Raw genomic sequence first — 57671 nt, 5'->3', positions numbered from 1 at the left:
GCGTTCGCCATCACTCGGTCGTGGAACTCGGCCCACTGCGCGTTCTGCGCTTCGGCGGCTGTCCGTAGTCGCGCGAGGCTGTCGATGCCCTCGTCGGCGATGTAGGCCCGGAACTCGTCGACCGCGAGCGTCATGAGCGCGTACTGGTAGACCAACTCGCCGAAGTGGTCCAGCACCAGCGTCGGGTGCAGCTCGCGGTAGTCCTCCGGATGCGGCACCGCGAACGCCGCCGCCAGCGTGTCGGCCGTGTACAGCAGCACGCCGCACTGCCCCTCGTGGATCTCGAAGACCTTCAGCGCGTCTTCCAGGCCTGCCACCACCGTGCCCCGGTACGAGGCCTCCACCCGCGGCGACAGCCCACGCCGCAGCAGCCGGTCCGACCACTCGCGCCAGGCGATGTCCGGCCCGCCGAAATGCAGGCTGAGATAGCCCTCGATCGCGAAGTGCAGCGGCAGGAAGCGCGCCCGCTGCTTGCCCAGCTTCTGCGTCATCCGGCGGTGGACCTGCATCGGCATGCCGCGCACGCTGCCGCGCTGGTCCAGGAGCTGCGTCCCGAACGCCGCCGACTGGCTGCTGTCGCCGCTTTCCCGGTTCCAGTCGGCGACGAAGCCGTGCGGGATGTAGGAGTAGTACGAGATCTTCGAGGTCAGCTTCACCTCGCTCCAGCGCGGCTCCTCCGAGTACGCGATCCTGTGCAGCCGCAGGCCTTCGACCGGCCGGTCGCGCAGCAGCGGCACCAGACGGAGCGCACCCCACGTCTGCGAAGGCCCGGACTGCAGGCCGGTGAGATCAATCCGCACCGAGGAACCTCCGGACCCGGCCGTCGAGATACGCCATCAGCTCCGGCAGCCCGACCCGCCCCTGCGCGAACTGCGCCAGCTCGACCAGCAGCACAAGGTCCTCGGCGTCGCGGATGCCGACCGAGGGCACCAGCGGGCTCAGGGCCCGCACATCCAGCCCTTCGGCGTCGAACACCGGGTTGACGTGCACGATGTCCACGCGCCGCGCCGGATCCAGCCGGGTGCGCCACACCCGCAGCACCTCGCCGGCGAGCCCCGGAGGGCTGTTGTCCCAGCCGTCCGAGACCACGACGAGGCGCTCCGGCGAGGTCTCCAACGCGTCCAGCAGACGGGTGCCGAGCGGTGTCGCGCCACTCGGGTACGACAGCAGCGGATCGTCGCGTCCGGACATCCACAGCGGCGTGTACTGCCCCGGCGCTGCCAGCGCCTCCAGCAGGAAGTGCGTCGCCAGCGCCACGGCGAGCGGTCGGCGCCGTTTCACCGGCGAGCCGAAGGACGAGAAGCTGTCGTCGAGTACCGCCGTGACGCGTCCCCAGGTCCCAGCCAGCTTGTCGGCCTCCCACCGGGCAAAACGGCGCATGCCGTCGGTGAGTTCGGCGCGTCGCGCGGCTCGCTCGTCCAGCGGCATCGCCAGGATGCGAACCGCGAGCCGGGTCAGCCACGGGATCTGGTCTGTCCCGCAATACTTCGCCTTGCCGCTGATCAGCTCCAGCGGATCGATCGGCACTCGGTCGGTGCGCAGCTTCTCCAACGGAGTCATCTGCTTGCCGATGCGGTCTAGAAAGACTTCACGCTTGATGCCGCGCTTAGCGGCGAAGCCCTCGGCAACGGTGTACGGGAGCTTGTAGAGGACGTTGCCGTCGTAGTGCGCCTGCCGCCACGTCTCCAGGATCGGAGTCTTATAGGGCTTGCGCTGGAGTGGCCCGAACAGGAAGTCACGCAGTTCGCTGTCGCCGAGGTCTACGTGTGCGTGCTTCAGCCCGGCCTTGAAACCGCTGCGGTACTTGACCGCGTGGTACGCCGGATTGTCGAGGCCGGTCATCCAGTCTCGGATGATCGCGCGGGTCCGCCGATTGTTGACGCCATCGCGCTGCAACGCCTTGAAGAGACGGAACACGCGCGGCGGGGGAAGCGTCAGTAGGGTCCGCGCTATAAGGCGTCCCTCTACAGCCTTCTGCTCCGGCGTGATGTCCCGCGCATCGCCCAGCAGCCCGCGTATTGCGAGCACGGCGTTGTGGTCGTTGATGCCGAGCGCCAACGTCGCGGCATACAGCTCGCGATAGTTGACCCGCATGTACTCGTGCAGGAAGGCCAGCGACATCGTCTGCTGCTCGGCATCCTGGGAGAACTCCCGCTGGCCGGTGGAGGCGGTCGCCGCATTGACGAAGAGCAACACGTCTTCCGCCGCCACCACATCGCGCCCATACGCCTTGATGCCGGTCGGGGAAGGAAGGCGCGAGCTGCGAATCGTTGCTCCAAAGGCAGGTTCCGGAAGTCGCGTCACAAGTCCCGCGACCGGCGTGCCTCACGATACGCGAACAGGCGTGCGGGCTGCTCTTTGATTTCCGCTCTCAGTTCTCGACGACGACAGCCGCCGGCTCCCCGCCCAACCGCGCGTCCAGCAGGCGCCGCAGCGAGTTCAGCCGCGCCGGGTCCGCATGGCCCTCGGCGACCCACGCGTCCAGCGCGCATTCCGGCGCCAGTGAGTCGTGCTGGCAGCCGCGCGGACAGTTCTCCGTGCCCTCGGCGAGGTCGGGGAAGTGGTCGATCAGCCGGTTGACGTCCACGTGCGCCAGCCCGAAGGAGCGCACGCCGGGCGTGTCGATCACCCAGCCGCCGGCCTTGCCCGGCAGCTCCAGCGCCAGCGCCGAGGACGAGGTGTGCCGCCCGCGCCCGGTTACCGCGTTCACCCGCCCGGTCGCCCGGAACGCCGTCGGCACCAGCTTGTTGAAGATCGTCGACTTCCCCACGCCCGAGGAGCCGACCAGCACCGACGTCCGCCCGGCCAGCCGCGCCGCGAGATCCTTCGCTCCCGAGGCGTTGGCCGAGACCACTATCGGGATGTCCAGTGGCCGGTACATCTCCAGGATCGCGTCCTCCTGCCACGCTATGACCAGGTCGGCCTTGGTCAGGCAGAGCAGCGGCGCCATGCCGGCGTCGTAGGCGGCGACCAGACAGCGGTCGATCATCCGCGGCTGCGGCTCCGGATCGGTGAAGGAGGTGACGATGACCAGCTGGTCGGCGTTGGCCACCAGCACCCGCTCCACCGGGTCGGTGTCGTCGGCGGTGCGGCGCAGCACGGTCCGCCGGTCCTCGACCCGCACGATCCGGGCCAGCGCGTCCGGCGACCCGGACAGGTCCCCGACCAGGCCCACCCGGTCGCCGACCACTATCCGCTGCCGGCCCAGTTCGCGGGCCGTCATCGCGATCACGGTCCGGGTCTTCTTCTTGTCCGTCACCAGGCAGGTGTAGCGGCCGCGGTCGACGGTGATCACCATGCCGGTGGCCGCGTCCTCGTGTGCCGGCCGGCTCTTGGTCCGCGGCCGGCTGCCCTTGGGGTTCGCCCGGACGCGCACATCGCTCTCGTCGTAGCTGTCGAGCTTCCGGCCGGCGCCCGCCATCAGCTGTGGACCCCGGTCGGGGCCGGGACGTCATGGTCGTCGGCGTCCAGCATCGCCGCCCACATCGCCGGGAAGTCCGGCAGCGTCTTGCCGGTGGTGGCGATGTCCTCCACCTCCACGCCGGGCACAGCCAGGCCCAGTACCGCGCCAGCGGTGGCCAGCCGGTGGTCGTCGTAGGTGGCGAAGACGCCGGCGTGCAGCGGCCGGGGCCGGATCAGCAGGCCGTCCGGTTCCTCGACCACGTCGCCGCCCAGGCCGTTGATCTCCCGGGCCAGCGCGGCCAGCCGGTCGGTCTCGTGCCCGCGCAGGTGCCCGATGCCGGTGAACCGGGACGGGGAGTCGGCCAGCGCCGCGACGGCGGCCAGGGTCGGCGTCAGCTCGCCGACGTCGCGCAGGTCGGCCTCGATGCCGTGCACGCCGGCCCCGCCGGAGACGGTCAGCCCCGCGCCAGTGAGTTCCACACGGGCACCGATCTCCCGCAGCAGGTGCCGCAAAGCGTCCCCGGCCTGGGTGGTCGCGGCCGGCCAGTCGGCAACGGTCACGGTTCCGCCGGTCACCAGGGCCGCGGCCAGGAACGGAGCGGAGTTGGACAGGTCCGGCTCGATGCTCCACTCGCGGCCGTGCAGGACCGAAGGGGTGACGGCCCAGCGCCCCGGCTCGGAGGCGTCCACGGCGCCGCCGGCGGCCCGGACGAACTCCACGGTCATGTCGATGTGCGGCTGCGAGGGGATCGGCCCGCCGACGTGCCGCACCTCGACGCCGTTCCGGTACCGGGAGCCGGCCAGCAGCAGCGCAGAGATGAACTGCGAGGAGGCGGTGGCGTCCAGCTCCACCAGCCCGCCGGGCACCTCGCCGACGCCCTCGACCAGGAAGGGGAAGGTGCCGCGGTCGCCGTCGTCGATCCGGACGCCGAGGTCGCGCAGCGCCTGCAGCAGCGTGCCCATCGGACGGGAGCGCGCGTAGGGGTCGCCGTCGAAGTAGACCGGGCCCGCGGCCAGCGCCGCGGCCGGGGGCAGGAAGCGCATGACGGTGCCGGCCAGGCCGACGTCGACCTTCGCCGGCGTCCCGTCCGCGCCGCCGCTGAGCTGAGCCGGCGGCGTGACCCGCCATACCGGGGCGTCGAACGTCTCGCCGGCGTCCACCTCGACGCCCAGCGCCCGCAGTCCGCCGATCATCAGCACCGAGTCCCGGGCCCGCAGCCCGCCGGTGATCGTCGAGGGCGAGTCGGCCAGCGCGGCCAGCAGCAGCGCCCGGTTGGTCGCCGACTTCGAGCCCGGGACGCGGACGCCCGCCGTCACGGGGCGGCTGGCGGACGGCGCGGACCACAGGCTCTTCTCGGCGGAAGTCATGGGTCAAGGCTAGTCGGTACGGCCGATCACCGCTGGCGGCGCCGGATGCCGGCTGGGTTCCTGTGGGCGACTCGTGGTTAGCTCGGTGGCATGTGTGGACGCTACGTGCTCCGGACCGACCCCTCGCAGCTGGCCGACCAGCTCGGCATCGGGCAGTCGGAGGTGGCCGAGCAGGTCGCCCAGACCTTCGAACCGAACTACAACGTGGCCCCCACCGACTCGGTCGTGGCCGCGATCGAGCGGCACCCGCGGGACGCCGAGCCCGGCTCGGAGGCGGTGCGCAAGCTGCGGGAGGTCCGCTGGGGCCTGGTGCCGTCCTGGGCGAAGGACCGCAAGATCGGCCAGAAGATGTTCAACGCGCGCATCGAGACGATCACCGAGAAGGCCTCCTTCAAGCGCGCCTTCATGAAGCGCCGCTGCATCATCCCGGCCGACGGCTACTACGAGTGGTACAAGCCGGCCGGCCCCAAGCCCGTCAAGCAGCCGTTCTTCATCCACGACGGCTCCGGCGACACCCTGGCCTTCGCCGGGCTGTACGAGCTCTGGCGCGACCCGGAGATCGAGGACAAGGAGGACCCGGCGGCCTGGCTGTGGTCGGCCACGATCCTCACCACCGCCTCGGTCGGCGAGCTGCACCACATCCACGACCGGATGCCGGTCATCGTCCCGAGGGCGCGCTACGACGCCTGGCTGGACCCCGACTACGGCTCCGGCGAGGGCGACGCCGACGCGCTGCTGGGCCTGCTGGACGCCGGCCGTGACCCGCACCTGGACACCTATCCGGTCTCGCCGGCGGTGAACTCGGTGCGGAACAACGGACCGGAACTGGTGGTGCCATTGGCGGCCGAGTGAGGCCGCGTGGGACGGGCCGGATGAGAACGCGCAGGCCGGAACCATCCAGGCATTGAGACAGGGTTCTGCCTCGGTGTGACAGGGGGTTGGCATGCCTTAGGATCGGCGGGTCTTCATCCAGCCTCTGCCTCAATAGGCTCACTCTCCGGGGGGACCGTGAGTACGCCCACCCTGTCCCGCGGCGCGCGCGCCATGGCCGCTAAGCGCGACGAACGCCGCGCGCTGGCCGACGCGCACCTGCACCTCGACGACGTCGAGAAGTGGTTCATCAAACGCGGACTGCCGCACTTCATCGAGAACTACAAGGCGACCGAGGACGTCTTCAACCGCGCGCTGCCGCTGTTCGTCGTCCTAGTCGTCTTCCAGATGGGCCTTGAGCTCACGAGCAAGACCGTGACCTGGAAGGACCGGCTGATCGGCGGGGCCATCGGGCTGGTCGCGGTCGCGGTCGTGATCCTGGTCGCCAACCTGCTCCGGCAGCCGCAGCGCTGGTACCGCTGGCCGCGCAAGATCGGGCCGGTGGAGATCACCCTGCTGGTGCTGCTCGGGCCGGTGGTCGGCAAGCTGTCCGGGGCGAGCTGGAGCGCGGTGGCCGCCGACTTCTTCGCCAACATAGGCGTGCTGGCCCTGGTCTACCTGCTGACCGCCTACGCGATCCTGCCGGTGCTCAAGTGGGCGCTGCGGCACTCGTTCGAGGAACTGGGCAACCTGGGGAACCTGGCGAGCAAGGCGCTGCCGATGCTCGCGCTGTTCGGGACGTTCCTGTTCCTGAACGTGGACATGTGGCACATCGCCTCGTCCTTCGAGCAGCGCAGCCAGCTCTGGTACACGACGCTGTTCTTCGCCGCGATCACCTTCCTGTTCCTGATGGTGCGGCTGCCCGGCGAGGTCAAGAACCTGCAGGGCGACTACTATCTGGAGGCCGTGATCGCGGCCGCCGCCGACACCCCGCTGCACGAGCACGTCGGCGAGCTCGACGACGAGCTGCCGCAGCTGCGGACCGACCGGCGGCAGCGGGTCAACATGCTGTTCGTGCTGGGCTTCACACAGGTGATCCAGATCCTTCTGCTGTCGGTGGTGGTGTTCGTCTACTTCGTGTCGCTGGGCAAGCTGGCGGTGACGAACGGGCAGGTCGCGGACTGGCTGAAGACACCGGAGTGTCCGAAGGACGCGGTCTTCACCAGCTCTTCGCGCACGGCCGAGGACTACATGCAGGCCTGCCACTTCGCCACCAAGGAGCAGGCGGAGACCTGGATGAAGATCATCGAACCCGGCAAGCTCTTCGGCTTCTACGCGCGGATCCCCGGCACCAACCTCGAGTTCTCCGAACCGCTGCTGCGCACCGCGATCCTGCTGACCACGTTCTCCGCGTTCTTCTTCGCGGTGTCCGCGGTCACCGACGAGGCCTACCGCAAGGACTTCTTCGAGTCGATCACCGGCCGGATCGCCAAGTGCCTCACGGTCCGCTGCGGCTACGTGAACCTCTATGAGAAGGCCAGCCGCCGCGCGCTGGGGGAGTCCGGCATCGACCCGAAGGCGCTCGACGAGGACCACCGGCGCACGGTCCAGGTCCCGTCGCTGGTCGCCGACCCGAACACCCGGACCCAGCAGCTCAGCTCGTATCAACCGAGCGGCGGCTATCTGGCCCTGACCGATCCGGAGTCGGAGAACCCGTTCAAACGGACCTCGCCGGACAAGGGCTGAGCCCCACCGGATTCCCGCCGCCCACCCGTGAAAGCCCGGCCCCGCATCGCTTGCGGGGCCGGGCTTTCACGTCGTCGCTTCAGGCTACTGTCAGGAACCGGTCGAGCACCTTGCTGCCGAACTCCAGCGCGTCCAGCGGCACCCGCTCGTCCACGCCGTGGAACATCGCCGCGAAGTCCAGGCTCGGGTCCAGCTTCAGCGGTACGAACCCGTAGCCGCGGATCAAGCCCCGGCCCATGTCCATCACGCCGAACGTCTTGTTGTCGGTGCCGGCCGACAGGCAGTAGGGGACCACGCGCGCCGCCGGGTCCTCGGCCTGCAGCGAGGCCATCATCTTCTCCACCAGCGGCACTTCGAAGGGGGCCTCCAGCGCGATGTCGTAGTGCGTGAACTCGCGGGTGACGTCGGGGCCGAGCAGCTTGTCGATCTCGGCGAAGTACTCCTGCTCCAGGCCAGGCAGGAAGCGCCCGTCCACCTCGGCGAAGGCCCGCTCCGGGATCACGTTCACCTTGTACCCGGCCTCCAGCTTCGTCGGGTTCGCGGTGTGCTGGAGCGTGGCGCCGATGAACCGGGCCAGCGGGCCGATCTTGGCCACCGCGGCCCGCGCCGAGGCCGGGTCCTTCGGGTCGAAGTCGACCCCGAGCGCCTCGGTGACCTCGGCGAGGAAGGTGGTGACGGTCGGCGTCAGGGTCACCGGCCAGTCGTGGCGGCCGATGCGCGCGACCGCCTCGGCCAGCGCCGTGACCGCGTTGTCGTCGTTGATCATCGAGCCGTGGCCGGCCTGGCCGCGGGCCTGCAGGCGCATCCACGCCAGACCCTTCTGCGCGGTCTCGATGAGGTAGAAGCGCAGGTCCGGCGAGACCTCGTAGGAGTAGCCGCCGACCTCGCTGACCGCCTCGGACACGCCGTCGAACAGGTCCGGGTGCTGCTTGGCCAGGAACTTGGCGCCGTGGTTGCCGCCGGCCTCCTCGTCGGCCAGGAAGGCCAGCACCACGTCGCGGCGCGGCTTGCGGCCCTCGCGGAGCATGCGGCGCGTGACGGCGAGCATCATCGCGTCCATGTCCTTCATGTCGACCGCGCCCCGGCCCCACACCATGCCGTCGCGCACCTCGGCCGCGAACGGGTCGAAGGTCCAGTCGGCGGGGTCGGCCGGCACCACGTCCAGGTGGCCGTGCAGCAGCAGCGCGTCGGCGCTGGGGTCCGAGCCCTCGATCCGGGCCACCACGCTGGCCCGGCCCGGCTCGGACTCGAAGATCTGGGGCTCCAGCCCGGCCTCCGCGAGCTTCTCGGCGACGTACTCGGCCGCCGGCCGCTCGGGTTTGACCGGGTTCGACGTGTCGATCCGGATGAGGTCGCGCAGGAAGCCGACGACCTCGCCGTAGGGGACTTCTTCGGAGTCCGGGGTGCTCGTCATGCCCCAACCCTACGCTGCCCGATCTTTGCCGGGGCCGTGCTCAGGCGGACGCGGCAAGCGGTCAAAGCCTCATCGCACAGGCTCGCCGAGAAAGGCTTCCTCCCACTTCGTCGGCGCGAACTCGCAATAGCGCATGGTCCGTTTCCGGGAACGCCACAGAACCATCGGATCGGGTAGGTCGGCCAGGGCGGCGGTGTCTTTGTCGGGCAGCGACAGCACGTGCCGCGCCATCGCCGCTTCCTCGCGCGGCAACCGTTGCAGCCCCACCAGATCCGCGTCCCGGAGATAGCCGGCGGTGCGCGGATCGAAATAGGGGAGCAGGGTGACGATCGAGGTCCAGGGCCCGCGGGGCACTTCCGCGTAGGGCGGGCGGGCGCCGCAGTCCCGCAGGACGAGCAGCGGCGTGGCCATGCTCGGCATGGGCCAGCCGGGATGGCCGACGGGACGTCCGACTGGTTGGACGATCAGACGTGCGGCGTCCAGACCGGAGTGCAGCAGGACCGCGTCCCACTCGGCCTGGCGCGCGGTTTCGACAATCACCCGGGCACCCACCGCGGCGCAGCGCAGAGCCAGTATCTGGGCGAGGTGCAGGCTGCCGATGATCGCGGTACTCAGGGTCCTGCGGTGGAACAGGCCGAGGGTCACCGGACGATGGGCCGGGTCCATCCCGATCAGCACGCCGCCCGGAGTTGCCCTGGTGCCGGGGGCCGTATTTGTACCTGTATATGAACCGTCATGGGTCTGGGCCAGGTCGCTGCCGGAACCGGGCCGGTAACCGCCGTCTGGGCTCGTTGTGTAGTCGCTGTCGGCGAGGGTGATCGTGCGATAGCCGGCGAGCGCGAGCTTCGCCGACGCGGCCCGGGCCGCCTTGTCGAGCGTCCGGTGCGCTCCCGCGATGCCGCCGCCGCGCGCCAGGATCGGACCTGCGGCCCGGGCGGCCAGGGCATGACGGCGGCTGCCGGGCAGCTCCAGACGGAACGCCAGCCAGGTCAGGCGGGTAGCCGGGACGGGATCGGTGCCGAGGCGGCGGGCGACGTCCTGGTTGAGGCTCTGGTACGAGGCGCCGGCCTGGGAGCGTTCCGGGAGTCCGGCGCCGGTCGGCTGGACATGCTGGACCAGCCGCACGTCGGCCAGCCCGAGCAGCGGGTCCTCGTGCAGGCCGGCCAGGATCTCGGGCGGGATCGGGACCGGAGGGTCGGCCGAGCACAGGACGGCGTCGACCGGCTCGATCTCCAGGACCGTGCTGACGTGATCGGGGATCGGCGGCCTGGATCGCTTCGAAGTGTTCGAGCTCTTGTCCCGGCCGTTGCGCGGCCTTTGATCATCCGATCCTGCGATACCTGCGCTGTTGCCGCCGAGTCTCAACGCCATCGATGGTGTTTCGGCGACCGCCGTTTCCGGCTGCTTTCGACGGGTGCGCAGGCGCCAGGCCGCGGCCACGCCACTCGCGGCGGTGAACTGGCCCGCCGGCACCAGACCCATGCCAGCGAAGGTCCGCATGAGGACGTATCGTACGGGGAATGGCGACGCGAAAGGAGCAGCTGACCGCGGCGGAGTTCTCGCGGCGCCGGGTCATCGGAGCGCTGCTGCGGCCGGGTGCGGACGGCGTCGGCGAAGGGGCGCCGCGGCCGTTCCGGGCGACGCTCGTGGCCGCGATCGTGGTCGTGGTCGCCCTCGGGACGGCCGGTGTCGTCGGCTACCTCCATCCGCGGTCGAAGAACGAGTGGCAGAAGGACCTGATCGCCGACGGCTCGGGCACGCAGTACGTGATGCTCGACGGACGCCTGCACCCGGTCCTGAACTCGACATCGGCACAGCTGATGCTCGGCCCGATGCCGAAGGTGGCGCAGCCGAAGCCCTCGCAGTTGGCACCGTTTCTGCAGCATGTGGGGCCGACGGTAGGCCTGGCGAGGGTCCCGGGCTCGCTGCCGGCCGCCGGTGACCTGGACTTGAAGGACTGGTCGGCCTGCGTGACACCGGCCGCTAAGACGGCGGTCGAGATCGGCTTCACGGTCGGCGGCCCTACCGACCCCGGCGTGTTGTCGGGCCCTGACGCACTCCTGGTCCAGGACGAATCGGGCCAGCAATGGGTGGTCGAGGACGGCCTGAAGTACCGGGTCGGCGACCGAGCCTCGGTCGCGGCGGCCTTCGGCACCGGCACGGTGAAGCCACGACACGTCCCGGAGACCTGGCTGGGCGGCCTGTCGGCAGGCGACGTCCTGGGCGTGCCGACCATCTCCGGCCACTACGGCGGCCCGGACCCCCGCCCCGCACCCGACGGCTTCAACCGCATCGGCATGTTCGGCCGCACCCTCGGACCCGACGGCGCGGTCGCGGAGTACTACATCGTGACCGGGGACGGCATCGCGGCCGTCACGCCGACGATGTACGAGCTCTACCGGCGCGATCCGCGTCTGGCCGAGTTCAAGTTCACGGAGACCACCCTGCCGCCGGGCAAGGTGACACCGGACATGCTGGTGACGACCGCAGCCTCGCAGACACTGTCATGGCCGGCCCTCCCGCCGCGCTTCTCCGGGGCTTCGCAGAGCGCTGTCGGCGGTGCCGCGGTTCTGTGCGCGACGTTCTCCGGGGTCTTCGACCAGCAGGGACGCGCGCACATGGAGGTGGCGGTGCGCTCGTCGCTGCCGCAGCCCCTGGGTACCGGCGGCGAGGTCGTGGTGGTGCGCTCTGGGCACGGGACGATCGTGCGCGAGTCCGGCAGCGACCCGGCGACGGCTCCCGACTACCTGGTGGCGGACACCGGTCTGCGCTATCAGCTGGTCGGCGCGGCGGCGATGCGGTTGGGCTACGACGGGAACGCTTCGTGTGAGGTGCCGGCGCCGTGGCTGCGGTTGGTGCCGCTGGGGCCGGCGCTGGATCCGGTCAAGGCCAGCCAGCCTGCTGACGGCGGTGTCACGGATGCCGCTCGTGCCGGCGATTCCGCAAGTCCCTCCGATACTGCCGGTTCTGCCGGTCCTGCTAGTTCCACTTCCTGAGCTTCCTTCCAACCGGTCCTCGCCACTCGCCAGTCGGTTGTCGAACCCTGCCACACTGAGTACCTTGTGACACATGGAACCTGGCGGTGCAGCAAAGGCGGTCAGCCAGATGCGACGCGGAGTCCTCGAGTACTGCGTCATGGCCCTCCTCCGAGACGGCGAGCGCTACGGCGTAGAACTCCTCCGCGAACTCGGTGCGGTCGACGCCCTGGTCACCAGCGAGGGCACGATCTACCCCCTGCTCTCGCGCCTCCGCAAAGACCGCCTGGTCGAAACGGCCTGGCAGGAATCACCCAACGGCCCGCCCCGCCGCTACTACAGCCTCACCCCCGAAGGCGTGAAGGCACTGGACGAGTTCACCGCCGAGTGGAGCCGCTTCCGCGACGGCGTCGAGTACTTCCTTTCCCAGGACGGGAGCGTGGGGAAATGAGCACCGCGACAGACGACCTGATCAACACCTACCTGGCGGAACTCGCCCGCGAGGCAGCCCGCCTGCCCTGGAACGCCCGCACCGAGCTGCTGGAGGACGTGCGCAGCCACATCGAGGTGGCGCTCGCCGAGATGCGGGAGGCGGGGGCTGGCGGTGCTGCTGCCGGCGTGAGCGATCCCGGTGGCGATCGGGTCGGCCTTGGTGCTGTCGGCGTGAGCGCTCCGGGTGGCGATGTGGTCGACTTCGGTGCTGCCGGCGGTGCTGCTGCCGGCGTGAGCGATCCCGGTGGCGATCCTGTCGACCTCGGCGGTGCCGGCGGTGCCCCGGAGGCCTCTGGCGACTTGGCCGGTGCTGCGAGCCTCGGTGATCGTGATGACCTGGCTGCCGTGGGCACCGGTTCGGCCGCCGACTTGTCTGCCGAGCGTTCCTCCGGTCCCACATTCAATGGTTCTCAGGATCTTGCTACCGGGCCCAACGCCGCCGCATCACCGTCCGACCGCGCCTCCACACCCGACCTGTCCCAGGTCCGCGCCATGCTCGCCGCTCTCGGCGAACCCAGCGAGATCGTCGCCGCAGCCCTCAGCGACGACCCCTCTCTGGCCCCACTCCCCGAACCCGCCTATGCCCCAGCGCCAGGGCCTGCGCCTGCAGCCCCCTATCCCCTCGGGACCCTCGACCTCACCGCCGTCGCCCTCCTCCTGCTCGGCGGCTTCCTCGCCGGCATCGGCTGGCTCGTCGGCGCGGTCCTCCTCTGGACTTCCACACGCTGGTCTCGCCTTGAGAAGCTGGTCGGCACACTCGTCCTGCCGGGCGGCATAGCCGGCGGCCTGCTCGCCTTCGCCGCCGCGCACGCCGGCTCCCGCTCCCAATGCGTCCCCGACAGCCCCTGCCAGACCATCCACACCGGCTGGAACCCGCCCGGCTGGCTGGCCGCCCTCGTCCCCGCCGTCGTCGTGATCGCACCGGCCGTGACCACCGTCTACCTCGTCAACCGCGCGCGCCGGCGCCCCGGCCCCGCTGCGTCCCGCGTGGCGCTCGCCGTCATGGCCGGCGTCGGAGCGGTCGGCGTGCTCGCGGCCGCCGGCCTTGTCGTCGCGAGCAGCTCGTCGAGCGCCCACGGCGGTAGCGCCACACCCACGCCGGTCGAGTCCAGCAGCTGGTCCGGCTACGTCGCGCCCATCTCCTCGCCGGCCCAGCCGATGTCGAGCACCTCAGCCCCCTGAGCTGTCACCGGCGCGGAGCCCCAACCCTTGTTGGGGCTCCGCGTCATGTCCATGCTCACTCGGGTCCGGAATCCTCCCGCGCGCCCACCGCGACACTCTCGCTGACGTCCCGAACGTCCGCGTCCCACTGCGGTTCCGGCACCAAAGCCGTCTGCACCAGCACCGTCCCACCCCGCCGCCGCACCAACTGCCCCCGCCCCACCGGCTGCCGACTCGGCCGCGCCCCGCCGACCAGCGGCCCCTCCTCCCGGTCACCCGAGAGCAGCAACCCGGCGGTGTTCAGATCCCGCAGCTTCTGCAAAACCGGATCGAACATCGCTCTCCCGGCACCGCCGCTGTTCCGCGCGATCACCACGTGCAGCCCCACATCCCGCGCGTACGGCAGCAGCTCCACCAGCGGCCCCAGCGGATTCATCGTCGGCGACGCCACCAAGTCGTAGTCGTCGACGAACACGTACACGTCCTTCCCCGTCCGCCAACTCCGCGTCCGCAACTGCTCCGCTGTCACCTCCGGCCCCGGCAACCGGTCCCGCAAGGCTTCCGCCAGCTGCGACATCATCGACAGCGCCGCCGGCCCGGCGACCCCGTACCCGGCGCTGAACTCTTCCGGCACCACGCCCATCAGGCTCCTGCGGTAATCGATCACCATGAACCGCGCCTCGAGCCGCCCGGCCGTGACCTGCTCGACCAGCCCCGTCGCCACCGTCCGCAGGAAGTTCGACTTTCCAGCCTCACCTTCCCCGAACACCACGAAATGCGGCTCGGCCTCGAAGTCCAGCGCGATCGGCAGCAGCCGGGCCTCATCGATCCCGATCACCACGCCCGCGTCCGTCCGTTCGCGTGCGACCACCTCGTCATACGCGACCTGCGACGGCAGCATCCGCACGCGCGGCGCCGCCGGCCCGCGCCACGCTTTCGCGATCGCCGCGGCCAATTCCTCCGGCGGTACGGCTGTCACCGCGCCGAGCGTGTGCAGCTTCTGCCGCGTCACGCCCCGGCCGGGCACGCCCTGCGGCACCTCTGCAGCCGCCCGCCGGTCCATGTCCGACTCCATCGGATCACCGAGCCGCAGCTCCAACCGTGTCCCGACGGCGTCCTTCAACTGGGCCCGCACATCGGCCCACCGCCCGGTCGACGCCAACAGGTGCACTCCGAATGCCAGCCCTCGCCGCGCGATGTCCACGACGTCCTGCTCCAACGCCTCGAACTCCGCCCGGAACGCCGACCACCCGTCGATGACCAGGAACACGTGCCCCTGGGCCGCCTCCGCCTCCGCCTCCGCCTCAGCCTTTGTCTCACCGGCGGCCTCGCGCCGGTCGAGCACCCCGACCGCCTCCGCGACGATCCGCCGCACCAGATCGGGATTCGCCCGCCCGGCGACTGCCGAGACATGCGGCACCTCGGCGAGCGGTCCGAGCGTCCCGCCGCCCAGGTCCACCACCAGGAAGCGCGCCTCCGCCGGGGTGTGCGTCAACGCGAGCGCGAACAGCAGCGTCCGCAGCGCCGTCGACTTCCCGGACCGGGGCCCGCCGGCCACCAGCACGTGCCCGCCGGCCCCGGACAGGTCCAGCACCTGCGGGTCCTGACGCTGGAGGGCCGGCCGGTCGACGATGCCGACCGGCACCCGCAGCTGACCCGTCCCGTGCCAGCGTGTCGCCGACAGCCCGCGCTCAGCGGTGACCTCGACCCCGGGCAGCAGCACATCGAGCGTCGGCGGCTCGGCCAGCGGCGGCAGCCAGACCTGGTGCGCCGCCGGACCGAAGCCGATCAGCCGGTCCACGATCACGTCCAGCACCGTCGCGGACGTCTTCTGGTAACCCCTGGCCGCATCCAGCGCGGTGACCGACGCCGGGTCGCTCGGATCCGGCTCGGCCGACCCGGCGCGCAGCGCCACCACCGGCGCCTGGTGCAGCGCGGTGAACCAGACCGGCTTCCGGTGGAGCGCGCTGCGCACCGCCGGTGCCGCGACCTCCCTGGCCTTGCCGTACGGCCCGGATACGTACGCGGCCTTGAACCGGATCATCGATTCGTTGTCGAACTTCAGGTACCCGGACCCCGGCACGCTCGGCAGGTTGTGGGCGTCGGAGACACCGAGCACGGCCCGTGACTCCGCGGCCGAGAAGGTCTTCAATCCCAGCCGGTAGGACAAGAAGGTGTCCAGCCCACGCAGCCGTCCTTCCTCCAATCGTTGTGAAGCCAACAAAAGATGTACGCCGAGGGATCGTCCGATGCGGCCGATCTGCAGGAACATCTCGATGAACTCCGGCCGAGCGGTGAGCAGCTCGGAGAACTCGTCGACGACCACCAGCAGCGACGGCAGCGGAACCAGATCCGTATTGCCGGCCCGGGCCCGGTCGTAGTCGTGCACGTTCTTCACGTTCCCGGCACGCCTCAGCAACTCCTGGCGTCTGTTCAGCTCGCCGGCCAGCGCGTCGCGCATCCGGTCCACCAGCGTCAGGTCGTCCGCGAGGTTGGTGATCACCGCGGCCACATGCGGCAGGGTCGCCAGCCCGGCGAACGTCGCACCGCCCTTGAAGTCGGCCAGGATGAAGTTCACCTGCTCGCTGGAATGTGTCAGGGCCAACGCCGAGACCAGGCTGCGCAAGAGCTCGGATTTGCCCGAACCGGTGGCACCGACGCACAAGCCGTGCGGCCCCATGCCGCCGAGCGCGGCCTCCTTCAGGTCCAGCACGACAGGCTGGCCGTCCTCGCCGACGCCGATCGGCACGCGCAGCCGGTCGTGCGGTGAGGCTGAGCCACGCTGCCATAAGCTCGGCGCATAGATCTCGGCGGCATCCTCGATCCCGAGCAGGTCGGTGAACTCCAAAGCCGACAACAGCGGCTCGTCCCCGCCTCCGGCCGACAGTCGCAGCGGAGCCAACTGGCGGGCCAGCGCCTCGGCCTGCCCCAGGGTCAGCGTGTCGACCCGGATCGGGAAGGCACGGCCGTCCGAACCGGCCCGGCCGTCCGGCAGTTCCACTGCTGCGGTGCCGTCGGGGGCGATGTGCAGCGCCATCTGGTTCCGTTTCGGGCGCTGGGTCCGGGCCCCGCCGATCTCGACGATCGTCACCCCGAGCAGGCCGCCGTCGGAGATCAGCTGTGTGGACGACGCGGCCGAGCCCGTCGACGAGGACAAGGCGGAGGCAGAGACAAACGAGTCCGATGACGGCGCCAGCACTGTGTCGAAGAGGACGATCACGTGCGGCCGGTCGAGCAGCGAGACGATCCCCGTGAACCGGGGCCGTTCGGCCAGCAGTTGTTCCAGGCCGGCCTCGGCGTCCGTCCGGTCGTCGTAGATCATGCGCTGCGGTCCGGCGGCATCCTGTGCGCTCGGGTGCTGGACGTGCGGCAGCCACTTGAGCCAGTCCCAGCGCGGGATCCGGTCGCCGTCCGCGATCACACAGACCTTGAGGTCGTCGGGGGAGTGGAACGTCACCAGTTGCGCCAGCAGCGCGCACATCGCCGACGGTGCTGTTCCGCCGCTCACGACCAGGCGCGCGATCGAGCGCAGCGGGATCGAGACCGGCTGATCCGGCACGGTGCCGTGCACGGCGAGCAGCCGGCGCAGGGCGTCCGCGCACATCGGCTCCAGCTCCTGCATCGGAGCCGTGTCGGGCGGCACGAGTTCCGTCGCGAGACGCGCCGTTCCGCGTCCGATCCGCACGGTCAGGAAGTCGGGATCGGACTGCCGCCGCTCCCACAGGCGCTCGCGCAGCGCGACCAGGCTCCACAACCTGTCCGGATCCGGATGGGCATAGCCCGCCGCCGTCTTCTGAGCGCGCGTCGCTGCCGTCACCTCCGAGCGGATGTTCGCCAGATGCCGCAGATAGTCGCGCCGGGCGTCGACGAGCCGGTTCTTGCCCCCGGCACGCTGCCGGACCGCCGTCACGGCCCCGAACACCAGGCTGGAGGCGAACGTCAGCCCGCCCACGATCATCATCAGGGCATTGGCACCCGGCATGAAGAAGAACACCACGGATCCCAGCCCGGCCACCATCGGCAGCAGGTTCAGGGCCCAGTGTCCGTCCCCGCCGCCCCGCGGCACCTCCGGCGGCGGTTGCAGGACCACGGTGCCGCCGGGCATTTCCGGTGACGGGCGACGCGGTCCGCGGGTGACAGAGGTCGTACTCACTGGTGAAGGGTATTCGGAGTGACCGGCTGGCTACCATAACGGCATGACTGCAGGTTCCGGGGTCGCCGGACGGCCCGGCGTGACCGGCGACCACTGCCGGGTCACCGTCGTCGCGCCCACCCGCCGCGTCGATGTGGCGCTTCCGGATGACGTGCCGCTCGCCGAGCTCCTTCCGGAACTCCTCCGGCTGGTCGGCGATCCGCTCGCGACCTCCGCCAGCCTCGCGGCCGCCCTGACCGGCTACGTCCTCACCGGCGCCGATGGCGAGCCGTTGGACACGGCAGCCTCGCTGACCGAGCAAGGCGTGCTCCACGGCGGCGTGCTCCGCCTGCGCCCGGCCGACGACCTCCCCGAGGTCGCGGTCTACGACGACATCGCGGACGTCGTCGCCGAGGCGGTTATCGCCGGCGGTTCGCAGTGGACGACGACTGCCTTGCGCGCGACGGCCCTCGCCGTGGTCGCCGTCGCTTCGACGCTTGGTGCGGTGGTGCTCTGGTTCTCCAACACTGGGACGTTCCACGGCTGGAAGGGCTTGGTCGCGGGCACGATCGCTCTGCTGCTTTTCAGCGTCGCGATCCGGCGGGCGCGTTACGACCAGTCCGCTGTCGGGCGCGGAAGTTACTACGGGTATGGAGACGGCGCGGGCTCTGGTGTTCCGTCGGATCCTTCGCATCGCGGCCGACGCGACCACAGACACGATCGAGTGAATCGTGCCTACGCCGATCCCTGTGCCGACTATGGCCACGCGTTCGGCGATCCGGATGACGACGTGGCCGACACGACCATGAGCTTCGACCTCGCGTCCTTCGCCTCCGAACCTGCCGACCCGTATCGCGCCGCGACCCAATCCCTCGGCAGCGATACGGCTATCCGCGCCGTGAAGAGCGTCCGCGACGGCGGACTCGGCAGCCTCGCGGCCTGGCCCACCGTCGCCGAGGCGATGGCCTGGGCGACAGGCACGCACCAGCAGCGTGACTACACCGCGGCAGCCGTACTCGTGGCGTCGTCGCTCCCCTATGCGTTCATGGCCGGCACCGGTCTGCTGCCCGCCGATGCCGCAGCCGGACACGGCCTCGGCCGCGCCCACTTCGTCGTCGGCGCCGCCACCGTCCTGGTCATGGCCCTCGCCGCGATCATCGGCCTCGGCCGCCGGTTCGCGGTACCGGTGGCAGGCGCGACCGTGGGGCTGGTCGCCGCTTGCGCCGGCATCGGCCTGGTGCTGACCAAGGCCAGCCCGGCTGCCGGTATCGCCATCGTGGCCGCCGTCTGTGCTCTGGTCATCGAGCTGCTGCCCTTCGCCGCGATGGCCGCCGCCCGCTTCGTCATCGAACCCCCGACCAGCGGCGTCGAACCCGGTGACTTCGAGGGCTCCCCGGTCAACAACTACGTGGTCGGCTTGCGCGTCGCCCGCACCCTCGAGGTACTGACCGGGCTTACGGCGGGCGTCGGCACGCTCCTCGTCCTCTCGGTCGCCCTCCTGGTCATCCCGATCAACGCCATGCAGACCGCATCGGACGAGCCGCACACGGTGTGGGGACAGGCGCTCGCGATCCTCGTCTCGGGCGTGACCCTGTGCCGTGCGCGTCTGTTCCGCGAACGCGCCCAGGTCCTCGCCGTCGCCATCAGTGGGCTGGCCGGTTTGGTGATCGCCTTCAGCGCCATGGCCGCCAACGCTGTACCCGACCTGCGGGCGATGTGGCTCGCCCCGCTCCTGGTGGTCATCGCGCTGCTGGCCCTCGGTCTGGCATCGATCCGCCCCCGCCGCGGCACCTCCGAGCCGATCATGCCCCCCCGCTGGGCTCGCGCCGTCGACTTGGTCGAGGGTGCGGCCTTCCTCGCCGTGCTGCCGGTGTTGATGGCGGTGCTTGGCGTATACGGCGAGGTGCGCAACCTGAAGGGCTGAGGTCCGCAGCATCCGAACGATCCCGGTCATCGCGCCTCACCACCCGCAACCTCGGCAGCAGCCGTGGCCTCCGGAGCGTCGGGCCGCCACGGGCTCGGCCCGGGATACCAGGCTGGCGTGTCCGCGTACCAGGGAGTCCGCGGCTTCTGGAACCGGCGCTGCTCGTTGTGCGCCCGGACCTCCGCCTCCTGCCAGCCGTGCTGCCGCTGCCAGAGCTCGTCATGCAGCTCGCGATGATGGCGGCGGCACAGCAGGCGCATCTGGTCGATGTCGGTATGGCCGCCCGCACCCCACGGGATGTCATGGTGCGCATCGCACTCGCGCGGCGGCCGACCGCAACCCGGCGCCGTGCAGCCTCCATCACGCACCGCCATGGCCTCGTACTGGGCACGGGTCGCGAGCCGTCGTCTGCGGCCCTGCCACAGCACCTCGCCGTCGCCGTCCACCAGCACCGCCCGCAACGCGGCTTCGCACCGCAGCATGTGCGCCTCGGCGGCGGGGACGGCGCGCCCACGCCCCGTCCGCGCCGCCGGCGCCCCCGGCAGCGCCTGCGCCGTATCGGCCCGCATGACGATGGCCATGGTCGTGGGCCCGTTGTGGCGCTGTGGCAGGTCACCGGACCGCAGCCGGTCCTCGGCCAGCCGCACCAGGGCATCAGCCCGGGCCTTGGCGAGGTCCTGGGTCCCGTCGGCCTGCTCAGCCTCGTCCCCCGCACGCTGGTCGGCGAGCGAATCCAAGGCCGTAAGCAACGCATCGCCACCCGTGGTGGACAAAAAGCCGCCGGCCACGTAGCCGTCGAGCACAGGAGTCATATGGAACCCGCGCTTCTCCTCGGCCGCCCTGGCCCGGTTGAGCACGGTGGCCGGCGCGATGCGATGCGCCGCGTCCTCGGCATGCTCCCGCAGATTCTCGGCCCCATCTGCCATCGCCCGCGCGATCAGCGCCCTGCGGACCCGGTCGACAACCTCGTCCGGCTGGTGCGCGAGCGCGGCAAGAGCCTCAGCGATGATCCTGGCCTGCGGAGCGGAGATATCACCGGTCCTCAGCGCATCCTCGGTCGGCGGATCCTTCCTCAGCGCCTTGACCGTGGCTATCAGACGCCCGGCATCACCCCTCGTCCGCCCCAGATCAACGATCAGGGCCTTCCGAGCAGCATCAGTGGCCCGCCACGAAAGCTCCTCGCGCCTGGTCTCCGGCGTCTGAACCGGATCACCCCGGTCATGCCACGTCCGGACACACCGGACCAGCACCCCCTCAGCCGCGCGCGACACCTGCTCGGCAGCCCGCGCCACAGCCAGGCTGCCGCCCGTGTCGTAGGTGAGCGGATCCAGCCCCGCAAGGCAGGTCGTGGCATCGGTGAGCTGGCGCAGCGGGTCGACCATCGTCGTGTCCCTTCGACGTGTTCCCCGCACGCCTGTTCTGACGGAATCTACGATAGCTGATGTAAGTGGGCTATATCGACTAAATAGGGCACTTCGACTAACTCATATAAAAAGACTTCGCATCAGGCGCGCCGCACCCACCGCCGCGCCCCAAAGAAGACGCCCACACCACCAACCACCGCACCCGCGCCAACGAGCCACCACCACCCCAAGCCGCTGCCGGCCCGAGGCACCGGCGCCGCGACCGCACCCCCAACAACCGGCGGCTCCGCAAGCCGCACAGCCGCCAAAACATCCAAAATCCCCGCCCCATACCGATCATCCCGAACAGCCCCCCGCATCGCAGCAGGCTTATCAGCGGTCGCCTCCAAAGCCGCAACAACCTCCGCAGCACTCCACCCCGGATGCGCACTCCGCACCAAAGCGGCCGCAGCAGAAACATAGGCGGTAGCCTCCGACGTCCCATCGGAATACCCCACCCGCCCCTGATTGTCGTCCCGCAGAATATGGACCCCTGGCGCCACCAACGCCACGTCAGCCCCCGTGTTCGACTGACTCCACACATTCCCCGAACTATCAATCGCCCCCACGCCGACCACGCCAGGCCACGCCGCTGGGTAGTACTGCTGCGAGGTTCCGTCGTTGCCGACAGCGGCAACGACGACAACATCGTGATTGAGAGCATCCTGGACCGCACGATGGATGTCGGCGTCAGCTTGTTCGTATCCCAAGGCCAAGTTGATCACAGAAGCCTTATGGGAAATGGCGAACTCGATTGCTGGGGCGAGACCAAAAGTCAGGCCGGCGCTAGACCCATCTGTGGCCCGCACTGGAAGAATGCTCGACTCGGGCGATAAGCCGAGTGTTCTCACCCCGGCGCCTCCAATAATCGATGCTTCACCAGTGCCGTGCCCATCTTCATCCTTATCGAGGCGGCCACTTCCAGTGCTGACGCCGGTTGAGTCTGAGAAGTCTGCACCAGAAAGAAGATTGACGGCGGTATCGGTATCTGGCTGGACGCCGGTATCTACGACTGCAACCTCAGTCCGTGCGCCGCGTGTAATTTCCCAAACCTTTTCGGCCTGAAGGTAGCGAAGGGCCCATTGGGTATCTGTTGACGCACTTGCAAGGTGTGCATGTGTTACGGAGAGGCCGATTACTAGGGACGCTCGGACCAGTCTGGACCGATAACTCCGTCTGCGGGTGCAGCGATTGTAGTGGATACCCATACGCTTTTTCGCTCTTTGAGGTATGCCGGACGAGGATTACGTTCTTCGCGCGTACGGTGTATAGAGCCCAAGCCGCTGAAGGGGGGAATCATTGCGGCGCTTTCGTCGTTAGCCGCTTCACGCTGCGATTGAGGCGTCTGTTGGGGTTTCGGTTGAGGTGGAACTGCGTCGCCGTTGGCTACTTGGGGCAGGAGGAAGTGCTCCTCAGCTGCAGATGTAGGCGCCCCCTCGCCAGTCGTATCAGTCGTTCGATGGAAGGGCTTTGCGGATTCGACGGTGGAAAGAGACTTTTGGTCGTTGGTCGCTTGTTCTTTGTGGATAGCATCATCGTCCGCGCGAGTTTGCCACCTGCTATTTGTGATTGTCCCTTCGTTGGAGGAGAACGCCGGTGCGGTCTCTTTGGCTGCGGTAAATGTCTCAGGGGTGGCTCCTAGTGCTTCAGCTTTCGCCTTTAGGGTGCCAGGGGGTGACTTGTGTGAAGCGGGGGCATCGACTAAGTCGAAGCTTCTGGGGGCATACCCTGTTTCTTTGCTTGCGCTGCTTTCTCTAGAGGCGGACTCGAAGCCATGGTCGCCAGCTTGAAGGGCTGTCAAAGACGCCGGCTTCCTGGAGGGCGTTTTCGGGGTTGTGTGATGTCTCAACGATTGATATCGATGTTCGCCGGGCTGCGGAAATTCGGCTACGGCTGACTGTGTTGTCGACGGGTGGCTCTTACTGGAATCTCCTGTAAAGTTGGATACATTTGATTCCTCGATAGGAGTAAATCCCTTATCGAATTTAAACCCGATACTTGAAAGCTGGGCGTGTGTTTCGATATACTGCGCGGCGATACCGTTGACCACCTGCACAGCTTGCTCGTGCGCCGCCTGATAGTTGGCGTCCTGTCGCGCCGCCTCGAGAGCCTCGAACGACGTCGCGGGGCGCTGCACCACGGCCGTGACGCCGGGCTCCGCTACGTCAGGTACGTTCATCATCTGATGCTGCTGCTCGGCAACCACTTGGGCGCATCGGCCGACAGCGGTGGCGGCCGCCAGGGCACTTCCGTGGAACTCCCGCGCCTCGGCTGCAGCACGCCCCAGCGTCGCCGCCGCCTGTTCCGCGGCTGCCCCCTTCCACCAGTTCGGCAAGTCTGCTTGTGCGTGCGAAAGGAGGTCCGCGACCTCGCCGACCCGGTCGGCCAGGGCGCGAAAGGACTCCGGCATCGCCTGCATACTCCCGACCTGCGGCGAAGCAGCCAGGCTCCGCAGCTCGTCGAGGGTGAAGCCTTCGTACGCGAACTGGGATTCGCTCACGGCATCCCCCCGCCCGAGCTGCTCAGGCTGCCCGAACCGCCAGCGCCCAGCCCACGCCCCACGCACCCCTCCGCTGCTCGCGTCGCGGCGGCGGCAGCGGCGGCTACCGCTTCGTCGGCGGCGGCGTAGGTGGCGCGGGTGCGCTCCGCGTAGGTGGTCATGGCGGTGATCGTTTCGTGGATGCGTTGGTACCAGGCTTGCAGGTGGCGGACTAAGTCTGTGTGGGTGTCGCCGAGGGGGGCGGCTTCGTTCAGCAGTCCATATACATATGTGGCGGCGTCGTTCTTTTCTGTGCGCCACGCCGCTGGGCCTGTGTGGAGTGTGGGGTCGATGGTGGGCCAGTGGTGGGCGTGGGGGGCGGAGAGGGTTGCTTCCAGGTCGGCTAGGGCTCGGCGGAGGGATGCCAGGTGGTCTAGGCAGGTGTGGAAGGTGGGGGTTGTGGTGGGTGTGGTTTTCATGGGGCGTGGGGCCTCCCCGGGTGGGGCTTTGGGATGGGGGTGGGGTTGGGGTGGTACCGTTGGCAGTCGGCCGCGAGTTGTGTGGTTCCCCGTGGAGTCGACCGGGGGCGCTCAGCGACCACAATCTTACGAGGAGTCACTGTGTCCCTGGACGCTGCTACGAAGAAGAAGATCGTTGAGGAGTACGGGACCGGGCCGAGCGACACGGGCTCCCCGGAGGTGCAGATCGCGCTGCTCACGTACCGGATCAACGAGCTCACCGAGCACCTGAAGTTCCACAAGCACGACCACCACAGCCGGCGGGGGCTGCTGCTTCTGGTGGGTCAGCGGCGGCGGCTGCAGGGGTACCTGCAGAAGACCGACATCGTGCGGTACCGCGCGCTGATCGAGAAGCTGGGGCTGCGGCGGTAGGTTCCGCTGGGTTGTTCGTAGCTTGAACAGGAGCGGTCCGTTCGTCACGGACCGCTCCTGTTGTGTACCCGGTGGGTGCTGGGCCGGACCAAGCTGACGACTTTTCCGGTTAGAGTGGGTACCGGAAAAGTTCCATACGTTTTAGGGAACTGAAGAGGCACTGCGCGACGTCGCTCGCGTCGAAGTGGCCGGTTGGGCGCCGATCTTCGGTAGTGGCCCTCGGGACGTTCTACGCCCGGGGGCTTCGATCGAAGACCGGGCCGCCACACGGCGGCGTGAGCCCCACGACAAACGCGTCCTCTTCAGTCCGCCGCATTCGAACTGAGGAGTACCTCTTGTCCGAGGGTGTTTTCACCACCGAGGCTGTGATCGACAACGGTCCGTTCGGTCAGCGCACCGTGCGCTTCGAGACGGGCCGGCTGGCCCGTCAGGCCGCCGGGTCTGTCGTGGCCTATCTGGACGAGGAGACGATGGTCCTTTCGGCGACCACCGCCTCCAAGTCTCCCAAGGACTCGCTCGACTTCTTCCCGTTGACGGTCGATGTCGAGGAGCGCATGTACGCCGTGGGTCGTATCCCCGGCTCCTTCTTCCGGCGGGAGGGCCGGCCCAGTGAGGACGCGATCCTCACCTGCCGGCTCATCGACCGGCCGCTGCGTCCGTCCTTCGCCAAGGGCCTGCGCAACGAGGTGCAGGTCGTGGCCACGGTCATGGCGCTGAACCCGGATCACCTGTACGACGTCGTGGCGATCAACGCCGCGTCGGCTTCGACCCAGCTGGCGGGTCTGCCGTTCTCCGGTCCCATCGGCGGCGTGCGCGTCGCGCTGATCCAGGACCGCTGGGTCGCCTTCCCGACCCACACCGAGCTCGCCGACGCCGTGTTCGACATGGTCGTGGCCGGCCGGGTGCTGGAGGACGGCGACGTCGCGATCATGATGGTCGAGGCCGAGGCCACCAGCGAGACCGTGGCCCTGGTCGCCGGCGGCTCCACCGCCCCGACCGAGGAGGTCGTCGCCGACGGCCTGGAGGCCGCCAAGCCCTTCATCAAGGCGCTGTGCGTGGCCCAGCAGCAGCTGGCCTCGCAGGCCGCCAAGGAGACCGCGGAATTCCCGCGCTTCCTGGACTACCAGGACGACGTGCTGGAGGCGGTGACCGCGACCGCCAAGACCGAGCTGGCCAACGCGCTGACCATCGCCGGCAAGCACGAGCGCGAGGAGGAGCTGGACCGCGTCAAGGCGCTGGTCGTGGAGAAGCTCGCGCAGCAGTTCGAGGGTCGCGAGAAGGAGATCGGCGGGGCGTTCCGCGCCCTGACCAAGAAGCTGGTGCGCGAGCGCATCATCCGTGACCAGGTGCGTATCGACGGCCGTGGCGTGCGGGACATCCGTCCGCTGAGCGCCGAGGTCGAGGTTGTGCCGCGGGTCCACGGCTCGGCGCTGTTCGAGCGGGGCGAGACCCAGATCCTGGGCATCACCACGCTGAACATGCTCCGGATGGAGCAGCAGCTGGACACGCTGAACCCCGAGACGCGCAAGCGCTACATGCACAACTACAACTTCCCGCCGTACTCCACCGGTGAGACCGGCCGCGTGGGTTCGCCCAAGCGCCGCGAGATCGGCCACGGCGCCCTCGCCGAGCGTGCGCTCGTCCCGGTGCTGCCGGCCCGCGAGGACTTCCCCTACGCGATCCGCCAGGTGTCCGAGGCGCTGAGCTCCAACGGCTCGACCTCGATGGGCTCGGTCTGCGCCTCGACCATGTCCCTGCTGAACGCCGGTGTGCCGCTGAAGGCCCCGGTCGCCGGTATCGCCATGGGCCTGGTCTCGGCCGAGATCGACGGCAAGACCGAGTACGTCGCGCTGACCGACATCCTCGGTGCCGAGGACGCGTTCGGCGACATGGACTTCAAGGTCGCCGGCACCAAGGACTTCGTCACCGCGCTGCAGCTGGACACCAAGCTGGACGGCATCCCGGCCTCGGTCCTGGCCGCCGCCCTGAAGCAGGCCAAGGACGCCCGCCTGCACATCCTGGACGTCATGATGGAGGCCATCGACGTCCCGGACGAGATGAGCGAGTTCGCTCCGCGCATCATCTCGGTGAAGATCCCGGTGGACAAGATCGGCGAGGTCATCGGCCCGAAGGGCAAGATGATCAACCAGATCCAGGAGGACACCGGCGCCGAGATCACGATCGAGGACGACGGGACCATCTACATCGGTGCGGCCAACGGCTCGGCCGCCGAGGCCGCGCGGGCCACGATCAACCAGATCGCGAACCCGACGATGCCGGAGGTCGGCGAGCGCTACCTGGGCACCGTGGTGAAGACCACGACGTTCGGCGCGTTCGTCTCGCTGATGCCGGGCCGCGACGGCCTGCTGCACGTCTCCCAGCTCAAGAAGCTGGCCGGCGGCAAGCGGGTGGAGAACGTCGAGGACGTCATCAAGGTCGGCGACAAGGTGCAGGTGGAGATCGCCGAGATCGACTCCCGCGGCAAGCTCTCGCTGATCCCGGTGCTGCCGGACGCCGAGGGCTCCGAGGCCAAGGCCGAGGCCAAGGCGGAGTAATCCTCTTGAACCCGGCTGAGACCCTGATCGCCGGGCAGAACGGCAGCGGCACTGTGCGCCGCACCGTCCTGCCCGGCGGTTTGCGCGTGGTCACGGAGACCATGCCATCCGTTCGGTCTGTGACGTTCGGCATCTGGACCGGCATCGGCTCGCGCGACGAGCACGCCGAGGAGTCCGGCGCCACGCACTACCTGGAGCACCTGCTCTTCAAGGGCACGGCGAAGCGGTCGGCGCTGGACATCTCGGCGGCGATCGACGCGGTCGGCGGCGAGATGAACGCCTTCACCGCCAAGGAGTACACGTGCTATTACGCGCGCGTGCTCGACACCGACCTGCCGCTGGCCATCGACGTGATCTGCGACCTGGTCACCTCCGCGCTCATCCGCCCCGAGGACGTCGCCTCCGAGCGCAACGTCATCCTCGAGGAGATGGCGATGACCGAGGACGAGCCGGCCGACCAGATCCACGACGAGTTCGCCTACGCGCTGCTCGGCGACTCCCCGCTCGGCCGGCCGATCCTGGGCTCGGCGGAGTCGGTCAACGCCCTGACCCGGGACGCGATCGCCGAGTACTACCACTCCCACTACACCGACGACCACCTGGTGGTCTCGGCGGCCGGCAATCTGGACCACGACGTGGTGGTGGCCCTGGTGGACGCGGCGTTCGCCCAGGCCCGCGGGGTCCGGGACGCCGACCGGCAGCCGGTCGTGCCGCGCATCGGCGGCGACTGCGGGGCCGCGCACTCGGGCCTGCGCCTGGTGTCCAAGCAGACCGAGCAGACGCACGTCGTGCTCGGCGTGCCGGGCGTGGCCCGCAACGACCGCCGCCGCTACCCGCTGGGCATCCTGTCCACCATCCTCGGCGGCGGCATGTCCTCACGGCTGTTCCAGGAGGTCCGGGAGAAGCGCGGACTGGCCTACTCGGTCTACAGCTTCTCCTCGCACCACGCCGACTGCGGCATGTTCGGGGTGTACGCCGGCTGCCAGCCGGAGAACTTCACCGAGGTGCTGAAGATCTGCCGCGACGAGGTCGCCAAGGTCGCCGACGGCGGCGTCACCGAGGAGGAGCTGCGCCGGGGCATCGGCCAGGTGCGCGGCTCCACGGTGCTCTCGCTGGAGGACACCGGGTCGCAGATGACCCGGATCGGGAAGAACGAACTCGTCTACGGCGAGCACCTCACCATCGAGGAGCTGCTGGGGCGGGTCGAGTCGGTGACGCTGCAGGACGTCAAGGAGGTCGCCGAGGAGTTCCTGCGGCGGCCCCCGGCGATCGCGGTCATCGGCGACTACCAGGACGCTTCATCGTTCGAAGGGGCACTGGCATGACAGCCGCTCTGGGGCAGTCGGTCGTGAAGGTCGCGGTGTTCGGGGCGGCCGGCCGGATGGGGCAGGCCGTCTGCCGTGCCGTGCTGGACGCGCCGGGCCTGGACCTGGTCGCGCAGATCGACGTCGACGACGACCCGCAGCGCGCGGTCGAGGCCGGCGCCGAGATCGCGGTCGACTTCACCCACCCCGGCGTGACCATGCAGAACATCGAGTTCTGCGTCCGGAACGGGATCAACGTCGTGGTCGGCACCTCGGGCTTCGACGAGGCCCGGCAGGAGCAGGTCCGCGCGCTGCTGCACGGGACTGACGTGCGCGTCCTGGTCGCCCCGAACTTCTCCATCGGCGCGGTGCTGATGATGCGGTTCGCGGCCACCGCGGCGCCGTACTTCGAGAGCGTGGAGATCGTCGAGCTGCACCACCCGGACAAGGTCGACGCGCCCTCGGGCACCGCGACCCGCACCGCGGAGCTGGTCGCCGAGGCCCGTGCCGCGGCCGGCAGCGCGCCGATGCCCGACGCGACGAAGACCGGCCTCGAGGGTGCTCGGGGCGCAGCGGTCGAGAGCATCCCGGTGCACTCGATCCGGCTGCGCGGCCTGATCGCGCACCAGGAGGTCCTGCTCGGCACCGTCGGGGAGACCCTGACCATCCGGCACGACTCGCTGGACCGCGCCTCGTTCATGCCGGGCGTGGTGCTGGCCTGCAAGAAGACCGGTACGCTGCCGGCCGGCCTGACCGTCGGCCTGGACGCGTTGCTGGACCTTTAGATCGCAAAGACCCCGATAGGCACACCGCTCATGCGCAACCGCACCACGGCCCTGATCCTGGTCGTCATCCTGTGTTTCTACCTGCTGCTGGCCGTCCAGCGCGGGGTGTGGCTGGTGGCGACCGGCAAGCCGGTGCTGGTGCTGTTCGGGATCGGCGTGCTGATGCTGCCGGTGGTGGGTGTCTGGTTCGTGGTCACCGAGGTGCGGATGGGCAACGCCTCTTCGCGCCTCGGGACCCGGCTGGAGGCCGAGGGCCTGTGGCCCACGGAGGAGATCCCGCGGCGGCCCTCCGGCCGGCCCGATCTGAAGGCCGCCGACGAGATCTTCGAGCAGCGCAAGGCCGAGGTCGAGGCTGATCCGGAGAACTGGCGGGGCTGGTACCGGCTGTCCCTGGCGTACAACGACGCGCGAGACCGGTCCCGCGCGCGCAAGGCGTTGCGGAAGGCCATCGAGCTGGACCGGCTGCAGGCGCAGGGCTGAAACGCCCGCCGGTTCCGGCGCATCCGCACGGCCCCGAAGATCATCGCACTCCGTAACGCCGGTGTCTCGATCCGGTAACGGTCGCAACGGCCGTGGAAATCCACCTCGTCCTGTCTCCCGGCGGCCGGCGTTCGCCGACCGCGTGACACGGGGAGGCGGACATGCGAAGACATTTGGCAGCGCTCGGGGCGATCGCTCTGGTCGTGGCCGGGATGGCGGCGCCCGCGGCGGCGACGGCGGCGGAACCGCTCGCGGGATACTACGGACAACGGCTGGATTGGCAGCCGTGTGCGGGGATCCCGGGGTTCGAGTGCGCGACCTTCGTCGTGCCGCGCGACTACGGGCGGCCCGGAGCGGGGGACTTCCGGCTTCCGGTGATCAAGAAGCCGGCCGGCGATCCGGCCCATCGTGTCGGGAGCCTGATCCTCGACCCGGGCGGGCCCGGCGATTCAGGGCTGACGGACCTGCCGGGGGACGTGTCGTCGATGGGCGCGTCGGTGCAGGCGGACTTCGACGTGGTCTCGTGGGACCGGCGCGGGATCGAGGGCAGTGACCCCACGTTGACCTGCGGGGACACCGCGGCGATCGATGCCTTCACGCATCTGGATCCCGCGCCGTCCACGCAACGGGGCGTCTCGGCCCTGGTCGCGGCCGGGCGGGAGCTCACGGCGGGCTGCCGCGCCAACTCGGCGCCCGGTCTGCTGGGTCAGCTCGGGTCGGTCGCGAACGCTCGGGACATGGACATCCTGCGGGCGCTGCTCGGCGACAGCAAGATGAACTACTTCGGCTACTCCTACGGCTCCTACCAGGGGCTCATCTATGCCGAGATGTTCCCGGACCGCATCAGGACCATGACGCTCGACGGCATCTTCGACCCGTCTCTCACCGCTACCCAGGCTACGGTGCAAGGCGCGGTGTCCGAGGAGAGTGAACTCCAGCATTACGCCGACGTCTGCAACACGACTGCCGGCGTCACCTGTCCGGCTCCGACCTCGGCCGGCATCATGGCCTTGATCGACAAGCTCCAGCAGCAGGTGAAGACGGCGCCGCTGCCGGCTCAGGGCACCACGCGCACGGTGGGCCCGGCCGAGTTGGCGTCGGCATTGCGCCTCAACTCTGTAGCGCCGGGAGCCTTTTACGCGCTCACCAGTCCCGCGCTCTCGGCCGCCGCCAATGGAGACGGAACTCAGATCCTGGGCCTGGCAGACCTGTGGAACAGCCGCACTCTGGGAGCGTCCGGATCGTCTGGAGCCGCGACCGGCTACGCCGCCGGGTTCCAAGACAACGTCGCGCTGTTCTGCACCGATCGGCCGTGGCCGAGCGGAACGGCCGGCTACCGATCGCTCCTGGCTGCCTCTGAAGCCGCGTCGCCGCACCTCGGCGCCGAGCGCGCGACGATGGCGTTGCCCTGTGGGTCCTGGCCGACCACCGATCTCCCGCATGTCGTCCGGGCCCCCGGCGCGCCGCCGATCCTGGTGGTCTCCTCGATCGGCGACCCGATCACGCCCTACCAGTGGGGTGTCCATGTCGCGAACTCCTTGGCGAACGGAGTCCTTCTCACGTCGGAGTCGCATGGCCACACCGCTTATGGCGGCAACGGATCGCCATGTCTGGACGCGCACGTCGACGACTACATCGTCAACGCGGCGCCGCCGGCTCCGGGGACAGCCTGCTGATCGGCGCGGCGTGAGCCCATCGTCCCGTGGAGTTCGCGGGCCCGCGCCGGAGTGACGATCGCCGAGTCCTGCGGTGGCGCTGATCTGTAGTGCTGCCGCAGGACTTTGCCGGTGACCGGGGCGACCGGAGCGATGACTGTGATCCCGACGCGCGGCACCTTAGCGATACGCGTTCCTATGCGGATGAACGGTCGCGCTATACGGATGCCGAAGTCTATGAGCCGCCACTGGTGGAAACCGCCTGTGCGACGCATCCAGGTAGGCAGCGAATGGATGCTCAGGATCGCCGTGAAACGGGATGCGGCCCAGATGCGGAAGCCCACCTTCTTGAAGGGCGGGTAGAGCAGATAGTGCATCCCGCGGTGCGCACGCTCTGAGGAACACAGCTGAGGTCGCACCTTCTCGAAGTACGCCTTCACTTCTTCCCGATTGCGCGGGACGTCTGCGGGATCGCAGGTCTGGAGCTCGGCGGCGACGCGACACTCGGCCCAGTAACGGTCCTCGTCGGCTTTGGACAAGCGGCCGGGACCATAGAGCTCGTAACACTTCAGGACGCTGTGCCATCCCGTTATGTGAATCCACAGCTGGGACTCCGGGTTGTTGGCGCTGTAGCGTTTCCCCGCTATGGGCTCCACGCCTGTGGTCTTAGCGTGGACACGCATCAGGAATTCGGCGGCCTGAATCACGGTGCGGCTGTCGCCGACGGCCACTGTGAGGAAGTAGGCGAGCGTCTGGTCGAGGCGGCCGTGCGGGTCCTCATAGATGCCGCCGCTGTCGGCGACCGCGGCGGCCAGCGGGGGATCGAAGTGCTCGAGTACCACGGCGCGCTGGAATCCGATCAGCGAGGTCGGCGACGTCCAGACCTTCCAGCTCACCGAGTCCGGGCCGAAGAAGCCGTTGTCGAGGCTGCGCAGCGGTCCGCGGTCGGGGGAGACGGGGACGTCCTCGGCGCTGGGGTGGGGCATCGGGTGTGCCTCCTTATACAGTGGACGCCGGGAATTACTACCGGCGCGTAGCAATATGCTACGCGGGCGTAGCTTTGTAAAGGGGCCGGGTGTGGCGACGGAGAACGGACGGCGGCGGCGCGAGTACGCGCCGCGGGTGCCGATCGAGCAGCGTCGCAGGGAGTTGCTGGACGCCGCGCTGCGCATCGTGGTCCGGGACGGCCACGCCGCGGTGACGATGGAGGCGGTGGCGGCAGCTGCCGGGGTCACCAAGCCTGTGGTCTACGGAGTGTTCCCGAACAGGGAGACGCTGCTGGGGGAACTCCTTAAGCGCGAGCAGCAGGCGGCGTTGGAGCAGTTGGTGGGCCTGCTGCCGGCGCTGCGCAAGGGATTGAAGGCCGGAGCGCATCCGGCCGATGTCCTGGCCGACGCGCTCGACGGCTTCCTGGCGGCGGTCCGGGAGGCGCCGGAGCGGTGGTCCTGCGTCGTGCTGCCGATGGCCGACATGCCGCCGCAGTTCAACGCGGCACGGGAAGAGGCGCGGGGACTGGTGCTGGCCTCGGCGGAGGAGCTGGGCCGCTGGATCACGCAAACCTTCGACGCTCCGGCCGATCTCGATCCGGAGCTGATCGCGCACACCGTGGTGACGCTCGCGGAGATGGCCGCGCGGCTGGTGCTCACCGATCCGGGGAGGTACGAGCCGACCCGGTTCGTGAAGGGATTGCGGGCGGCGGTGGGGCTGGTGCGCTAGATCTGTACTGGTTGCTGAATCTGTACTGGCTACTGATCCCGTGACGGCTTAAATCTGCGCCGCATTCGACGGCCAGTGCCGGTCGCGCCAGTCCTGGAGGAAGTCCTCGATCCGCGCCGCGGCCTCGTCCCGCTGCGTCAGCAGGAAGAACATGTGGCCGCCGCGGAAGAACTCGATCTCGGAGTCGCGGATGCCGACCCGCGTGGCCAGCGCCGCGGCCGGCCGCACGCTGCGGTCGCGCCGTCCGTGCAGGATCAGCGTGGGCGCCTCGATGGCGTCCAGCTGGTCGGCGCCGTCGTACGAGGTGCTGGCGGCGACCTGACGCTGGTACGCGTAGTGCGGCTGCCGCTGCACCGCTCCCGCCCCGGGTATCAGGTGCAGGCGTTTCGCGAGCCCCAGGATCCGGGCCGGCAGCGACATCCGCAATCGGCCGGTCCCGGTCGCCGCGGTGGAGACCAGCACCAGGCGGTCTACGCGGTCGGGGCGGCCGGCGGCCAGCTCGATGGCGATCCGGCCGCCCATCGACACCCCGACGACGTGGGCGCGGGACAGGCTCAGCGCGTCCATCAACGCGTCCACGTCCCCGGCCATCATCGGGATCGAATACGGGACGTCCGGCTTGTCGCTGCGGCCGGCGCCGCGGTTGTCGAAGGTGAGGACTCGGAAGGTGCGCGCCAGCCGCTCGGTGAAGGGTGCGAACACGGTGAGGTCCACACCGAGGCCGCCGATCAACACCAGGGGCGGGCCGTCGCCGTGGATCTCGTAGTAGACGTCGATGTCGCGGACTCGAACCGATGGCACCCAGCCAGGATAGGCCTGTGGCGGGTCGCTGACCTGAGAAAACGGTCCCGAATCGGTTTCCCCCGGGGATCGGTGTCAGATGACGGCGGTCGCCTCCACCTCGATCAGCGCCTCCGGCACGAACAGCGACGAGACCTCGACCGTGGTGCTGGTCGGCGCGGGCAGGCCCTGGAAGCACTCGTTGCGGGCCTCGCCGTACTCGCGGATGTGGGAGATGTCGGTCAGGAACGTCCGGAGGCTGACGACGTCCGCGAGGGTCGCCCCGTGCGCGGCCAGCACCTGGCCGATCAGCTCCATGACACGGCGGGTCTGGGCGCGCAGGTCGCCGGCGCCGACGATCTGGTGGTCGTCGTCCCAGGCCACCTGGCCGGCCAGCATCAGCAGGGTGCGCTCGCCGAGCGGGATCACGGCGACGTTGGAGAAGGCCTTGCGCGGCGAGCTCGGGACGCCGGCGGGGTTGTCGAGAGTGAAAGCGGTCATGCGGCGAAACTAAGGCGGTGAGCCGGGATGCCAGAAGCGATTTGTTCGCATCAGATCCATGCCGGACTAGCATGCCGGACTAGCATGACGGGCCATGGACACCGCGTTGCTCGAAGTATTCCTGGAGGTCGCGCGGCGTGAGTCGTTCACCGCGGCGGCCGGTTCGCTCGGCTATACGCAGTCGGCGATATCGCGTCAGATAGCCGTGCTGGAGGCGTCCGTCGGCGCGCCCTTGTTCGACCGGCTCCCACGGGGCGTACGACTGACGGAGGAGGGCCGGGCCTTGGTGCCGCACGCGACGGCCGTCGTAGGCCGTCTGCGGGCCGCTGTGGCCGATGTACGGGCCGTCCGGACGCTGGGCGGCGGCGGCCTCCGGCTCGGCGCGATCCCGACCGCCGACATGGCCCTGATCCCGCGGGCCGTCGCGGAGTTCCGCCGGGTGCATCCGGCGGTGGTCGTCACGCACATCGAAGGGCTGACCCGGGGGCTGGTCGTGGACATCCGCGAAGGGGATCTGGACCTGGCGGTGATCGGGACGGCCCAGCCCGAGCCGGCCTTCGACGGGGTGCGCCTGCGCAAGCTGATGGACGATCCGTTGTCGGTGGCCCTGCCGCTCGGCCACCGGCTCGCCGGCCGGGACATGCTCTCGCTGGCCGATCTCGAGGGCGAGAACTGGATCGCCGGCCAGCCGCGTTCGCAGGACACGCTGATCGCCGGGGTGCAGGACGGGGGATTCCAGCCGCTGATCCCTTACGTGGTCCTGGAATGGTCGGCCAAGCAGGGCTTCGTGGCGGCCGGGCTCGGCGTCACGCTGGTCCCGGCGCTGGCCGCCGCGTCGGTGCGGCCGGACGTGGTCGTGGTGGCGCTGGATCCGCGGGAGGTCGCGCCGCGGTCGGTGTTCGCCGCGACTCCCGAGGGCGTGGCGGACAGCGCGGCGGTGACGGGGTTCCTGGAGCTGCTGGCCGGTGATTGATGACAGGTACAGATCGGTGACAGGTCCGGAACCCGCCGGTGTAAGGGGCGGCCGCCGCCGACGATTGAGGCATGCACACAGTTCCAGGCATCAAAGTCCTTTACTTCGGAACCCCTGTCGTCCTGATCACGACCCGCAACGAGGACGGCACCCCCAATATCGCCCCCATGTCCTCGGCCTGGTGGCTCAACGGAAACGCCGTGCTGGGGCTGGGGAACGCCTCGCAGACCTCGGCCAACATCGCCCGCGAGGGCGAGTGCGTCCTGAACCTGCCGTCCTCCGACATGGTCGAGTACGTCGACCGCATCGCGATGACCACCGCCCGCAAGGAGATCTCGGCGTACCGCGTCGAGCAGGGCTACCGCACCGAGCGGGACAAGTTCGGACTGGCCGGGTTGACCGAACAGCCCTCCGAACTGGTCTCCCCGCCTCGGATCCTGGAGTGCCCGATCCAGATGGAATGCCGGCTGACCGCCGTGCATCCGGTCGGGGGTGAGAACAGCCTGAGCGCCTTCGAGGTCGAAGTGCTCCGCACCCATGTCGAGGAGAAGCTGGTCATCCCGGGGACGCACTACATCGACCCGGAGGCGTGGGACCCGCTGATCATGAAGTTCTGCGAGTTCTTCGGCGGCGGGCAGCCGGTGCACTCCTCGCGGCTGGCGGCCGGCTGGAACATGCCGCACACTCTGCGGAACCTTCCGGTGACGGACGGTGCCGACGGCGTGGCAGAACCCGCGCTCAGTGGGTCAGTGTCAGCTTGATCGCCAGGCCCGGGAGCAGCAGTCCGAACGCGCTGAAGGCCAGTGGGCCGTGCGCGCCGCAGTGCAGCCGCCGGGTCCCGCCCTCGCGGACGTCCACCGAGACCTTCGCGGAGTACATGCCGTCCAGGGAGAGCTCCACCAGGTGGACACCGGGCTCGACGACGAACTCGGCGGTGCCGTTCTGCGCCAGCCGGCCGACCGCGACGCCGTCGATCCAGACCCGGTAGGGCCGCGGGCGCAGCTGGAATCCGCTGCGGCGGGTGAGGGTTATCGTCCCGGACATGCGCAACCTGCTTAATTCGGACATCGGGGTTGCAAGGAGCATAAGCACGAGGGCGGCACCGGGATCCGGTGCCGCCCTCGGCCGTTATGCGATCGTCGCCTACTTAGGATGCCGCCGCCGCCGCGAAGCGTGACATGGCGTGCTCCACCAGGCGGATCAGGGTCAGCTTGGTGGACTCCCGGCTGCGGGCGTCGCAGGTGACGACCGGCACATCCGGCGGGATCGAGAGCGCCTCGCGGACGTCGGCGACCTCGTGGGTGAGCATGCCGTCGAAGCAGTTCACGCCGACGATGTAGGGCAGGCCCGCGTCCTCGAAGTAGTCGATGGCCGAGAAGCAGTCCGCCAGCCGGCGGGTGTCCACCAGCACCACCGCGCCGATGGCGCCGCGGCACAGGTCGTCCCACATGAACCAGAAGCGGTTCTGGCCCGGGGTGCCGAACAGGTACAGGATCAGCTCGCGGTCCAGGGAGACGCGCCCGAAGTCCATGGCCACCGTGGTCGTGACCTTGCCGGGCACGACCGTCAGGTCGTCCACGCCCTCGGAGGCGGCGGTCATCACGGCCTCGGTGGTCAGGGGGGCGATCTCCGAGACCGCGCCGACGAAGGTGGTCTTGCCGACGCCGAAGCCGCCGGCGACGACGATCTTCACCGACGTGGTCGGGCCCACCGCGGGCTGCGGCTCGGGAGCCTGTCCGTAAGGGGAGTAGTTCACTGCACGGCCTCCTTTCTACAGATTGCGGAGCCCTATGAGGACTCGTTCGAGAAGCGCGAGGTTGGGCTGGCCGCTGTCGGACTCGCCAGGCTGCTGGATCGTGACCAGGCCCGCGTCCGACATGTCGCCCAACAGCACCCTGACCACCCCCAGCGGCATCCGCATCAGCGCCGCGACCTCGGCGACCGACTTCAGCTCGACGCACAGCTCGCAGATGCGCTGGTGCTCCGGCTCCCGGCCGGGCAGGCGCGATCGTCCGTTGTCCGTCGTGGATACCAACGCCTCGATGGGCAATTGGTAACGGGCCCGCGTGCGGCCCCGGGTCAGCGCGTATGGGCGGACGAGGGGCGAGGAATCGTGCGCGCTGCTCACGGCCGCGTGCTCCTGTCGCTCGTCACAGCAGGGGGAAGGGGGGTCACCGGGCGTCCTCTCAGCGCGGCAGCGACGACTGGAGCTCGGCGCGCAGCGCCGGCGTCAGGACGTCGCCGGCGCGTTCGACGAGCAGGGCCATTTCATAGCCGATCAGGCCCATGTCGCAATCCGAGGAAGCGAGTACGGCAAGAGCGGAACCGTCGGATATGGCCATCACGAACAGGAAACCACGGACCATCTCCACGACGGTCTGGGTCACGGCGCCGCCCTCGAAGATGCGGGCGGCGCCCTGGGTCAGCGACGACAGGCCGCTGGCCACGGCCGCCAGCTGGTCGGCGCGGTCGCGGGGGAATCCGTCGGAAACCGCCAGAAGCAGGCCGTCGGAGGAGACCACCACCGTGTGCGCGACCCCCGGTACGCGGTCCACGAAGTTGGTGATCAGCCAGTTGAGATTCCTGGCGGCTTGGGTCAGGTTGGGGTCGTTCACGGTAGCTCAGTCCTGCTTTCCTGGCTCAGGAGCACCGAAGGCGGCCGGGCCGTCGGACGCGGTGGGGTTGGCGGGATCGGAGGGCTGCGACTCGCCGGGGTTGGCGGCGTCGCGGCCCTGGCGCAGCCCATTGTGGAAGCTGGCCAGGCGGGAGCGCACGGCTTCGGCCGAGCGCGCCGGGATGGGCGAGGGCGCGACCTTGGCGGCGCCGGTGCCGTCCGCCGAGCCGGGCACGAGGTTGGACCGCGGGACGCGCTTGGGCAGGCCCTTGGGGGTCAGGCCGGCCGCCACCGGCTTCTTGACCACCTCGGCGGCCTTCCAGCCGTCGTCGCCCGGCGACTGCCAGGTCTGGCCCGCGGAGCTCTGGTCGTCGGTCATGGGCTCCTTGGGTTCCTCGTGCGGTGCGGCGGGCCGGGCCGTGGCGCCGGGGAGGCCGGCGGCCGGCGCGGCCGGCGGGGTCGGGGCGCCGGGACCGGCCTCGGGGGCGGTCGGCGGAGCCGGGGTGGGCGCGGCAGCAGCCGCCTGGACGGGCTCGGCGGGGGCCTGCGGTCCCTGAGCCGGGAAACCGGTGCCGGAGCCCGCCAGCGGGTCTCCTGCGGGCTCTGTGCGCGGCCCCGGCACGGCCGGCCGGACCGGTTCGGCCGGACGCACCGCGCCGGCCTCCAGAGCGCTCTGCGGAATGGCGGTCCCCTCGCCGGCCCGCACCCGGAACCACTCGGACTCGATCGCGTTGAAGATCGAGGTGTCGTGCGCCGCCGGGTCCATCGGGATGGACTCGATCGGGGCGGTCAGCGGGTCGGGGTAGTCGGCGTAGCCGGTGCCGGAGGAGGACAGCGGGTCCGGTGCGGCGATCGGCTCGCCGGCCGGGGGCGCGAAGCCCGCGCCGCCCATCGTGTCGCCCAGCGGCTGCTGGAAGCCGGAGCCGGACAGGTCGGCGGCCGGCGGGGCGGCCGGTTCGCCGTACTGCGGGGCGTCGAAGCCGGGGCCGGACAGCGGTTCGCCGACCGGCGTGTGGAAGCCGGAGCCGGACAGGTCCGCGGCCGGAGCGCCGGCGGGGTCGCCGTACTGCGGGGCGTCGAAGCCGGGGCCGGACAGCGGTTCGCCGAGGGGGCGGCGGCCGAACGACGGGGCGTCGTTGCCGTAGCCCGTGCCGCCGGTCGGCGCCTCGGGCGTGGTGAACGGATTCCTCAAGCCCGCCATCGGGTCGCCGGGGCCGTCGTTCGCCGGAGCGCCGGCCGGGTCGCCGTACTGCGGAGCGTCGAAGCCGGGGCCGGACAGCGGTTCGCCGACGGGGCGGCGGCCGAACGACGGGGCGTCGTTGCCGTAGCCGGTACCGGTCGGGGCACCGGGCTGCTCGGCGAACTGCTGCGGCGTCTCGAAGCCCGGGCCGGCCAGCGGCTCGCCCATCGGACGGCGGCCGAAGGAGGGCGCGTCGTTGCCGTAGCCGGTCCCGCCCTGGGGTCCAGGCTGCGGGGCTTCGAACTGCGGCGGCTGGAACTGCGGAGCCTCGAACTGCGGCGGCTGGAACTGCGGAGCCTCGAAGGCGGGCCCGCTGTAGGTCTCGCCGGCGGGCTGCCCGCCGAACGGGGCCGCGGGAGCCTGCGGCTGGTCGCCGAAGCCGCTGTCCAGGTGCCCGCCGAACGGCGTCATGCGCACCTCGCCGGGCGCGGCGTACGGGTCGCCGGCGGCCAGTTCGGCACCGAGGTCGTTGTTCAGGCCGCCGCCCGACAGCGAGTCGGTGTTCGCGCTGAATCCGCCCGCGGCCGGGGCCTGCGGGGCCTGGCCGGGCGCGGCGAAGGGGTTCGCCGGCGGCGGCAGCAGCAGGTCGTCGTTCCCTTCCTGGGCCTCGCGGTACGCCGCGAACTCCCCGGTGTGCTCCATCTCCGGGATGTTCGGGAGCAGATCGTCGAAGCTGGAGTTGAAGTTCAGGGCCGGAGGTGCCGGGGGAGCCGGCGGCGCCTGGGGTGTCGGGTTCGGGACCCGGAACTGGCCGGTGTTCTCCATGCCCGGGGGCGGAGCCTGCGGAGTGTTCGGCCGGAAGTCGTACGTCGCGGTCCCGTCGAGCGCTTCGGCCAGGCGGCCGTCCAGCTCCGGTTCCGGCAGGACGAACTCCGGGCGCTCGAAGGCGCCGCTGCTGCCCGGGTCGGCGGGATCGCCCTCGCGGATCACCGGGGTCACGCCCTGCGACATGGCCTCGGTCTCGGCGAGCAGTTCGGCCAGGCCGGGCGGGGTGGCGTCGGTGCCGCGGTACGGCGGGGCCGCCGCGCTCACGTCCTCCCAGCCGTCTCCGTCGCCGCCGCCCGTCGGGACCCGCTCGCCGCCGAACGGCGGCAGCGGGGCCGGCTGCGCCGGCGGGCCCTGGAGCTCCTCGGCCCCGGGCAGCTCGCGCTGCTCGGCGCGCACCGCGCCGCCGGGGCGCCGCGGCAGGCCGGTGGAGGTCAGCGCGGGGAGCTGGCCGGTGTCGGCGATGTCGCCGAAGGTGCCGCGGTTGCCGCCCACGGCCGGGGCGTCGGACAGGTTGCCGGCCAGCAGCGCGGCCGGGACCAGCACCAGCGCGGTGATGCCGCCGGTGGCCGAGCGGCGCAGCCGCACCTGGATGCCGTGCCGGGTGGCCAGCCGGCCGACCACGAACAGGCCCATGCGGCGGGAGATGGCGACGTCCACGACCGGCGGGTTGGCCAGCCGCTCGTTGGAGTCGTCCAGTTCCTCCGGGGTCATGCCGATGCCGGAGTCCTCGATCTCCAGCATCACGCCGCCGGTGTTCAGCAGGTTGCCGGTGACCGAGACCTTGGTCTCCGGCGCGGAGAACGACGTAGCGTTCTCCAGCAGCTCGGCGACCAGGTGGACGACGTCGTTCACGGCGCGGCCGGCGACCTCGACGGTGGGCAGGTCGCGCAGGGTGACCCGCTCGTACTGCTCCACCTCGGAGGCCGCGGCGCGCAGCACGTCGATCAGCGGGACCGGCTGCGACCAGCGGCGCCCGGGCTCTTCACCGGCGAGGACCAGCAGGTTCTCACCGTTGCGGCGCATACGGGTCGCCAGGTGGTCCAGCTTGAACAGCGAGGCCAGCTGGTCCGGGTCCTGCTCGGCGTTCTCCAGCTCGTCGATCAGCCGCAGCTGGCGCTGCACCAGCGACTGGGACCGGCGCGAAAGGTTGGTGAACATCGCGTTGACGTTGTTCCGCAGCATGGCCTGCTCGGTCGCCAGCCGGACCGCCTCGCGGTGCACCTCGTCGAACGCGCGGGCCACCTGGCCCACCTCGTCGGTGCTGGACAGGGCGATCGGGGCGATCGGTTCCAGCGGCTCGCTGCCGTCCGCGTCGCGCAGGCGGCGCACCATCTCGGGCAGCCGGTTGCCGGCGATCTCCAGCGCGGTGTTCTGCAGCACCCGCAGCGGCCGCACCAGCGACCGCGCGATCAGGGCGGTGGCCACGGACACCACGAGCAGCACGCCGATGATGACGCCGATGTTCAGGTACATGGTGTCGCGGGCGCTGTTGGCCAGCGAGTCGGCCCGCGACACCAGGGCGCTGGCCTGCTCCGCACGGACCTTCTTGTACTTGTCGAGCAGCGCGTTGTACTGCGTGTACACGCTGCCGGGGACCAGCTGGTCGCCCTGGTCGCTGGTGCCGCCGTTGGCCAGCTTGTCGTCGATCGTGGTCAGGTACTGGTTCGCGCCGGTGTAGGACTCGTCGACGTCCACCGTGTCGCTGAGCGACTGCTGCATCTGCGTGGTGGCGGTGGTCTTGAACTCGGTGCGGGTGGAGGCCAGGTCCGAGATCAGGCCCTGCAGCTTGGCCAGGTTGTCCTGGGCCTGGTTGGGGTTGGCGCTGACGGCCAGGACGGTGAGGAACCCGCGCTCGCGCGAGGCCGTCTCGGTCATCTTGCCCAGGTCCGACAGCGACCGGGAGTCGTTGATCAGCTGCTGGTCCCCGGCGTCGGCGGCGACGAACTCGTAGAGGTTGTCCAGGCTGTCCAGCACCTTGTTGTACTGGTCGAACACGCTCAGCGGGTTGGAGTACGAGCCGTCCACCGCGGTGTGCAGGGCCTCGATGCCGGTCATGTTGGCCTCGGCGTCGGCGATCGCGGCCAGGGTGTCCGCCGGGTAGGAGCCGTCGATCTTGTTCAGGACCGGCGTCATCGCGTCCGACGCGCGGTCGGTGATCTTGCGCTGGGTGGCCATCGAGGTGGTCAGGTTGGTCAGCGTCGCGCTGTTGGCCCCGGGTGTCCGGAACGCCATCATCTCGATGCTGATGTCCCGCTCGTCGTGCAGCGCGTCGATCAGGTCCGACAGCGGGCTGGCCGCGGCCGCCATGGTCTTGGCGTGGTCGTAGGTCTGCACGTTGCCGACCTGCTGCACGATCCGGGCCGCGGCGCCGAAGATGGTCGCCACCAGCGGCACGATGACCAGCACCACCAGACGGGTGCGGACGCGCCAGTTGCGGGGGGCGAAGCGGTTGGCGGGCCCGGTGGGGACCGCGGGAGGTGGTTGGTGGCCCCCGCCGCCCTCCGGCTCCTGGGAGGTGGGGACTGGACGTTGTCCGGGCAGCACGCCGTCACGGACCCCGCGCGGAAGCTCGCCGGGAGCGGTGCGGCCGGCGGCCGCGTCGGATATGGATCCGCCGGGCGGTGGCCCGCCCACACCGCGCTCCGGGAAAGGAGCCGGCGGACGGCGCGGGGACACGGGTCGAGTCTGCACTGGCCCTCACAGCTTTCTTTGCAACCGGGCCGCTACTGCGGCGGGTGGGGCGCCACACGGGGCTCGCGGTCTCTAGGTTTCAAGCAACGCATTCCAGCACAGGAGAGCGAGTGTGGCCAAGGGCGGGGGTTGACAGAGGTACGGTTCGGTGCGTTATAGGCGGATAAACCGGGCAAGGGGTCCGCGCATATGCGTATCCTTACTCGTGCATTAGTGCTAGTCGATCTCAACGGTGACGTAGGGGTCCGGCGGCCCATGTATTACGATGCGCCGACCGGCTTCATCGAAAACCCTGTAGGGGGCAGCGCAGTGCGATCAGCCAAACCCCGAGCCCGTTCGCGCAGGACCTCGGCGATCGTCCTGAGTCTGGTGCTCACAGCGTCCGCGGGTGCCGCCACGGCGTGCAGCAGCAGCACCTCCTCGGGTTCCGCGATGCCGACCCACGGAGCGTTGGAACAAAATCATCTTCGAATAGGCATCCCCAAGGGTGAGATCGGCGCACTGCCCATCTACACCGGAGTCGACAAGGGCTATTTCAAGGACCAGGGGATCGATGTCACGATCGATGATTCCTATTCCTCCTACCAGGCGGCGCTCCAGGCCCTGAACGACGGCAAAGTCGATCTGGTCTACGACGACTACGTGCACGCGATCCTGGCCCAGTCCACCGGCGCCTACCGGCTGCAGCTGGTCGCCGAGGGTTACACCGCCGGCGACGGCAGCGTGGAGCTGGTCGGCAACCCCACGACCATCAAGAGCGCCGACGAGATCAGGAACGTGTTCGGCGCGGCCGGCGGGTTCCTGGTGCCGACCTCCGGGACCAACGACGCCAACGACGCCTACACGGTCCCCACGGTCATGCTGATGACCTCGCTGCCGAACCTGGCCAACAGCCTGCGGATCAAGGCGGCCAACTCGGCGGCCCACCTGAAGTCCATGGCGCCCGGCGCCGTGGTGGACAAGCTGACCGCCACCAAGGCCCCGATGGCGGCCGTCCTGGCCGAGCCGTACTTCAGCGTCGCGATGAACAACAACCAGCTGTCCAACCTGATGGACCTGACCCGCGGCTCGACGCAGGCCATGCCGATGGGCGGCTACTTCGCCAAGCAGGACTTCGCGGTGGCCGACACCAACCTGTTCAAGGCCTTCACGGGGGCGCTCAACCAGGCCAAGAACGTGACCTCGCAGCGCGCCACGGCCATGGCCGAGATGCAGATCCACTACGGCACCACGGCGAACTCCACGGTCGCGGCGAGCCTGAGCTTCGGCACATACCCGACCACCGTGAACGTCGACCGGGTGGACCGCGTCCTGACCCTGATGCAGAGCCTGGACCTGGCGCAGTATTACAACATCGACACGATGATGCCGCCGGACGCGCTGCGCAGCACGGGCTGACGGGGCTGTCGCACCGTCCGCGCCTGCGTCGTCACAGGTCGGCGCAGTTAGGCTCGGACGGTGAGTACGGTGAGTGAAGAGACGCCGCAGGGCGTGCGGTTCCGTTCGGACATGACCGTGGAACTGGTGAAGGCCTCGGCCTCCGACAGCGACGTGCTGTGGGCGGCGCGGGTGTCGACCAGGGGCGAGCAGTCGATCGAGGACGCCGGCGCCGACCCCGCCCGCTCCGCCGGACTGATCAACTTCCTTATGCGCGACCGGCACGGCTCGCCGTTCGAGCACTCGTCGATGACCTTCCTGGTGTCCGCGCCGATCTTCGTCTTCCGCGAGTTCATGCGGCACCGGGTCTGGTCCTACAACGAGGAGAGCGGCCGCTACCGCAAGCTGGAACCGGTGTTCTACGTGCCGGGCCCGGAGCGGAAGCTGGTGCAGGAGGGCAAGCCCGGCAAGTACGTGTTCGTCCCGGGCACCCCGGAGCAGCACAAGACGGCCGAGGAGACGGTCCGCCGCTCCTGCGAGGCCAGTTATGCCGCCTACCTGGAGATGCTCGACGCCGGCATCGCCCGCGAGGTGGCCCGCACCGTGCTCCCGGTCGGGATCTATTCCTCGATGTACGCCACCTGCAACGCCCGCGCGCTGATGCACTTCCTGTCGCTGCGGACGAAACACGAGGACGCGACGTTCCCGTCGTTCCCGCAGCGTGAGATCGAGATGGTCGCCGAGCAGATGGAGGCGTCCTTCGCCGAGCTGATGCCGCTGACGTACGCGGCCTGGCAGGCGAACGGACGGGTCGCGCCGTAGCGGGTGGTCCTTCGGCAGTCGCGAAGTGCTCACTGTTGGTAGTCCTAAAGAGTGAAAAACGACCAGTGGGGCAATCTGACCCGTAACGCGCCCCTCGCGGCTCTGTTAACACGGTGGACCCCGTCCCCACCGGACCCCCGAGCGGTGGAGACGGGGTCCGTCCATTCAGCAGCTCTACGCGTTTCACGTAAGCAGCGCCAGATATTCGATCACCGGTGCGGGCCGGTACCTTTGTGCCATGCCCGAGAACGCGCACCCCGCCGAGCCCGCCACGGCCCTACAGCCAGACAACGCCCTCTGGTCGGCCGGGGCGCCCTTCGGCCGCATGATCACCGCGATGATCACGCCCTTCCAGGCGGACGGCTCCCTGGACCTGGACGGTGCGCAGAAACTGGCCGCGCACCTGGTGGACGCCGGCAACGACGGCCTGGTGGTCTCCGGCACCACCGGCGAGTCGCCGACCACGTCCGACGCCGAGCAGGCGAAGCTGCTGCGAGCGGTCCGTGAGGCGGTCGGCGACCGGGCGTCGGTGATCGCCGGCGTCGGCACCAACAGCACCGCGCACACGCTGGAGCTGGCCCGGCGGGCCGAGGCCGACGCCGACGCGCTGCTGGTCGTGACCCCTTACTACAACAAGCCGACCCAGGAGGGCCTGTACCGGCACTTCACCGCGGTGGCCGACGCCACTTCGCGGCCGGTCGTGCTCTACGACATCCCGCACCGCTCCGGCATCCCGATCGAGGTCGACACCCTCAAGCGGCTGGCCGGACACGACCGGATCGTCGCGGTCAAGGACGCCAAGGGCGACCTGGTCGCCGGGTCGGAGGTCATCGCCGCCACCGATCTGGCCTACTATTCGGGGGACGACCCGCTGACCCTGCCGTGGCTGTCGGTCGGGGCGGTCGGCGTGGTGAGCATGTCCGGGCACCTCGCGGCGCCGCGCATCCGCGCGATGATCGCCGCGTATCTGACCGGCGACGTGGCCGAGGCGGCCCGCCTGCACGCCGAACTGCTCCCGGTCCACGCCGGTGTGACGAGTCTGCCAGGTGTGATCTCTCTCAAGACGGCAATGAACATGCTGGGACTGCCCGGCGGCCCGGTGCGGCTGCCCCTGGTCGAGGCGACCGAGGAGCAGCAGGCCCGGCTCAAGACGTTTCTCGCCCAAGGCGGCGTGAAGATCTAGCAAGGAGCGGACCAGAGGTCCGCGGAACACAAAGGAAAACTGCATGAGCCATCCGCATCCGGAACTCTCCGGACCCCCGCCGTTGCCGCGGGGCGCGCTGCGAGTGACCCCGCTCGGCGGCCTCGGAGAGATCGGTCGCAACATGACCGTCTTCGAGTACGGCGGCAAACTGCTCATCGTCGACTGCGGCGTCCTCTTCCCGGAGGAGGCCCAGCCCGGCGTCGACCTGATCCTGCCGGATTTCAGCTCCATCCGGGACCGGCTGGACGATGTGGTCGGCGTGGTGCTGACGCATGCCCACGAGGACCACATCGGCGGGGTGCCGTACCTGCTCAAGGAAGCCCCGGACATCCCGCTGATCGGCAGCAAGCTGACCCTGGCGCTGGTCGAGGCCAAGCTCGCCGAGCACCGGATCCGGCCGTACTCGCTGCAGGTCGTCGAGGGCGACGTGGAGCAGATCGGGCCGTTCGAGTGCCGCTTCGTGGCGGTCAACCACTCCATCCCGGACGCCATGGCCGTGGCGATCAAGACCCCGGCCGGCACGGTGTTCCACACCGGCGACTTCAAGATGGACCAGCTGCCGCTGGACGACCGGCTCACGGACCTGGCGACCATCGCCGAGCTCGGCAAGTCCGGCATCGACCTGCTGCTGGCGGACTCCACCAACGCCGAGGTGCCGGGCTTCGTCACCTCCGAGCGGGAGATCACCCCGGTGCTGGACCGGGTGTTCGGCCGGGCCAAGGGGCGCATCATCGTGGCCTCCTTCGCCTCGCACGTGCACCGCGTTCAGCAGGTCTGTGACGTGGCCGCGGCGCACGGCCGCAAGGTGGCGCTGGTCGGCCGGTCCATGGTCCGCAACATGGCCGTGGCCCGCGACCTGGGCTACCTGAAGGTGCCGGCGGACCTGATCATCGATCTGAAGGAGATCGACGACCTGCCCGACGACAAGGTGGTGCTGATGTGCACCGGGTCGCAGGGCGAGCCGATGGCCGCGCTGTCCCGCATGGCCAACCGCGACCACCAGGTGCGCATCACCGGTGAGGACACCGTGATCCTGGCGTCCTCGCTGATCCCCGGCAACGAGAACGCGGTGAACCGGGTGATCAACGGCCTGACCCGCTGGGGCGCCACGGTCGTGCACAAGGGCAACGCCATGGTGCACGTCTCCGGGCACGCCGCGGCCGGCGAGCTGCTGTACTTCTTCAACCTGGCCAAGCCGCGCAACTTCATGCCGGTGCACGGCGAGTGGCGGCACCTGCGCGCCGCGGCCGACCTGGCGATGAAGACCGGCGTCCCGCAGGACCGGGTGGTGATCGCCGAGGACGGCGTCACCGTGGACCTGGTGGACGGCGTCGCGCGCATCACCGGCAAGGTCGACGCCGGCTACGTCTACGTCGACGGCAGCTCGGTGGGCTCGGTGACCGAGGCCTCGCTGAAGGACCGGCGGATCCTGGGCGACGAGGGCTTCGTGTCGGTGTTCGTCGCGGTGTCGGCCGACACCGGGGCCATCGTCACCGGCCCGGTCATCACCGCCCGCGGCTTCGGCCTGGACGACCAGACGCTGGAGCAGGCCAAGCCGCTGATCGTGCAGGCGCTGGCGGACGCGGCGGCCGAGGGCATCGGCGACACCCACCAGCTGCAGCAGCTGGTGCGCCGCTCGGTCGGGCGCTGGGTGTCCAACACCACACGGCGCCGCCCGATGATCCTTCCGGTGGTCGTCGAGGTCTGAGCACGGGCCGGACGCGTCCGGCACGCCTGGGCGGGCCATCCTTTCGGTGCAGAAACGAAAGGATGGCCCGCCGCTTTGCTCCCGGGCTGTAATGGATGCGGGACGAGGGGCGGCCTTCGTGGGGCGGAGCCGCCTCCTCGGCCAGGGGGAACCCAAGCATCGGCACCTCACCGGGGGGTCAGGGGCGGGGGTTCGTACGGGGGAACGGGGAAAACGGGGGAACGGGGAAAACGGGGGTAACGGGGGTGGCCGGGATCGTCGGCCCGCATCCGGCGGGCGGGGCGGTCCCGGCCATATGGGATTCCTCCCGGCGGCCCCGACATGGACCGGACTGCCGGGGCCGGCGGGGGCTACCGGCGGTTCGCCGCTATCAGTTCGGCGCCCAGACCGGTCAGCCGGTGCCGGACACTGCGTCCGGTGCGCTCGGTGACGACCAGTCCGGCCGAGCGCAGAGCGGCGGCGTGGGCCGAGGCGGTGGGTGCCTTGACGCCCAGGCGCACCGCCAGCTCGCCGGTCGTGGGATCGTCGCCGATGGCGCGCAGCGCGGCGGCGCGGGCCCGGCCGATGAGCGAGGCCAGGCCGTCGTGGGGCGGCCCTTCCGCGGTGAGCGCGGCGGCCGCCTCCAGATCGGAGACCGGGTAGGCCATCATCGAGCGCCGGCCGGGGGCGATCAGCGAACCGACGTAGTGCCCGAACACCGACGGGGTGAACGTCAGCCCGTCGCCGCGCAGGTCGTAGCGCCAGTCCGGGACCTTGGCGACGGCCAGCGAGAGCTGCTCGGGCTCCCAGCTCAGCTTGGGGTGCAGGTCGTTCAGGACCGCGCCGGGGCCGTCGGTGGCCATCTGGCGGGCCCGGCGGCCGATGTCGGCGTCCAGGGCGCGGCGGATGTCCGGCCAGTCGTCGGCCAGGCAGGCGGTGAACAGCGCGTGCATCGCGTCGGTCAGCATCGGGATCAGCCGGTCGCCGTGGTCGCGCAGGGCTTCGTAGGCCCGGGAGGGGCGGCGCTCCCAGGTGTCGAAGATCGTGAAGTCCAGCGCCAGCTCGGTGTCGCGGACCGCGCGCAGCGCGTCCAGCTCCTCGTCCACGCCGCGGTGCAGGCGCCCGCCGGGCGGCAGGTCCGGGATCAGGAAGGCCGGGGCGTAGTTGGGGATCGCGTTCAGCAGCTCCATCAGCGGCCGGCAGCGCTCGGGGATCTGCCGCAGGGCCCCGGCCAGCCAGCGCCGGTGCGCCGAGCGCAGGGGGCGGGTGGAGCCCATCTGGTCCAGGCCGCGGACCAGGTTCACCAGGGGAGAGGTCTCGAAACCGATGTTCGCCAGGTCGGCACTGGTCATGGGGATGCCGACCACGCCCCACCCCCTCTTCGCCCGCCCGCGTCCGCTCCGGCCGACGGTGTGCCAACCCCCTGACAACCGACGACCCCGCCGGCTGCCGTCGCTCGCATGATACGCCGCGAGCCCCCGACCGCGTGCGGTCAGGGGCTCGCTATGCGTGATGGTGCGAGGTGTCGCCTCAGGCGGCGGCCTCGGCCAGCTCGCCGGCGGTCAGCTTCTCCGCCAGCGCCTTCCACGCCGGGACCTTCTCGCCGAACTTGGCGGCCAGCTCGGTCACCTCGGCGTCGATCTTCGTGCGGTCCGCACCCTCGATGGCGGACAGGATGCCGAACAGCTCCTCGGAGTCCACCTTCAGGTGCAGGTTCTTGCCGTCGGCGGCGGCGAAGTAGCAGAAGCCGCCACCCAGCGGCGTGAACCGCTTCATGTCACCGAAGACACGCCCGCCGCCGGCACCACCGGCACCGGCCCGCACGGATGCGCGCGCTGTCTTGCTTTCCTTCTTGGCACCGGCCACGACGGCCCTCCTCGATAGTCCCGGCGCGTCGTGCAGACGCGGACGAACCAGCTGATGAATGGGGGATCGACCCGCCTGGAAAGGGCGCACACGCGAATACTGCGCGGCACCCACAAGGGGCCGACCGAACTACTTTAGCCTGAACGGCCGCCCAGACGGGAATCGGCCGCCGGGCCCGCCCGGGCTCGCACGCCCGGGCGAACTTGCGTGTGGCGGGCGGTGCCGGTGGGACATCACCGGTAGCCTGGTCATCATGGCCACCCGTACGCCCTCCAAGAACAGCAAGGCAACGGCAGCCACATCCGCGTCGAAATCCGGCTCGAAGACCTCCGCGAGGTCGGCCGGATCTGGGTCTTCTGGATCCAGGGGAGCGGCCGGGGGCGCCGCTGCGAAGAAGGGGCGCGGCAAGGCTGCCGCGTCCGGCACCGCGTCCTCGACCGCGCCTGCGTCGAAGAACGCCCAGAATCCGCGGGCGCGCTCCGCCCGCAACGCCGGGCCGCTGGAGAAGGGCATCGGCCGGCTGGCCACCGGCTCGCGCCGGGGCGCCGGCCGGGCCTCGCAGGGCGCCAAGTCGCTGCACCCGGACCACCGCCGCGACGGTGTCGGCTTCGCGCTGATCGGCCTGGGGATAGTGATGGCCGCGGCGCTGTGGCACGGGTTCCCCGGCGCGGTGCCGCAGGCCATCGTCGCGATCGTGGCCGGCGGCTTCGGCCGGGTCGGCGCGTTCACGCCGCTGCTGGTCTTCGGGCTGGCGGTGCGGGTGATCCGGCGGCCGGAGGAGGCCGCCGACACCAACCGGATGTCCATCGGCTGGGGGGCCTTCACCGTCGCCGCGGTCGGCCTGATCCACATCGCCGGCCACATGCCGCACCCCTCGGACGGGGCCACTGCGATGCGCGACGCCGGCGGCTGGATCGGCTACGCGATCTCCGCGCCGCTGGTCTCGACGGTGTCCTCGTTCGTCGCCGTGCCGCTGCTGGTCCTGCTGCTGCTGTTCGGCGTGCTGGTCATCACCGCGACGCCGGTGTACCGGATCCCGGAGCGGATCCGGGCCGGACGCGGGCACGCCGGCGGGTTCCTGCACTGGATGATCTTCGGCGACCGCGAGGACCCGGACGCGCTGGCCGCGGAGGAGGACGACCCGTACGGGATCCTGCCCGAGGACGACCCCTCGGACAACGAGGTGCGCAACCAGAGGCTGCAGCAGACCGTCGCCGCCGAGAACGAGCCGACGATCTTCATCCCGATGCTGGACGAGGCCGGGGACGCCACGCCGGACGCGGTGCCCGCCGAGGACGACGGCGCCCAGGTGACGATCCCGGTCGCCCGCACCCGCAAGTCCGGCGGCAAGAAGGCCGCGGCCTCGGCTCCGGCGGCCGGGGCCTCGCCGAAGGACGCGGTCCAGGCGGCGATGGAGCTCTACGCGGCCAACGCCGACCCGAACGCCGAATACAAGCTCCCGCCGCCGGACATGCTGCGGGTCGGGGCGCCGCCGAAGACCCGCTCCAAGGTCAACGACGCCGTGGTGGCCGCGCTGGTCGAGGTGTTCAAGCAGTTCAACGTGGACGCCAAGGTCGTCGGCTTCACCCGCGGCCCGACGGTCACCCGGTACGAGGTCGAGCTGGGCCCGGCGGTCAAGGTGGAGCGCATCACCGCGCTGTCGAAGAACATCGCGTACGCGGTGGCCTCGGCGGACGTCCGGATCCTGTCGCCGATCCCCGGCAAGTCCGCGATCGGCATCGAGATCCCGAACACCGACCGGGAGAACGTGTCGCTGGGCGACGTGCTGCGCTCGGTGGAGGCCACCGGCGAAGCGCACCCGATGATAGTGGGACTGGGCAAGGACGTCGAAGGCCGGCACATCGTGGCCAACCTGACGCGCATGCCGCACATGCTGGTGGCCGGCGCGACCGGCGCCGGCAAGTCCACCTGCATCAACACCCTGATCGTCTCGGTGCTGCTGCGCGCCACCCCGGACCAGGTGCGGCTGATCCTGGTGGACCCCAAGCGGGTCGAGCTGACCAGCTACGAGGGCATCCCGCACCTGATCACGCCGATCATCACCAACCCCAAGAAGGCCGCCGAGGCGCTGCAGTGGGTGGTCCGGGAGATGGACCTGCGCTACGACGACCTGGCCGAGTCCGGCTTCCGGCACGTCGACGACTTCAACGCCGCGGTGAAGGCCGGCAAGCTCAAGCCGCTGCCGGGCTCGGAGCGGGTGTACCAGCCCTACCCGTACCTGCTGGTGATCGTCGACGAGCTCGCCGACCTGATGATGGTGGCCCCGCGCGACGTCGAGGACTCCATCGTCCGCATCACCCAGCTGGCCCGGGCCGCCGGCATCCACCTGGTGCTGGCCACCCAGCGCCCGTCGGTGGACGTGGTGACCGGCCTGATCAAGGCGAACGTGCCCTCGCGGCTGGCCTTCGCCACCTCCTCGCTGGCCGACTCCCGGGTCATCCTGGACCAGCCGGGCGCGGAGAAGCTGGTCGGCCAGGGCGACGCGCTGTTCCTGCCGATGGGCGCCTCCAAGGCCCAGCGGCTGCAGGGCGCGTACGTGTCGGAGACCGAGATCTCGGCGGTCGTGAATTTCTGCAAGGACCAGCTGACCCCGCTCTACCGCGAGGACGTCACCGGCCAGGCGGCGTCGAAGAAGGTGGCCGAGGAGGAGATCGGCGACGACCTGGACCTGCTGCTGCAGGCCGCGGAGCTGGTGGTGTCCACGCAGTTCGGGTCGACCTCGATGCTGCAGCGCAAGCTGCGGGTCGGGTTCGCCAAGGCCGGGCGGCTGATGGACCTGCTGGAGACCCGGAACGTGGTCGGGCCCTCGGAGGGGGCCAAGGCGCGGGACGTGCTGGTGCGGCCGGACGATCTGGAAGGCCTGCTGGACTCGATCCGGGCCGAGGCCGGGGCGGGATAGGGCGGAGCGGCGCCCGCACCCGCCGGCGGCTTGGCGGCCCTACTTCGGGCCCGGCCTGTTCCCCGTCGGCGCGCTCTGGCCCGCCGATGTCGTGTGTCCGGAGCCGGTCGTGTAGCCGACCGGCCCGCTGTGCGTCGCCTGGCTGGTCAGGTCGACCAGGGTGGCGGCCTCGGCGTTGGAGCGGATCGACTGGATGCCGCTGATCGCGCTCGCCTTCGACTCGTACGCCTCGCCGACGGCGATGATCTCGCCGTTCCCGGCTTTGAGGCGGAACCGGTACTTCCCGGCCTTGTCCTTGTAGACCTCGAACTTCCCAGCCATCGTCCAGTCCTTTCGGTAGTGCGGTCCCCCTCACGGTCGTCCGCCTTCGCGGCCTCGCGCCATCGCACGTGCGCCGTTCGTGCCTTGTCGACAAGTCGATGGAGATGACCCGTACGACCTATCAATACGACATATGGGCGAATCAACCCTCCAGCTCGCCTCAATCCACTCGATCTGGGGCATAGCCATCTGTGCGGGGGTGTGCGCGGCGGGAGGTCCGGCGGGCTTACGGATCGGGTGAATCGAGGTGTGTCGCATGGGCGGTCAGCGGGCTGAGGACGAGCGGGACGGCACGGGTGTCGGGCTCGACGAGGCGGACGATCTGCGCGGCGGGCGCTTCGTCGAGGATGAGGTCGCCGGCGGCGGGGTAGCGGGAGGCGTCGGTGGTGGTGTCGGTGCGCGGACTGCGGCGCGCACCGGCACTGTCACCGATGTCGCCGCTGAGCGCGCCACCGAGCGCGCCACCGCCACGGCCACCGAGGCGGATGCCGCCGAGTCCGGCGCCCAGGCTCCGGTCGCGGCGCCGGCGCCGACGCCGACGGCCGCCGTGCCGGCCGCGGCGTCCGAGCCGGGGTCGGCTCCCGACCCCGACAAGGTCCCGGCGGCCAAGTCCGCCGAGGCGGCCGAGCCTTCCGACCTGACCGACTCGCAGATCGTCGGCCGGCGCCTGGCGTTGGCCCGGCAGCACGCGGGTCTGTCGATCGAGGAGGTCGTGGCGGCCACCCGGATCCGGCCGGGCATGCTGCGCGAGATCGAGGCGGGGGACTTCGTGCACTGCGGCGGCGACGTCTACGCCCGCGGGCATGTGCGGGCCATCGCCAGGGTCGTGGGCATCGACCCGGAACCGCTGCTGACCGAGCACCCGCCGTTCGTGCCGACCGACCTTCCGGTGCGGGGACGGTCGCGGGTGGTGTCGCGGGCCGAGGCGCCCAAGGCCCCGGCCGCTTCGGCCGAGGACCGCACGCTCGGCACAGGTGGGGACAAGCACTCGAAGACGCCGGGCTCCAACGTGGTGCCGACCAACGCGGTGCCGACCAGCGCGGCCCGGGACAACGCCGCGCGGTTCGCGGGGCGCGCTCCGAGCCGGGTGATCCGGCCGGCAGCCGAGGGCGCGACGCTCGCGGCCGCGGGCAAGGGCACGGCAGCGGACAAGACGCACGCGGCCGGCGCCGGCGGCAAGGGCGGCGGCTCCGGATCCGTCAGGCCGCCCCAGCCCCGCCGCAAGGACGACCCGGGCAAGATCGAGCGGCATCCCAAGTCGGCGAACTGGACCGCCGCGATGCTGGTGGCGCTGCTCGGCCTGGTGGTCTTCGCCGGCGTGCAGCTGATCGGCGACGACGGCGGCGGCAAGGCCGCCCCGGCCGCGGCCCCGGCTCCCGCGCGGAAGCCGGTCGCGGCCAAGCCCACGCCCCCGCCGCCCCCGCCGGCGCCCAAGGGCGTCGCGGTCCGGATCGCCGCCGTCGGCTCCGACAGCTGGCTGAACGTGACCGGCCCCGACGGCCACGTCCTGTTCGACAGCATGCTGCCGGCCGGCAGCACCCAGAGCTTCCAGGACCCCAAGCAGCTCGGTGTGACCCTCGGCAACGCCGCGGCGGTGCACATGACGCTGAACGGCAAAGACCTCGGCTCGGCCGGCGGCAGCGGCCAGGTCGTGCACGTGACCCTGAACCCGACCGGCGCGGTGACCGGCTGAGTGAGGTTCTCCGCGAGGACGGACGAGGACGGACGAGGGCGGACGAGGGCGGCGACCATCGCGGTCGCCGCCCTCACTCATCTCCGCACACAATCCGCACGGCTTCTCCACCACGGGCTCGCCGTCCGCTGTTTCGATGAAGCATGACCATCTCCGCCGTCACCAGCTCCGCTTCGACGTCCTACCTCGACGCCGTCGCGGCGACCGATGCCGCCCGTTCCTACAAGCAGGACCTGATCACCGCGCTCGCCATCGCACCGGGCCACCGGGTGCTGGACGTCGGCTGCGGTCCCGGGACCGATCTCGCGGCGCTGGCCGAAGCTGCCGGTCCGGCGGGAGCGGTGCTCGGCATCGACCAGGACCCCCGGATGGTCGCGACCGCCCAGGCGCGGATGGCCGATCGGCCGACGGTCCTGGTGCGCCACGCGGACGCCCACCGGCTGCCGTTCGAGGACCACAGCATCGACCGCGCCCGCGCTGATCGCGTCCTGATGCACGTCGCGGACCCGGCGGCGGTGCTGGCCGAGATCCATCGGGTGCTGCGCGCCGGCGGTCTGCTCACCCTGGCCGAGCCGGACTGGGACACGCTCGCCGTCGACCACACCGATCTGGCGGTCAGCCGTGCCTTCACCCGGTACGTCGCCGAGCGCGTCAACCGCAATCAGGCCATCGGACGGCAGCTGCCGCGCCTCGCCGTGCACGCCGGGTACACCCTGCGGGCCGTTCGCAACGAGGCCGTGGTGGTCACGGATTTCCAGACCGCCGAGACCATCCTGGGGCTGCGCCGCAACACCGAGCGCGCGGTGGCCGCCGGCTACCTCACCGAGCAGGACGCCGCCGCCTGGCTCGGCCATCTCACCGCTGACACGTTCTTCGCGACCGTGTCCTTCGTGACCGTGGTCGCCGAGTCAGCACTCGCTCTCGTCTGAAGCCTTCTCCAGCAGCTCCGCCACGATCGCCAGTTCCTCGGCGTTCAGCCGTGACAGGCCGGGTGCCGGCTCGGCGAGGATCCGGATCGCGGTCACGGCTGCGGAGTGTCCCTCGGGGGTGAGCTCGACCATCTTCGCGCGGCGGTCGTCCGGGGCGACGCTGCGGGTCACCAGGCCGCGCTCCTCGAGGTCGTCGACCACGGTGGTGGTGTAGGGCTTGTCCCAGCCCAGGCGGGCGGCCAGCTCGCTCATCCGGAGCGGGCCGTGCACCAGCCGGCGCAGCGCGCGCGACCGGCCGAAGCTCAGGCCGGTCGCCTTCTCCACCGCACCGCGCACGTCGCGCTGGTGGAGCACCAGCTTCTGCATCGCGGCGTGTGCGCGGTACGCGTCGTGGCTGGGGTAGTCGGTCATCGCAGTGCGGGGATCCCCGTGTCGGTGGTCGGCTCGGCCTGCTCGGTCAGCTGGGCCGAGGTGCGCGCGGCCGTCGCCGCCGCGTGCTTACCGGTCGTGAGCATACCTAGTACGAACACTGCAAGGCCGCAGCCGAACAGGATCCACCAGCCCGCGTGGCTGGCCGCCGGCAGACCGGTGCGGGCCGGGCCCGTCGCCCGGGCCACCACCACCGAGCCGATGATCGCCACGCCGAGCGTCTGCCCGACCTGCCGGCTGGTGGAGGCCACCGCCGCCGCGACGCCGGCCTGCGCCCGCGGCATGCCGGAGACCGCGGTGTTGGTGATCGGCGGGTTGAGGGTGCCGAAGCCCACGCCCAGGATCGCGTAGGCGATCAGCAGCAGCGCCACCGGCGTCGTCGCGCTCAGCCCGGTCAGCAGCAGGGCGCTGAGCGCCAGCAGCACGCCGGCGGCGATCAGCGGGACCCGCGGGCCGTGGTCGGCCACCCAGCGGCCCGAGCGCGGCCCGACGATGACGCTGGCCGCCGCGATCGGCAGGGTCAGCAGTCCGGCCTTCAGCGCGCTGTAGCCGAGGGCGTCCTGCAGATACAGGGTGTTCATGAACAGGAACCCGGACAGGGCCAGGAACCCCGAGATCGCCATCAGCGTGGCGCCGGAGAACGGCAGGCTCCGGAAGAACCGCGGGTCGATCAGCGGCTGTTCGCGGCGCAGTTCGTAGGCCACGAAGCCGGCGGCCGCCGCGACGGCCGCCACGAACACGGCCACGGTCTGCCCCGACACCCACCCGACCCGCGGCGCCTCGATGATCGCGTAGGTGACGCCGGCCAGGAACGCGATGCCGAGCACCTGCCCGACCGGGTCGAAGCGGCGGGCCCTCGGGGCCTTGGACTCCGGCACGAAGATCCCGGTCAGCAGCACGGCCGCGACCCCGATCGGCACGTTCAGCCAGAAGATGGACCGCCAGCTGGCCGCGCTCAGCAGCAGGCCGCCGACCACCGGGCCGGCCGCCATGCTCACCCCGAATGCCGCCGACCACACGCCTATCGCCTTGGCGCGGTCCTTGTTGTCGGTGAACACGTTGGTGATGATCGACATCGCGACCGGGTTCATCATGGCGCCGCCGACGCCCTGCAGGGCGCGCGAGCCGACCAGCGCGCCGAGGTTGGGCGCCAGCGCGCACAGCACCGAACCGACGACGAACAACGAGGTGCCGGTCATGAACACGCGGCGCCGGCCGAACCGGTCGCCGAGCGAGCCGGCCAGGATCAGCAGCGAGGCCAGGGTGAGGGTGTAGGCGTCGATGGTCCACTGCAGCCCGGAGACCGGGGCGCGCAGGTCGCGCTGGATGGAGGGCAGGGCCACGTTCACGGCGGTGTTGTCCACACCGACGATGAACAGGCTCAGACAGCAGATGGCCAGGATGAGATAACGACGGTTCGCGCTCTCGGGCACGGAGCCTCCCCAAGAAAGATTGTGTCTGCATAACCATTGTAAGCACACAACTGTTGTGTCTGGCCAACTATTCTTCGCGCTGTAGCCTGGTGGCCATGTCCGGCACCGTGTCCCCAGCGACTCCTCAGGCATCTCCGCGCCGCACTGTGGCCCTGGTCACGCTGGGCTGCGCCCGTAACGACGTGGACTCCGAGGAGCTGGCCGGCCGGCTCGCGGCCGACGGCTGGGATCTGGTCGACGATCCCAACGGCGCGGACATCGCGGTGGTGAACACCTGCGGGTTCGTCGAGGCCGCCAAGAAGGACTCGATCGACACGCTGATCGCCGCCGCCGACGCGAAGGCTGAGAACGCGGCAGGGGCCGGCCCCAAGGCCGTCGTCGCCGTCGGCTGCCTCGCCGAGCGCTACGGCCAGCAGCTGGCCGAGGCGCTGCCGGAGGCCGACGCAGTCCTGGGCTTCGACGACTACCAGGACATCAGCGCGCGGCTGAACTCGATCCTGCACGGCGAGCGCCCGGTCTCCCATGTCCCGCGCGACCGGCGCACCCTGCTCCCGCTGACGCCGGTGGACCGGCAGGCCGCCAAGGGCGGTGTCGCGGTGCCGGGCCACGGCGACACCGGGGACGTCGCCGAGACGGCCGTCGCGGCCGGGACCGCGACCGGGACCGGGAGCGAGCCCGGGACCGAGACCGCCGAGCGCCCGGACGACCCGACCCTGTCCCCGGTCGCCCCGC

46 protein-coding genes and 1 pseudogene (2 of these 47 only partly in view) are annotated in these 57671 nt (G+C 70.3%); 23 read left to right on the top strand and 24 right to left on the bottom strand.

Annotation, left to right across the window (positions count from 1 at the left end; genetic code table 11):
* The 4 genes from ABH926_RS01525 to aroA all read right to left on the bottom strand — a co-directional run.
* A protein-coding gene (locus ABH926_RS01525) for a hypothetical protein (protein ID WP_370363401.1) crosses the window boundary here: on the bottom strand, nucleotides 1-800 show its 5' portion. 325 nt of this gene lie to the left of the window's left edge; the window shows 800 of its 1125 coding nt (coding positions 1-800); the start codon lies at nucleotides 798-800; the stop codon falls past the left edge of the window.
* Nucleotides 790-2214, bottom strand: a complete 1425-nt coding sequence (locus ABH926_RS01520; protein ID WP_370363400.1) for a hypothetical protein — start codon at nucleotides 2212-2214, stop codon at nucleotides 790-792. The genes ABH926_RS01525 and ABH926_RS01520 overlap by 11 nt, the downstream gene beginning before the upstream one ends.
* Before the next feature lie 157 nt (nucleotides 2215-2371).
* A complete protein-coding gene (gene rsgA / locus ABH926_RS01515; protein WP_370363399.1) occupies nucleotides 2372-3421 on the bottom strand; it encodes a ribosome small subunit-dependent GTPase A in 1050 nt (349 codons plus the stop codon).
* Nucleotides 3421-4770 (bottom strand): 3-phosphoshikimate 1-carboxyvinyltransferase, encoded by a 1350-nt coding sequence (aroA, locus tag ABH926_RS01510; protein WP_370363397.1) that lies wholly within the window; start codon nucleotides 4768-4770, stop codon nucleotides 3421-3423. The genes rsgA and aroA overlap by 1 nt, the downstream gene beginning before the upstream one ends.
* 90 nt (nucleotides 4771-4860) lie before the next feature.
* Between aroA and ABH926_RS01505 the strand changes: the two genes are divergently transcribed.
* Together ABH926_RS01505 and ABH926_RS01500 are read left to right on the top strand one after the other, a co-directional pair.
* Nucleotides 4861-5622, top strand: a complete 762-nt coding sequence (locus tag ABH926_RS01505; RefSeq protein ID WP_370363396.1) for an SOS response-associated peptidase — start codon at nucleotides 4861-4863, stop codon at nucleotides 5620-5622.
* Nucleotides 5623-5778: 156 nt separating this feature from the next.
* Nucleotides 5779-7326 (top strand): hypothetical protein, encoded by a 1548-nt coding sequence (locus ABH926_RS01500; protein WP_370363395.1) that lies wholly within the window; start codon nucleotides 5779-5781, stop codon nucleotides 7324-7326.
* A 79-nt stretch (nucleotides 7327-7405) separates the two neighbouring features.
* On the opposite strand, the gene ABH926_RS01495 is transcribed toward ABH926_RS01500, so the two are convergent.
* Both ABH926_RS01495 and ABH926_RS01490 read right to left on the bottom strand, forming a co-directional pair.
* The gene (locus tag ABH926_RS01495) at nucleotides 7406-8740 is read right to left on the bottom strand and encodes a M20/M25/M40 family metallo-hydrolase (RefSeq protein WP_370363394.1); all 1335 of its coding nucleotides are present in this window, start codon (nucleotides 8738-8740) and stop codon (nucleotides 7406-7408) included.
* A 69-nt stretch (nucleotides 8741-8809) separates the two neighbouring features.
* A complete protein-coding gene (locus ABH926_RS01490; RefSeq protein WP_370363393.1) occupies nucleotides 8810-10240 on the bottom strand; it encodes a hypothetical protein in 1431 nt (476 codons plus the stop codon).
* Between the two features lie 20 nt (nucleotides 10241-10260).
* On the opposite strand from ABH926_RS01490, the gene eccB reads away from it, so the two are divergent.
* From eccB to ABH926_RS01475, 3 genes are all read left to right on the top strand, one after another.
* On the top strand, nucleotides 10261-11736 hold the full coding sequence (gene eccB, locus ABH926_RS01485; protein ID WP_370363392.1) for a type VII secretion protein EccB: 1476 nt from the start codon (nucleotides 10261-10263) through the stop codon (nucleotides 11734-11736).
* A gap of 73 nt (nucleotides 11737-11809) precedes the next feature.
* Complete coding sequence (locus ABH926_RS01480) at nucleotides 11810-12166, top strand: PadR family transcriptional regulator (RefSeq protein ID WP_370363391.1); 357 nt, start codon at nucleotides 11810-11812, stop codon at nucleotides 12164-12166.
* The gene (locus ABH926_RS01475; protein ID WP_370363390.1) at nucleotides 12163-13389 is read left to right on the top strand and encodes a hypothetical protein; all 1227 of its coding nucleotides are present in this window, start codon (nucleotides 12163-12165) and stop codon (nucleotides 13387-13389) included. Before ABH926_RS01480 ends, ABH926_RS01475 begins: the two co-directional genes overlap by 4 nt.
* A 55-nt stretch (nucleotides 13390-13444) precedes the next feature.
* Here ABH926_RS01475 and eccCa read toward each other — a convergent pair whose 3' ends face one another.
* On the bottom strand, nucleotides 13445-17521 hold the full coding sequence (gene eccCa / locus ABH926_RS01470; protein ID WP_370363389.1) for a type VII secretion protein EccCa: 4077 nt from the start codon (nucleotides 17519-17521) through the stop codon (nucleotides 13445-13447).
* 79 nt (nucleotides 17522-17600) lie between these two features.
* Between eccCa and ABH926_RS01465 the strand changes: the two genes are divergently transcribed.
* On the top strand, nucleotides 17601-19424 hold the full coding sequence (locus tag ABH926_RS01465; RefSeq protein ID WP_370363387.1) for an EsaB/YukD family protein: 1824 nt from the start codon (nucleotides 17601-17603) through the stop codon (nucleotides 19422-19424).
* Between the two features lie 26 nt (nucleotides 19425-19450).
* On the opposite strand, the gene ABH926_RS01460 is transcribed toward ABH926_RS01465, so the two are convergent.
* From ABH926_RS01460 to ABH926_RS01445, 4 genes are all read right to left on the bottom strand, one after another.
* Nucleotides 19451-20806: an HNH endonuclease gene (locus tag ABH926_RS01460; RefSeq protein ID WP_370363385.1), complete on the bottom strand. Its 1356-nt coding sequence runs from the start codon at nucleotides 20804-20806 to the stop codon at nucleotides 19451-19453.
* A gap of 122 nt (nucleotides 20807-20928) precedes the next feature.
* Nucleotides 20929-22035, bottom strand: a complete 1107-nt coding sequence (locus ABH926_RS01455) for a S8 family serine peptidase (protein ID WP_370363384.1) — start codon at nucleotides 22033-22035, stop codon at nucleotides 20929-20931.
* Nucleotides 21966-23327, bottom strand: coding sequence for a hypothetical protein (locus ABH926_RS01450; protein ID WP_370363383.1), 1362 nt, complete (start codon nucleotides 23325-23327; stop codon nucleotides 21966-21968). The genes ABH926_RS01455 and ABH926_RS01450 overlap by 70 nt, the downstream gene beginning before the upstream one ends.
* Nucleotides 23324-23488: a hypothetical protein gene (locus ABH926_RS01445; protein ID WP_370363382.1), complete on the bottom strand. Its 165-nt coding sequence runs from the start codon at nucleotides 23486-23488 to the stop codon at nucleotides 23324-23326. Before ABH926_RS01445 ends, ABH926_RS01450 begins: the two co-directional genes overlap by 4 nt.
* Nucleotides 23489-23926: 438 nt before the next feature.
* On the opposite strand from ABH926_RS01445, the gene rpsO reads away from it, so the two are divergent.
* From rpsO to ABH926_RS01415, 6 genes are all read left to right on the top strand, one after another.
* Nucleotides 23927-24196 (top strand): 30S ribosomal protein S15, encoded by a 270-nt coding sequence (gene rpsO, locus ABH926_RS01440; protein ID WP_370363381.1) that lies wholly within the window; start codon nucleotides 23927-23929, stop codon nucleotides 24194-24196.
* 335 nt (nucleotides 24197-24531) lie between these two features.
* The gene (locus ABH926_RS01435) at nucleotides 24532-26751 is read left to right on the top strand and encodes a polyribonucleotide nucleotidyltransferase (RefSeq protein ID WP_370363380.1); all 2220 of its coding nucleotides are present in this window, start codon (nucleotides 24532-24534) and stop codon (nucleotides 26749-26751) included.
* 5 nt (nucleotides 26752-26756) lie between these two features.
* Nucleotides 26757-28076 carry a M16 family metallopeptidase gene (locus ABH926_RS01430; protein WP_370363379.1) on the top strand — a complete coding sequence of 440 codons (1320 nt, stop codon included), beginning with the start codon at nucleotides 26757-26759 and terminating at the stop codon, nucleotides 28074-28076.
* The gene (gene dapB, locus ABH926_RS01425) at nucleotides 28073-28840 is read left to right on the top strand and encodes a 4-hydroxy-tetrahydrodipicolinate reductase (RefSeq protein ID WP_370363378.1); all 768 of its coding nucleotides are present in this window, start codon (nucleotides 28073-28075) and stop codon (nucleotides 28838-28840) included. Before ABH926_RS01430 ends, dapB begins: the two co-directional genes overlap by 4 nt.
* A gap of 30 nt (nucleotides 28841-28870) precedes the next feature.
* A complete protein-coding gene (locus tag ABH926_RS01420; protein WP_370363377.1) occupies nucleotides 28871-29320 on the top strand; it encodes a hypothetical protein in 450 nt (149 codons plus the stop codon).
* A gap of 161 nt (nucleotides 29321-29481) precedes the next feature.
* Nucleotides 29482-30996 (top strand): alpha/beta hydrolase, encoded by a 1515-nt coding sequence (locus ABH926_RS01415; RefSeq protein WP_370363376.1) that lies wholly within the window; start codon nucleotides 29482-29484, stop codon nucleotides 30994-30996.
* Here ABH926_RS01415 and ABH926_RS01410 read toward each other — a convergent pair.
* Nucleotides 30951-31961 (bottom strand): oxygenase MpaB family protein, encoded by a 1011-nt coding sequence (locus ABH926_RS01410; protein ID WP_370363375.1) that lies wholly within the window; start codon nucleotides 31959-31961, stop codon nucleotides 30951-30953. The two genes, ABH926_RS01415 and ABH926_RS01410, sit on opposite strands and share 46 nt — an antisense overlap.
* Nucleotides 31962-32052: 91 nt before the next feature.
* On the opposite strand from ABH926_RS01410, the gene ABH926_RS01405 reads away from it, so the two are divergent.
* Nucleotides 32053-32691, top strand: coding sequence for a TetR/AcrR family transcriptional regulator (locus ABH926_RS01405; RefSeq protein ID WP_370363374.1), 639 nt, complete (start codon nucleotides 32053-32055; stop codon nucleotides 32689-32691).
* Between the two features lie 48 nt (nucleotides 32692-32739).
* On the opposite strand, the gene ABH926_RS01400 is transcribed toward ABH926_RS01405, so the two are convergent.
* Both ABH926_RS01400 and ABH926_RS01395 read right to left on the bottom strand, forming a co-directional pair.
* Nucleotides 32740-33492, bottom strand: coding sequence for an alpha/beta fold hydrolase (locus ABH926_RS01400; protein ID WP_370363373.1), 753 nt, complete (start codon nucleotides 33490-33492; stop codon nucleotides 32740-32742).
* A gap of 75 nt (nucleotides 33493-33567) precedes the next feature.
* Nucleotides 33568-33972 carry a RidA family protein gene (locus tag ABH926_RS01395; RefSeq protein WP_370363372.1) on the bottom strand — a complete coding sequence of 135 codons (405 nt, stop codon included), beginning with the start codon at nucleotides 33970-33972 and terminating at the stop codon, nucleotides 33568-33570.
* A 94-nt stretch (nucleotides 33973-34066) separates the two neighbouring features.
* Between ABH926_RS01395 and ABH926_RS01390 the strand changes: the two genes are divergently transcribed.
* Nucleotides 34067-34945: a LysR family transcriptional regulator gene (locus ABH926_RS01390; RefSeq protein ID WP_370363371.1), complete on the top strand. Its 879-nt coding sequence runs from the start codon at nucleotides 34067-34069 to the stop codon at nucleotides 34943-34945.
* Nucleotides 34946-35016: 71 nt separating this feature from the next.
* Nucleotides 35017-35706, top strand: coding sequence for a flavin reductase family protein (locus ABH926_RS01385; RefSeq protein ID WP_370363370.1), 690 nt, complete (start codon nucleotides 35017-35019; stop codon nucleotides 35704-35706).
* On the opposite strand, the gene ABH926_RS01380 is transcribed toward ABH926_RS01385, so the two are convergent.
* The 5 genes from ABH926_RS01380 to ABH926_RS01360 form a co-directional block, all read right to left on the bottom strand.
* Nucleotides 35684-35989 carry a hypothetical protein gene (locus ABH926_RS01380; protein ID WP_370363369.1) on the bottom strand — a complete coding sequence of 102 codons (306 nt, stop codon included), beginning with the start codon at nucleotides 35987-35989 and terminating at the stop codon, nucleotides 35684-35686. The genes ABH926_RS01385 and ABH926_RS01380 overlap by 23 nt on opposite strands.
* A 103-nt stretch (nucleotides 35990-36092) precedes the next feature.
* Nucleotides 36093-36701 (bottom strand): ATP/GTP-binding protein, encoded by a 609-nt coding sequence (locus tag ABH926_RS01375; RefSeq protein WP_194897899.1) that lies wholly within the window; start codon nucleotides 36699-36701, stop codon nucleotides 36093-36095.
* 15 nt (nucleotides 36702-36716) lie between these two features.
* A complete protein-coding gene (locus tag ABH926_RS01370) occupies nucleotides 36717-37073 on the bottom strand; it encodes a DUF742 domain-containing protein (RefSeq protein WP_370338016.1) in 357 nt (118 codons plus the stop codon).
* Between the two features lie 58 nt (nucleotides 37074-37131).
* Nucleotides 37132-37545, bottom strand: coding sequence for a roadblock/LC7 domain-containing protein (locus ABH926_RS01365; protein ID WP_041543529.1), 414 nt, complete (start codon nucleotides 37543-37545; stop codon nucleotides 37132-37134).
* Nucleotides 37546-37566: 21 nt separating this feature from the next.
* Nucleotides 37567-42201, bottom strand: a complete 4635-nt coding sequence (locus ABH926_RS01360) for a nitrate- and nitrite sensing domain-containing protein (protein WP_370363368.1) — start codon at nucleotides 42199-42201, stop codon at nucleotides 37567-37569.
* Nucleotides 42202-42627: 426 nt separating this feature from the next.
* Between ABH926_RS01360 and ABH926_RS01355 the strand changes: the two genes are divergently transcribed.
* The 4 genes from ABH926_RS01355 to ABH926_RS01340 all read left to right on the top strand — a co-directional run bounded on the left by ABH926_RS01355 (nucleotide 42628) and on the right by ABH926_RS01340 (nucleotide 47369).
* Nucleotides 42628-43656, top strand: a complete 1029-nt coding sequence (locus ABH926_RS01355) for an ABC transporter substrate-binding protein (protein ID WP_370363367.1) — start codon at nucleotides 42628-42630, stop codon at nucleotides 43654-43656.
* A 111-nt stretch (nucleotides 43657-43767) separates the two neighbouring features.
* Complete coding sequence (gene thyX / locus ABH926_RS01350; RefSeq protein WP_370363809.1) at nucleotides 43768-44457, top strand: FAD-dependent thymidylate synthase; 690 nt, start codon at nucleotides 43768-43770, stop codon at nucleotides 44455-44457.
* Between the two features lie 325 nt (nucleotides 44458-44782).
* Nucleotides 44783-45640 (top strand): 4-hydroxy-tetrahydrodipicolinate synthase, encoded by an 858-nt coding sequence (gene dapA / locus ABH926_RS01345; RefSeq protein WP_370363808.1) that lies wholly within the window; start codon nucleotides 44783-44785, stop codon nucleotides 45638-45640.
* A gap of 43 nt (nucleotides 45641-45683) precedes the next feature.
* Nucleotides 45684-47369 (top strand): ribonuclease J, encoded by a 1686-nt coding sequence (locus ABH926_RS01340; protein WP_370363366.1) that lies wholly within the window; start codon nucleotides 45684-45686, stop codon nucleotides 47367-47369.
* Nucleotides 47370-47719: 350 nt separating this feature from the next.
* On the opposite strand, the gene ABH926_RS01335 is transcribed toward ABH926_RS01340, so the two are convergent.
* Complete coding sequence (locus ABH926_RS01335; protein ID WP_370363365.1) at nucleotides 47720-48715, bottom strand: DUF5937 family protein; 996 nt, start codon at nucleotides 48713-48715, stop codon at nucleotides 47720-47722.
* Between the two features lie 163 nt (nucleotides 48716-48878).
* A complete protein-coding gene (locus ABH926_RS01330) occupies nucleotides 48879-49124 on the bottom strand; it encodes a hypothetical protein (protein ID WP_370363364.1) in 246 nt (81 codons plus the stop codon).
* Between the two features lie 343 nt (nucleotides 49125-49467).
* On the opposite strand from ABH926_RS01330, the gene ABH926_RS01325 reads away from it, so the two are divergent.
* A complete protein-coding gene (locus ABH926_RS01325; protein WP_370363362.1) occupies nucleotides 49468-52134 on the top strand; it encodes a DNA translocase FtsK 4TM domain-containing protein in 2667 nt (888 codons plus the stop codon).
* 147 nt (nucleotides 52135-52281) lie between these two features.
* Here the strand turns inward: ABH926_RS01325 and ABH926_RS01320 are convergent.
* Nucleotides 52282-52455, bottom strand: a pseudogene (locus ABH926_RS01320) (YegP family protein); the annotation flags it as partial.
* A 256-nt stretch (nucleotides 52456-52711) separates the two neighbouring features.
* On the opposite strand from ABH926_RS01320, the gene ABH926_RS01315 reads away from it, so the two are divergent.
* Both ABH926_RS01315 and ABH926_RS01310 read left to right on the top strand, forming a co-directional pair.
* Entirely contained in the window at nucleotides 52712-54148 is a 1437-nt protein-coding gene (locus ABH926_RS01315) for a helix-turn-helix domain-containing protein (protein ID WP_370363361.1), read from the top strand.
* Between the two features lie 143 nt (nucleotides 54149-54291).
* A complete protein-coding gene (locus ABH926_RS01310; RefSeq protein ID WP_370363360.1) occupies nucleotides 54292-55077 on the top strand; it encodes a methyltransferase domain-containing protein in 786 nt (261 codons plus the stop codon).
* Here the strand turns inward: ABH926_RS01310 and ABH926_RS01305 are convergent.
* Together ABH926_RS01305 and ABH926_RS01300 are read right to left on the bottom strand one after the other, a co-directional pair.
* The gene (locus ABH926_RS01305; RefSeq protein ID WP_370363359.1) at nucleotides 55057-55488 is read right to left on the bottom strand and encodes a MarR family winged helix-turn-helix transcriptional regulator; all 432 of its coding nucleotides are present in this window, start codon (nucleotides 55486-55488) and stop codon (nucleotides 55057-55059) included. The two genes, ABH926_RS01310 and ABH926_RS01305, sit on opposite strands and share 21 nt — an antisense overlap.
* On the bottom strand, nucleotides 55485-56939 hold the full coding sequence (locus ABH926_RS01300) for an MFS transporter (RefSeq protein ID WP_370363358.1): 1455 nt from the start codon (nucleotides 56937-56939) through the stop codon (nucleotides 55485-55487). Before ABH926_RS01300 ends, ABH926_RS01305 begins: the two co-directional genes overlap by 4 nt.
* A gap of 95 nt (nucleotides 56940-57034) precedes the next feature.
* On the opposite strand from ABH926_RS01300, the gene rimO reads away from it, so the two are divergent.
* Nucleotides 57035-57671, top strand: partial view of a 30S ribosomal protein S12 methylthiotransferase RimO gene (rimO, locus tag ABH926_RS01295; protein ID WP_370363357.1) — the 5' end (the start) only. It continues 971 nt past the right edge of the window; 637 of the gene's 1608 nt are visible here — the first part of the coding sequence; the start codon lies at nucleotides 57035-57037; its stop codon lies beyond the right edge, outside the window.

This window comes from Catenulispora sp. GP43, from assembly GCF_041260665.1.
Lineage (GTDB): Bacteria > Actinomycetota > Actinomycetes > Streptomycetales > Catenulisporaceae > Catenulispora.
This window is presented reverse-complemented; position numbering and strand designations above follow the sequence as displayed.

Coding starts and splice junctions, on each gene's coding strand:
- ABH926_RS01385 (WP_370363370.1), top strand. CDS start 35,017: ATGCACACAGTTCCAGGCATCAAAGTCCTTTACTTCGGAACCCCTGTC.
- ABH926_RS01490 (WP_370363393.1), bottom strand. CDS start 10,240: ATGCGGACCTTCGCTGGCATGGGTCTGGTGCCGGCGGGCCAGTTCACC.
- ABH926_RS01315 (WP_370363361.1), top strand. CDS start 52,712: ATGGGCGGTCAGCGGGCTGAGGACGAGCGGGACGGCACGGGTGTCGGG.
- ABH926_RS01415 (WP_370363376.1), top strand. CDS start 29,482: ATGCGAAGACATTTGGCAGCGCTCGGGGCGATCGCTCTGGTCGTGGCC.
- ABH926_RS01445 (WP_370363382.1), bottom strand. CDS start 23,488: ATGACCACCTACGCGGAGCGCACCCGCGCCACCTACGCCGCCGCCGAC.
- ABH926_RS01330 (WP_370363364.1), bottom strand. CDS start 49,124: ATGAAGCGGTTCACGCCGCTGGGTGGCGGCTTCTGCTACTTCGCCGCC.
- thyX (WP_370363809.1), top strand. CDS start 43,768: ATGACCGTGGAACTGGTGAAGGCCTCGGCCTCCGACAGCGACGTGCTG.
- dapB (WP_370363378.1), top strand. CDS start 28,073: ATGACAGCCGCTCTGGGGCAGTCGGTCGTGAAGGTCGCGGTGTTCGGG.
- ABH926_RS01340 (WP_370363366.1), top strand. CDS start 45,684: ATGAGCCATCCGCATCCGGAACTCTCCGGACCCCCGCCGTTGCCGCGG.
- ABH926_RS01480 (WP_370363391.1), top strand. CDS start 11,810: ATGGAACCTGGCGGTGCAGCAAAGGCGGTCAGCCAGATGCGACGCGGA.
- ABH926_RS01410 (WP_370363375.1), bottom strand. CDS start 31,961: ATGCCCCACCCCAGCGCCGAGGACGTCCCCGTCTCCCCCGACCGCGGA.
- ABH926_RS01455 (WP_370363384.1), bottom strand. CDS start 22,035: ATGGGTATCCACTACAATCGCTGCACCCGCAGACGGAGTTATCGGTCC.
- ABH926_RS01420 (WP_370363377.1), top strand. CDS start 28,871: ATGCGCAACCGCACCACGGCCCTGATCCTGGTCGTCATCCTGTGTTTC.
- ABH926_RS01305 (WP_370363359.1), bottom strand. CDS start 55,488: ATGACCGACTACCCCAGCCACGACGCGTACCGCGCACACGCCGCGATG.
- aroA (WP_370363397.1), bottom strand. CDS start 4,770: ATGACTTCCGCCGAGAAGAGCCTGTGGTCCGCGCCGTCCGCCAGCCGC.
- ABH926_RS01505 (WP_370363396.1), top strand. CDS start 4,861: ATGTGTGGACGCTACGTGCTCCGGACCGACCCCTCGCAGCTGGCCGAC.
- dapA (WP_370363808.1), top strand. CDS start 44,783: ATGATCACCGCGATGATCACGCCCTTCCAGGCGGACGGCTCCCTGGAC.
- ABH926_RS01475 (WP_370363390.1), top strand. CDS start 12,163: ATGAGCACCGCGACAGACGACCTGATCAACACCTACCTGGCGGAACTC.
- ABH926_RS01460 (WP_370363385.1), bottom strand. CDS start 20,806: ATGGTCGACCCGCTGCGCCAGCTCACCGATGCCACGACCTGCCTTGCG.
- ABH926_RS01495 (WP_370363394.1), bottom strand. CDS start 8,740: ATGACGAGCACCCCGGACTCCGAAGAAGTCCCCTACGGCGAGGTCGTC.
- ABH926_RS01310 (WP_370363360.1), top strand. CDS start 54,292: ATGACCATCTCCGCCGTCACCAGCTCCGCTTCGACGTCCTACCTCGAC.
- ABH926_RS01390 (WP_370363371.1), top strand. CDS start 34,067: ATGGACACCGCGTTGCTCGAAGTATTCCTGGAGGTCGCGCGGCGTGAG.
- ABH926_RS01395 (WP_370363372.1), bottom strand. CDS start 33,972: ATGACCGCTTTCACTCTCGACAACCCCGCCGGCGTCCCGAGCTCGCCG.
- rsgA (WP_370363399.1), bottom strand. CDS start 3,421: ATGGCGGGCGCCGGCCGGAAGCTCGACAGCTACGACGAGAGCGATGTG.
- eccB (WP_370363392.1), top strand. CDS start 10,261: ATGGCGACGCGAAAGGAGCAGCTGACCGCGGCGGAGTTCTCGCGGCGC.
- ABH926_RS01325 (WP_370363362.1), top strand. CDS start 49,468: ATGGCCACCCGTACGCCCTCCAAGAACAGCAAGGCAACGGCAGCCACA.
- ABH926_RS01380 (WP_370363369.1), bottom strand. CDS start 35,989: ATGTCCGGGACGATAACCCTCACCCGCCGCAGCGGATTCCAGCTGCGC.